This is a genomic window from Hymenobacter montanus, assembly GCF_014699115.1.
Classification (GTDB): Bacteria; Bacteroidota; Bacteroidia; order Cytophagales; family Hymenobacteraceae; genus Hymenobacter; species Hymenobacter montanus.
In genome coordinates this window covers 230,686-288,305 of the sequence record NZ_JACXAD010000004.1, presented here as the reverse complement: position 1 = coordinate 288,305, position 57,620 = coordinate 230,686, and the positions used below count along the sequence as shown (strand labels likewise).

Here is a 57,620-nt window from a genome sequence, read left to right as displayed (position 1 = left end):
AACGGCCACCAGCTTCTTGGGAATGGTGCATTTCGTCTCAGCCCTGTTATGGCTTCGTTAATTGTCCGTACAACCTAGCAACTTTACCAATGACCACGAATATATGATTGACTACGCCCAATCCGGCTTACGACCAAATGAGCTGTACCGCTTGTACTACGTGCTGTACAACAATGGCATGCTGCTGCACAAAGGGCATGGCGACGTGCGATACAGCAACTAACTTTTTGCAATACACTTACCGCGATCCCACAAAAAGCCCTGCTTGAGTACTCAAGCAGGGCTTTTTGTAAGCTTAACAAAACCAGTGTTTGCCTACAGGTCAAACTTAATTCCCTGCGCCAGCGGCAGCTCCGTAGAATAGTTGATGGTATTGGTCTGCCGGCGCATGTAGATTTTCCAGGCGTCGGAGCCGGATTCGCGGCCCCCGCCGGTTTCTTTCTCCCCGCCAAATGCGCCGCCAATCTCGGCGCCGCTCGTGCCAATGTTTACGTTGGCAATGCCGCAGTCGGAGCCATTGGCGGCCAGGAAGGCTTCGGCTTCACGCATGTTCAGGGTGAAGATGCTGCTGGACAGGCCCTGCCGCACGTCGTTCTGCAACTCAATGGCTTTGCTTACGTCGCCGCTGTACTTGATCAGGTACAGAATGGGCGCGAAGGTTTCTTCCTGCACGGTATGGTAATGGTTTTCGACCTGCACCAGCGCGGGCTGCACGTAGTGGCCGCCGTGCAGCTCGGCGCCGCTCAGCACCTGGCCCCCGGTGAGCAGCTGGCCGCCCTCGGCCTGCACGTTAAGCAGGGCTTGCTGGAACATCTTCACCGCGTCAGCGTCAATCAGCGGGCCCACTAGGGTGCCCTCCTGCAAGGGGTGGCCAATGGGCAGCTTGGGGTAAATAGCCAGCAAGCGGTTTTTTACCTCATCAAAAACACTGTCTTCGATAATGACGCGGCGCGTGCTGGTGCAGCGCTGCCCGGCCGTGCCCACGGCCCCAAACACGATGGCCCGAATGGCAATGTCCAGGTCGGCGTTCTTGGTAACGATGATGGCGTTGTTGCCGCCGAGCTCCAGCAGCGCGCGGCCCAGGCGGGCGCCTACCACCTCCCCTACCTTGCGGCCCATGCGCGTACTGCCCGTAGCCGATACCAGCGGTACGCGCTGGTCGGCCGCCATGGCCGCCCCAATGTCGGCGCCGCCAACGACGAGGCTAAACACCCCCTCCGGAATGTCGTTCTCGACCAGCACGTCGCGGATTATGTGCTGCACGGCTACGGCGGTGAGCGGCGTTTTTTCCGAAGGCTTCCAAATGCTCACGTCGCCGCACACGGCGGCCAGCATCGCGTTCCAGCTCCACACCGCCACCGGGAAATTGAAGGCCGAGATAATGCCCACGATGCCCAGCGGGTGGTACTGCTCGTACATGCGGTGCGCCGGACGCTCCGAGTGCATGGTGAGGCCGTGCAGCTGACGCGAAAGCCCCACGGCGAAGTCGCAGATGTCAATCATCTCCTGCACTTCGCCCAAGCCTTCCTGCAGGATTTTGCCCATTTCGGCACTCACCAGCTTGCCAAGCGGCTCCTTGTATTCGCGCAGCTTGTTGCCGATCTGCCGGATGATTTCGCCGCGCTTGGGAGCCGGCACCAGGCGCCAGGTCCGGAAAGCTTCCTGGGCGGTTTTCACCACCGCATCGTAGTCCGCCGGGGTGGCAAAGGCCACGCTGGCAATGCGGCGCCCATCGGCGGGCGCGTTGATAACGCGGCGGTCAGGGTTCTGGCTGCCGCCCCAGGTGCGGCCAGTGCTATAGGCCGCATTGTCGGGCTCAATGCCAAGCTGGCGCAGTACGTCCTGAATGCCGTGGGGGTCGGCGTGGGGCTGCTCCACGGTTACGTCGGCAGCCGAGGTGGCTTCTTCGAGGGCTAGCTTCATGAAAATATACGGGATAGAGTTGCGGTGGAGATTACGTTACGCGGGCAAAGCTACGGCAAGCGGCGGCCACTGGCCGGCCGGGCACGGTCCGCCCCTGGCCGGGCGCCTGCTTACGCCGGGCGGTCATAAGTTATCCCCCACAACACAGACTATTAACGATACTTATCAGCCAGCTTAACCGGACGTATCCCGGCCCGCTCCTGTTGTTCACAAAGCCAGGTAACCGCTTCCGCCTCGTCGTCATAAAACAAGGGGTACGAATCGAGGCTGGCGGCGTGGCGAAGGTGCAGCTCCATTTCGGCGCTTTCGGCGGCCATACGCTGGTGCGGGCCCGCCAGGTAGGCGGTGAACAGGGGCCCGTCGAGAGCGGCGGCTACCTGGGGCGAAAATTGGTCACGAAACCACTCATTTAAGTCGGGCCCCGCCAATGGGCGGCGGCGCAGGTCCAGCAACCAGAACCGGCAGTTATCGTGGGCTCGGGCCGCGGTCAGCATGGCTTGGTAAGTGCCCTGCAGCTCGGGCGGGGGCACGGCCTGCAACCACCGACCTATTAGAATTCCTAAGTCAGGACGGTATTCAAGGGAAAAAGCCTCGGTTGGGAATCTCGGCACAAGTACGGCAATTAAGCTAAACCGCCTTTTATACGGCAGCCGCAAAAACGAGGTTGGCCCCAGGCTTTGAGGCTCTTCGGGCGTGGGCTCTTGTCCCTCGGATGCCCAGGACTGCTAGTTAAGAAGCTGCGCCCGAAGGCCTGGTACGGTTGAAACTATAGCCGTTCTCGCATAGAAGAAAAGAATTAAAAATTAAAAATGAAGAGTTAAAAATCGGCTGGTCAATTTTTAATTCTTCATTTTTAATTTTTAATTCCTAACCAGCACAACGCTTCGGGTCTGGCTGCTGCCCAAGGAGAATAAAAAAGTCCCCGTCGAATTGACGGGGACTTTTTCATCAGGAAATCAACCGGTTTATTCCTGCCCAATGGGATAGTACGCCTTGCGGCCGTCGGGGTACACCCCTTCCACCAAGGCGCCCGATCTCTCGCGGGCTTGGTCGAGGTAGATCTTTACGTCGGCCGGCTTGGTTACCTGGTTTTTATCGATGCGGGTGATGATAAAGCCATCCGCCATGCCGGTCTCGCGGAAATTGCTGCCCTTGATGCCGCTGATCTTGGCGCCGCCCTCCAAACCGAGGCGGGCTTGCTCACGAGCCGGCACCGGGCTCAACGTCGCTCCCTCGTACTTGATGGAAGCCAGCGCGGGGGCTTCGCGCACCACGGAGGTTGTGCCCGTGGCGTTGCGCAAAATGGCCGTTACCTCTCCCGACGAGCTGCCCCGGGTGTAGTCCACCTTGATCTTGTCGCCGGGCCGGAAGCGCGCTACCTGCTCTTGCAGCTGCGAGGAGGTGTTGACACTTATGCCATTGATTTTAGTGATAATGTCGCCCGTTTTCAGGCCCGCCTGGGCCGCCGCGCTGCCTTCGGTCAGGCCCTGAATGTACACGCCATTCAGGGTATTCAGCTTCTTCTCCGAAGCCAGCTTGGCATCGACCTCCTGAATCTGTACGCCGAGCAGAGCCCGCTGTACCACTTTGTACTTCAGCAGGTCATCGACTACCTTGCTGGCCAGCGAGCTGGGAATAGCGAAAGCGTAGCCTTCAAACGAGCCAGTGTGCGAGGCAATGGCCGAGTTGATGCCAATCAGGTCACCGTTGAGGTTCACGAGGGCCCCACCCGAGTTGCCGGGGTTCACCACAGCGTCGGTCTGAATGAACGACTCGATGCCCATGTTGTCCTTGCGGCGGAGAATGTCAATGTTGCGGCCTTTGGCCGAGATAATGCCCGCCGTCACGGTCGAGTTCAGGTTGAAGGGGTTGCCCACGGCGAGCACCCACTGCCCTACTTTTACGTCGTCGGAGTTGCCGTACTTCACAAAGGGCAGATTCTCGGCCTTTACCTTCAGCACAGCCAGGTCGGTGCTGGGGTCGGCGCCCACCAGCTCAGCGTCGAACTTGCGCTTATCGTCGAGCACTACCTCGATTTTGGAAGCTTTCTCGATAACGTGGTTGTTGGTCACGATGTAGCCATTGGCGGCGATAATTACGCCCGAGCCCGAACCCTGGCCACCGCCCTGGGGCTGCTGACCATGAAACTGCTCCAACTGGTCGCCAAAGAACTGACGCAGGAAGGGGTCCATCTGCATTTGGCGCTGGTCTACTGCCGGGGCCGCGTACTCAGTCATCACGTGCACTACGGCCGGGGTTACGGCAGCGGCGGCGGCCACGAAGTTCAAGCCTTCGGGCACGGCGTAGGGGCTGCTGCGCATCTCGGAAGTGTACCGCACCTGGGGGTCGGCGGCTACAGCCTGGGGCGCCACGGGGGCGGGCTCCAACAGCTTGTACCCCCCCACGGCCACGCCTCCACCGAGGATGGCAGAACCGAGCAGGCCGAGCATCATTTGTTTTGCTTGCATGGGTAAGGGAAAATGAAAAAGGGTGAAAGGGGTAAATGAAGCGCCTAACTTACTTAGCCGTAAATGAAGACTAGGTGAGTCAGATCAGGATTAATTCGGGCAACGCCAAAAAGATTCGGTTTTGTATCTGAAGGTTGCTTTTAGCAGAAAACAGGCCAAACGAAAGTCTCGGAATGGATAACAGTAAAACCGACAAAAAGGCCCCGCGGCGGGGCCTTTTTGTCGGTTTTACTGTTAATTAGCGAATTTCGATGTGTTGCTTGGTCACTTTTTCCGTGTCGAAGGGCAGCAGCACGCGCAGGATGCCGTCGGTCAGCTCAGCGCTAATGGCTTTCACATTCACCGTTTCGGGCAGGCGGAAGCTGCGAGTAAACGTGCCGTAGTTGGTTTCGACGCGCCGGAACTTCGGGGCGGCAGGGGCGTCGGCAGGTACGACTGCGGGCTTCGACTCGTCGGTGGAGTGGGCTTCGGTGGCAGTGGCGGCCGCTTCTTTGGCCGCCGCGGCTGGGTTGGGGCGCTCACCAGAGATTACCAACTGGCCGTCGAGGAACTCTATGTTTATTGCTTCTTTCTTCACGCCGGGCAGGGCCAGGTTCAGCTCAAAGCCTTCGGCCGTTTCCAGAATGTCGGCAGCGGGGGTAAAGGCGGGGGTGGGTTGCGCAACGGGTACCTGCGGGTCGCGCAGCATGTCAGCGAGCATAGCGCTCAAGGCGCGGCTCGGACGCAAAGAGGGATGCGAATTATACAGCAAGGTTGCCATGGTGTTGATGGTAGTTTAAGGTTAATGGAATGGGAAGTACCGCGCGGCGGCACACCATCCCTTCCTTAAATTTTATACCAAACGCTTAGCCGCAACAGAATGAGACAAATTGTCATTTATTCAATCATAGGCGTTAGGATAAGCGGACACCCAATCGGATATAAAGCTGTTTACAGCTTCTGAGAGCGGTATATCTGACAAACCACAGCCAGCCATTATGTCGTAATTTTGCGCTAAAACAACTTAGTGCTGCGTTGGCAACTGCTGGCGAGCGGCAGCATCGGAGCCTTGCAGCCAGGTGAAGCGCACCTCAAGCCCTAGCACCGGCGCTACCGAGTTGACGCGCCCGGCTGGGATAATCACGTTGCCACTGGCATCGGTTTGAGCCAGGCCGAAGCTATAATTGGTTTGGTAGGCAACCCACGGGGTGCAATCAAACCACTCCCTCACCCGGACGCCTAGCTCGCCCCGCAGGCTGGTAAACTGGATGGTGCGCTCGTCGGGGTCGGTATCGGACCTGAGCAGACGCACGTGGGTGACGGCTTCGTAGCTCAGGCGCGGGCGCAGGGCAAGCTGACCAAGAGCCAGTATTTTTTCCAGGTCGACGCGCAGGCGGGCGTTGGTTTGGTTAATGGCCCCGCTCTGGCTCGAAAAGGTGCGCTCCAGGCTGAGGCGTTGGCCCAGCGTGAGCGGCCCCACGGGGCTGCGGTGGCGCAGCAGAACCTCAGGCACCAGTACGTAATGCTCATCCAACGAAATGTAGCCAAGGGTGCCGCCCACACTCCAGCGCTCGTTCCAGAAGTGCTCGTAACCCACGGTAACCCGGCGCTCGTCGAAGCCCAGCACGCGGCTGCGGTCGCCGAAGCCATTGTTATCGGTCTCGTTCTGACCGCGCACCGTCAGCAGGAGGTAATCGCTGCCGGGCAGGGCCAGTTCGGCCTGCACCTCTGGCCATAGCTGCCAGCCATACACCGTGCGCTTGGTTTGGGCGCGGGCCGCCGGTATCACGTAAATAGTCAGCAGCAGGACGCCGAGCAGTAGTCGTTTCATGCGGCAAATTTGCAACATGCAGCGCAGAGCCGTTGCTCCGGGCTGTCAGGCATAAGGCTGATTAGAATGAGCGGTGCCAAAAGTCCAAGCACAGGCCCTGTACTATTAGGCGCCGGCCAACTCCTTTACGGCCAGCCAAGCCATGAGGCCGGGCCCGGTAGCCAGCGCTTTTTCGTCGATGTCGAAGGTGGGCGTGTGCACGGAAGCGGCGAAGCGGCCATCCTCGTGCCGGGTGCCGAGACGGTAGAAGCAGGCGGGCGCCGCCTGGGAGAAATAGGCAAAATCTTCGGCCGCCATCCACTGGTCGAGCTCCACCACGTTTTCGGGGCCGAGGTATTCCTGGGCCGCCGCCTTCACGCGGGCCGTGAGATGAGGCTCATTTTCGAGGTAAGGATAGCCGCGGCGGATTTCCAGCTCGCACACGGCGCCCATGCTATCGGCCAAACCCTCGCAAAGGCGGCGCAGGTGCTGATGTGCTTCGTCGCGCCATTCTTCGTTCAGGGTGCGGAAGGTGCCTTCTAGGTATACCTCATTAGGAATGACGTTGGTAGCCCCGTTGGCGATGACCTTGCCGAAGCTCAGCACCGACGGGATTTTGGGGTTGGCGCGGCGGCTCACGAGTTGCTGCGCGGCCACGATAAGATGCGCCGCCACCAACACCGGGTCGAGGTTCATTTCGGGCATGGCGCCGTGGCCCCCCTTACCACGAACGGTCAGGTACAGCTCATCGGTGCTGGCCATGTAGCGGCCCGCCCGCAAGCCTATCTTGCCGGCCGGCAGGTGCGGAAAAACGTGCTGCCCGAGCACGCTCGTGGGCTTGGGGTTTTCGAGAACGCCTTCCTTAATCATCAGCGAGGCTCCGCCCGGGAGGCGCTCTTCGCCCGGCTGAAACATGAGCTTGACGCAGCCCTTAAACTCTCCTTTTAACTCGTTAAGAATGCGGGCTGCGCCCAGCAGGGAGGCCGTATGCACGTCGTGGCCGCAGGCGTGCATCACGCCGGGAGTGGTCGATTTGTACGGAACGTCGTTGGCCTCCTGAATGGGCAGGGCGTCCAGGTCGGCGCGCAGGGCAATGGTAGGGCCGCCGGGCTGGCCTTCGATCAGGGCAACCACGCCGGTGTTGGCAATGGGCTGGGGGTGCAGGCCCAACCGAAGCAGCTCCCGGGTGACCAAGGCGGCGGTATTGGTTTCTTCGAACGAGAGCTCAGGGTGAGCGTGCAGGTGGCGGCGCAGAGCCACGGTGTCGGCGGCGTACTGGGCGGCAAGGCGCTGAATTTCGGAGAGAATCTCGGGCATGGGATTAGATAAAACTCCCCACCTCAAGGGCAGGGCGTTCAGCCGCCAGGCTGAACCAGCGTAATTGAAATCGTAAAGCAAGGCCTGCACAAGTCGCCCGTGTTCTTTTCGGGCAGGGGTCGGCAGCTTTACAGGCAGAATTGTCGGGGTATCATTTCACGAACTTAACTCCACCGCTGGTGTTTCGGCCTCGCGCCAGGTTTCTTCTTCGGCAGAGAAGCGCGGCTTAGAGCCATTTCGGCGTCCATGTCCGTTGTCGTTCTCGCGTTCGCCTCACATGCCCCCTGCGGGGTCGTACCCGGTAGGGCGGGCCCTCCCGGGTACGACCCCGGTTCGCTGGAGGCGCGAAGCCGCAGGAGAGGGGAGCCAAACGTTAGGTACACGGACCCCGAAACCGCTCTAACTGGTTCGTCTATGGTTTTTTGTTCAGCACCACCTGCGTGCTTTCCAGCTCCAGCTTGGGCGCCAGGCCGCGCAGCTTGGCTAAGCCCCGGGCTGCTTCCAGCTTGGTGACGTAGTCGCCGATGTAGAGCCGGTAAACCGGGGACTTAAAGGTGATGTAGTCGGTTTCGTCGGGGTAGCGGCCGATGATGGCACGGCGGATGGCCATTACCTGGTCGCGCTCGATGCCCAGGTACGCCAGAATGCGGTAACCTTGGGTGTACTTCACGTTCTGGTTGGCCAGGGCTTGGTCGCGTAGGCGCTGCTCTACCTGGGCATTGACGTGGTTGGTGGGCGGCACCACGGTCTTCACGAAAGTCGCCGGGGCGCCCGATGAAGTCTTGGGCGAGGCAAAAACGGGGCGGTACTTCGTTACGTCCTCGGCCGGCATGGTAGCGGAGGCATCCGCACTGGCCGCCGGTTTTTTAAGCGTGGTGTCGGCGGGCACGCTGGCGCGCGGAGCCTGGGTGGCGGTGCTGGCGCAAGCAGCCAGCAGCAGCGTGGGGACTAAAAGCATCTTAAGCAGCAGTCGATTCATCGTTTTCAGCAATCAGGGCCAGACTATTGGACGAGCCGATGCGGTCGGCCCCGGCCGCCACCAGGGCCAGGGCGGCTTCCCGGGTGCGAATCCCGCCGGCCGCCTTGATACGGACCGATTCCGGCAGGGTGCGGCGCAGCAGCTCCACATCGGCCACTGAGGCGCCTCGACTGGCAAAACCGGTGGACGTCTTCACAAAATCCGCCTCCCCGGCTACGCACAGCTGGCAGGCCAGCTCCACCTCGGCTTCCGTGAGCAAGGCAGTTTCGATGATGACCTTCAGCAGGGCCTGGTGTACGTGGCAGAGGTCGGCCAAATCCAGGATTTCGGCCCGAATGGCATCCGTCTTGCCCGACTTCAGGGCCGACAGGTTGATGACCATGTCCAGCTCCGTGGCCCCATCGTACAGCGCCACTTCGGCTTCTTTAAACTTGACATTGCTGGCCGCGTAGCCCAGCGGAAACCCAATCACGGTACACACTCCCACGCCGGTGCCGGCCAGCTTTTCGGTGGCGAAGGCCACGTGGCACGGCGGCACGCACACGCTGGCAAAGCCGTGGGCATCAGCCTCCTGGCACAACTGCGCAATCTGGACTTCGGTGCAGTCGGGTCGCAGCAGGGTGTGGTCGATTCGGGCGGCGAGGGTCATGGAGCAAAGGTAGCGGGGAATACGACCCTCCGGCTCCACATACGAAGTGAGAGTTCGGAAAGCGTTTGGGAAACGGCGGAAGCCCTCCGCAAGTTTTGCCCGTACTTTTGAGGTAAGCCCGTTGACTATGGAAAATGCCATCAAATTTCTGCGCATCCAAAATTTCAAGTCCATCAAGGATGTGACGCTCCACCCCCGGCGGGTAAACCTGATTATCGGCGAGCCGAACGTGGGCAAGTCGAATCTGCTGGAGGCCATGAGCCTGCTGGGTGGTATCACCTACGAGCAGACCGAGAAGTTCATGGGCAGCTTCATTCGGTATGAAGAGCCGCGGCAGCTGTTTTATGATAATTTGGTGGCGAATACTATTAAGGTAGAAACGGATAAGGATGTAGCGATTTTGGTATTCGAAAAGGAGGAAAAACTATTTCAATACCTTTTCTGCAACATTGAATTTTATGAAGAGGTAGCAGGGTCAGTAGTAAATAAGCCGAAGAATAGCGCTGTTGGCAAGGGAGAGCACTACATGATGCGCAATACGTTGGGTGGCAAATTCAACAAGCGCACTTTTGATGGTGTAATACCTGAATATTTTATCAATACTCAATTCGGTGACAATGCAAATTTCAGTATAAACGGAGAACGACTTTTATTGCTTGCCGACTACGTATTAAAAGAGCCACCATTAGCATTTTCTTTCCAAAAGAACAAAGTCGATGAAGACCACGGAAGCAGTTCATTAACTCCTCCTAGCGGTTCTAATCTGATTGAAATTATTCAGACGCATTCGAAGCTGCGCAAAGAAATTACTGCCTTGTTTGCCCGATATAACCAAAAGCTCCAGCTTCGGATGGATGAGCGCCGCATTGAAATCATCAAGGACCAGGACGGCATTACCTACTCCTACCCCTATTCTAGCGTAGCCGATACCCTACAACGCATTATTTTCTACCTAGCCGCAATTGAGAGCAACGACGACGCCGTGCTCCTGTTCGAAGAGCCCGAGGCACATTCTTTTCCGGTGTACGTTTCGAAGTTGGGCCGGCGCATCGTGGAGAGCCGGAACAACCAGTTTTTCATTGATACGCACAGTCCCTACCTTATCACGGAGATACTAGAGACTATGCTCACTGACGATGAGCAGGTGGGTGAGTTAGCCATATTCGCGGCGTACTACGAAGACCACCAAACCAAAGTCCACCAGCTCAGCGACGAGGAAATCCGCAGCATCCGCAACGACAGCATCGATGTGTTCTACAACATGAAGCGGTTCACAACCGGCACGGCCGATGCCTGAAAACGTCATGTTCGTGCCCGAGTGCCACGTAGACACGGCCCTCACCCGTACCTTGCTTGCCCACCGTCTCAGCTTTATCAATCATCAGCACGGCATCTCGAAAGTAGCCAACATCTTGCGCCACCAAGCCGAATCAGGCAATGTCCGCTTTGTGGTAGGTATGGTGGACAAGGACAAGAAGTTCGAAGCCATTACCTACCTGCGGCTTTTCGCCCGTTCTGCCCCGATTGCTGCCCGCACCGGCCCCGATTGCCGCTACTGCATCTACCAAGACCCGCAGCACCCCTCCCACTACCTCATAGTGCTGGAACCCGCCTGCGACACCTGGATTTTCGAAGCCGCTCACGCCGCCGGGCTCGACCTAGCCCATTTTGGCTTACCTACTGCCCTGGCTACCTTCATCGATGTAATGAAAGACGAAAGTGCCGAGGACAACCCAAAACTGATTCGCTTGCTGCGCGCCATCAAGCAGGCCCAACCCGCTGCCTACCGCGACTTGGCCCAGTTTGTGGCCGAGATTATGGACACCAACAGTCGGCTTTGGAGACAGCAATAATGACACAAAAAAGGCTGCCTTCCCTTGGGAAAGCAGCCTTTTTTTAATCTATGCTTCCAGGCTAGTCTACCAGCACGCAGCGGTGTTCCAGCACGTCCTGCTCCACGGTTTTGTATTTCACGTCGCGCACCACTCGGCCGTCCATGTACTGCACGCTTACTTTCTCGTTGCGGTTGGCTACTTTCTGGCTGCGTACGGGCATTTGCTTCACGGCGGGGACGTCAGCGGGGCCCTGGTCTTCGGGGCCGGCGCCGAGCGAGTTGAGCATGGACTCGTGCTCCACGGTGAGGCGCGGCTGGGGCTCTTCGTCTGCGAGGTAGTACTCGGGCTCGTCGTTGGTACCCACGGCGCCTTGCTGTACCGGCACGTCGGCGTGGAAGAGGAAGGTAGTCGTTTCCTGGTTCACTTTGCCAATCATGCGCTTGAATAGCTCGAACGACTCGAACTTGTACACCAGCAGCGGGTCCTTCTGCTCGTACACCGCGTTTTGCACCACCTGCTTGAGGTCGTCCATTTGGCGCAGGTGCTGAGTCCAGGCCGTGTCGATTACCGACAGCACCACTACTTTCTCCATCTGGCGGAGGATGTCGTGGCCGCCGGTGGCCTGGGCCTTACGCAGGTTGGCGATGGCCTGCACCTGCTTCTTGCCGTCGGTAAAGGGCACGGCGATGTTCTCGTAGGGGGCGCCGTTGTTCAGCAGGTCGTTCACCAGCGGCAGGGTGTTGCTGGCGATGTGCTCGTTCTTGCTCTGAAAGTAGCCGAGCGCTTCTTCGTACAGCTTCTGGGTGAGCTGGGGCAATTGCAGGCCGCTGAGGTCCTGCGCCGTGAGGTAGGTATCGTAGCCAAACACCTTGATGACGGCCAGCTTGAAGTCCTCGAAGTCGCCCGTGATTTTATGGCCCGCCGCGATGTCCTCACTCACGTCGTAGATCATGTTGAGAATATCGACCTCCATGCGGTCGCCGTGCAGGGCGTTGCGGCGGCGCTTATACACCACTTCGCGCTGGGCGTTCATCACGTCGTCGTACTCCAGCAGGCGCTTGCGGGTGCCGAAGTTATTTTCCTCCACCTTCTTCTGGGCGCGCTCAATGGAATTGGTAATCATCGAGTGCTGGATGACTTCACCCTCTTCCATGCCCATGCGATCCATGAGCTTGGCAATGCGCTCCGAGCCGAACAAGCGCATCAGGTTGTCTTCCAGGCTCACGAAGAACTGCGAGGTGCCGGGGTCGCCCTGGCGGCCGGCGCGGCCCCGCAGCTGGCGGTCGACCCGGCGGCTTTCATGGCGCTCGGTACCGATGATGGCCAGCCCTCCCGCCTCACGGGAGGTCTCGCGCAGCTTGATGTCGGTACCGCGGCCGGCCATGTTGGTGGCGATGGTCACGGTGCCGGGGAAACCAGCGGCGGCCACGATTTCGGCTTCCCGCTGGTTCTGCTTGGCGTTCAACACCTGGTGCTTGATGCCGCGCAGTTTCAGCATGCGGCTCACCAGTTCGGAGATTTCTACCGAGGTGGTGCCGACCAGCACGGGGCGGCCGGCCTCCACCAGCCGCTGGATTTCCAGGGCCACGGCGTTGTACTTCTCCCGCACCGTTTTGTACACCTGGTCGTCGCTGTCCAAGCGCGAAATCGGGCGGTTGGTGGGAATCACCACCACGTCGAGCTTGTATATTTCCCAGAACTCGCCCGCCTCGGTTTCGGCCGTCCCGGTCATGCCGGCCAGCTTGTGGTACATGCGGAAGTAGTTCTGCAAGGTTACCGTGGCGTAGGTCTGGGTGGCGTCTTCCACGCGCACGTTCTCCTTGGCCTCAATGGCCTGGTGCAGGCCGTCGGAGTAGCGGCGGCCTTCCATCACGCGGCCGGTTTGCTCGTCCACGATCTTCACCTTGCCGTCTTCGGTCAGAATGTACTGGTCGTCCCTTTCAAACAGGGTGTAAGCTTTCAGGAGCTGGTTTACGGTGTGCACCCGCTCGCTTTTCTCATTGTAGTCGCTCATCAGCTTTTCCTTCTGATGCAGCTTCTCTTCGGCCGAAAGCGTGGCGTTTTTCTCGATGTCGGCAATTTCGGCTCCGATGTCGGGCATGATGAACAGCCGCGGGTCTTCGCCCTGGGCCGTAATCAGGTCGATGCCCTTTTCGGTCAGCTCGATCTGGTTGTTCTTCTCGTCGATGGTGAAGAACAGCGGCTCGTCGGCCTTGGGCATCTGCCGGGAGTTGTCCTGCAGGTAGTGGTTCTCGGTGGCTTGCAGCACGGCACGCACGCCGGGTTCCGACAGGAACTTAATGAGCGGCTTGCTCTTGGGTAAACCACGGTAAGCGCGGAACAGCATCAGGCCGCCAACCCCGTTCTTATCACCTTCCTCGGGGCCGGTTTTGCCTTCGGCAATGAGCTTGCGGGCTTGCACGAGGTAGTTCTGCACTAGCTTCTTCTGCTCATCAACCAAGCGCTGAATACGCGGCTTGAGCTGGTAGAACTCGTGCACGTCGCCGCGGGGCACCGGGCCCGAAATGATGAGGGGGGTCCGCGCGTCGTCAATCAATACGGAGTCGACTTCGTCGACCATGGCGTAATGGTGCTTGCGCTGCACCAGCTCCTCGGGGTCGCGCGCCATGTTGTCGCGCAGGTAGTCGAAGCCGAACTCGTTGTTGGTGCCGTAGGTGATGTCGGCCTGGTAGGCCCGGCGGCGCTCCGGCGTGTTGGGCTGGTGCTTGTCGATGCAGTCTACCGTGATGCCGTGGAACTCAAACAGCGGCGCGTTCCATTCGGAGTCGCGCTTGGCCAGATAGTCGTTCACCGTCACCAGGTGCACGCCGCGCTTCGAGAGCGCGTTGAGGAAAGCGGGCAGGGTCGAAACGAGGGTTTTGCCCTCGCCGGTAGCCATTTCGGCAATTTTGCCCTGGTGCAGCACCACGCCGCCAATCAGCTGCACGTCGTAGTGCACCATGTCCCAGGTAATTTCGGCGCCGCCGGCCAGCCACTTGTTGGCCCAGATGGCCTGGTCACCTTCGATGGTCACGTTGCCGTGGGTGGCGGCATACTCGCGGTCGTGGTCGTTGGCCGTAACCACCAGCTGGCCGTTCTCTTTGTAGCGCCGGGCCGTTTCCTTCACGATGGCGAAGGCTTGCGGCAAGGCTTCGAGCAACGCGGCCTCGAGGTCTTTGTTGCGCTGCTTTTCGAGCGCATCGACCTGCTCAAACAGCTGCTCTTTCACGGCTACGTCGAGCTGGGGCTGGCTGTCGACTTGCTGGTGCAGGGCCGCGATCTGGTCATCGATGCCGGCGAGGCGCTCGTCGATGCGGGCGCGGACGAGCGCAGTCTGCTCGCGGAGCTGGTCGTCGGTCAGGCCGGCCAGTTTGGCATATTCGGCGTTAATCAGCGCCACGTAGGGCACGATTTCCTTTAAATCGCGCTCCGACTTGGAGCCAAATATCTTGGCGACGGTCTTGCCTAGGAATTCAAACATCAGGTAGTATTTTAGCGAATAGCGCCAGAGCGCACCCCAAATTTACGGAGCCTTCCGCTAAAACCATCCCAAAACAAAAACCCCGACACCCTGACAGGGCCGAGAACGGGTTCCAGTACTCATTGCGTACTGTTTAGGCGCGGCTTGGTCCAACGCTAAGAAGCGGGCGTCAAACCAAAAATCAATCTCGCAAAACCGGGTGTCGTTCCATCTCGGCCAAGCACCGGCCCAGGGCGTGCTCCAGGGGGGGCAGCACGATCCCCCGCTCACTAACCAGCACGCTCTGGGGCGGACGCGCCGCCGCCAGGCCGAAGTCGGCCATGGGGCGCGGCACCACCAAGTCGGCCGAGAAGCCGGCGCGCTCCACGCTGGCACGGGCCAGCTCGGCCCAGGTGCAGGCGCCCTGGTTGGCCACGTGCCAGATGCCAGCCGCCTCGTCCAGCAACAAGTCCAGCGACGTGTTGACCAGGTCGGGCACGTACGTGGGCGAGATGCGCACGTCCGACGCCGCCTCGAAGCGCTGCCCGCCCCGGGCCGCCTGCAAGGCAAAATACACGAAGTTGAACTCGTCCCAGCCGCTGAAAAAGGCGCTGGTGCGCACCACCAGCGCCCCCGGGTGCGCCGCCAGCACCTGCTGCTCACCGGCCAGCTTGCTGCGCCCGTACACATTCAGCGGCCGCGGTGCCGACGACTCGCCGTAGGGCTCCGCCTGCTGGCCGTCGAAGACCAGGTCCGAGGAGAAGGTCAGCAATGGCAGGGCGCGGGCGGCGCAGGCGGCGGCCAGCACGGCCGGGCCAGTGGCATTCTCCCGAAAGCAGCGCGCCTCGTCGGCTTCGGCCTCGTCTACCCGCACGTACCCGGCCGCGTTCACCACGGCCCAGGGGCGGTGCGCGGCTAGGGCATGTTCCACCGAGGCCGGGATGCTGATATCGAGCTGGTTCCGCCCCAGGGCCACCGTGACCAGACCCCGGGTGTGGCACACCCGGCCCAACGCCCGGCCTAGCGTACCATACGCCCCTGCGATGAGCAGGGGCCGAATGGCCCGCTCCGGAATGTGTTCGAGCACAAAATCAGGCCGCATATTCGAGGTTTTCTTCGTCGTGATGAGTTGCGTAGCGGGCTTTTACCCGGGGCGTAATGGCTTTGAGCAGCTGCGGCCGAGCGGGCGCGACACTGGGCTGAAACTGAATCCGCTCCGGGCGCTGCCACCAGCCCCGGCTTTGCAGCACCGGGTGCTCGAACGGCTGGCCCTGGGCCAGCGAACGCACCAGCCGGGCCAGAAGCGTAGGCCGCAGCTGGCCGCTGCGCACGTCAAAAACCCCGGTCTCGTAGCTGTTGGCGGCCCGGGTGAGCAGGCTGTCCCAGTCGTAGGCGCCAAACAGCGACCACGCGGTAACGGCGCACACGTCGGCCCCCTGCCGGCGGGCTGCGTGGGCTGCTTCCCACACGTAGTTCAGCCAGCGCACCTGCTCCTCGCGGGTGCAGTTGAGGTGGGCCTCGGTGATGGCCAGCGGCAGGTGGTAGCGCTGCCAGGCTTGCAGCAAGAGGCTCGTGACGCCCGCCAGCTGCACGCCACCACCAACCCGCACGGCTTCTACGTCGGCGTAGCGCTGGCGGTGGTTGCTGGCGGCGTGGCAGGGCCAGTAGCTGCCCAGGTCTTCGTCCAGAAACCGTTCGCTGGTGAGGTAGTGGTTGAGGCCCATTACCTGGGGCGGGCAGGGATCGTCGAGCCAGGTTTGCAGCTCGGCCTCGGTGGCCCCGTGCTGGCACAGATAATTCCAAAACGGATGTGCGGGCGTAACCTTGCCGCAGAGAATATCGAAGCTGAGCCAGCGACGATGGTTTTCGAAGTCGGCTTGGTAGCGCAGGGCCGGGGTGCTGTGCACCTGAGCTAAGTCCTCGGTTTGCACCAGCTGGGCGTGGGGAATGATTTCCCGGATAGCCTTCATCGACAGCCGGGTGGCTTCGAGCTGGTTGAGCAAGGCCCGCACGAAGTTGTGGTCGTCAGCGGTGTGCGGGTACCAATGGCCGTAGAGGGCGCTAAAGCGGGCGGTAGTCAGGGGCTCATTTACCGGGGTAAAGTGAGTGAGCCAGGGGTAACGACGAGCCACGTTGGCCGCGTGCCGGGCCAGGCCGGTAGCAAAGTTGTCTTGGTTCAGGGCAGTGTAACGGGGGCCGCTGCCGTGGTGCACCAAACCAATTATCGGGTTGATGCCGAGCTCGCGCAGGCGGGGCAGGCGCTCATCGGGCCAGGTCCAGGCGCAGGTTTCCGGACTATCGGGGGCGGTGTGCTCCCAGAGTAAGGGATAACGCAAGGTTTTCAGGCCGAGGTCGGCCAGTGCATCAAGGTCATCGACGCGGTGCCAGTGGCCGTTGCGGGTGAGCTGATCGGAGTACGTATCACCCACGCGGCAGTGGCTGCATTCGATGCCGCCCCAGATATCTAGTTGGTTCATAGTAAAGCTGGTCAGTGGAACGATGGCCCAGGTTAGCGTTTAGCTTAGGCCCGAGCTTTAAAGTAAACTGCCCTTTCAATACGAGCGCAACGGAACTCATGGCTGAGAAATGGTCCGAACAGTCGCAAGTAAGAGCAGGTGAGAAAAATCAGGCAGGTAGGCTAAGAGGGTCGCTTTGGCATAGCCGACCGAATAAATGACCACGGCAGCATCCGGCTTGATTTGGGCTTGAAATCAAACTGCCACCCCGATGCAAATGCACGAGGTGGCAGTTGAATGCGGTGGGAGGAGCCAGCGGGCATCCTCGGTGCGCTTTGAGTGGGATGTGCCGCGGCGGACACTCCCTGAAGCAACGGTAAGTCAAAGGCCGCGTACGCGCCGGGGCACCGTGCTATTCCTGCTTGGGTGAGCGGCTCACCAGTTTTTCAACCAAAGAGGTGCTACCTGAGATAACCGGACGCACGGGCTTCGCAGCGTTTTCCTTGTCGGTGAGCTTGCGGTAGAGCGTGAGCGCCTGGGCCACTACCTGGTCCATGTTGTAGTACTTGTAGGTGGCGAGGCGGCCCACGAAGTGCACGTTGGGCGTTTCATCGGCCAGCTTCTTGTACTGGTTGTACAGCTCCGCGTTTTCGGCCATGGGAATCGGATAGTACGGGTCGCCCTCAGCTTGCGGGTACTCGTACACGATGGCCGTTTTGGGATGGTCCTGGCCGGTAAGGGCCTTAAACTCGGTGATGCGGGTATAAGGATGTTCGTTGGGATAGTTCACCACGGGCGCAGCGAGGTGCTTTTCCTTGTTCAGCGTTTCGTGCTTGAACTCCAGCGAGCGGTAGGGCAGCTTGCCAAACTTATAGTCGAAATACTCATCCACCGGGCCGGTGAAAATCATTTCTTTGAACGGAATGAAGTCCACCACCTCGTGGTAGTCGGTGTTGAGCATCACCTTGATGTTGGGGTGGTCGAGCATCTTCTCGAACATCCGGGTGTAGCCGTGCAGGGGCATGGCCTGGTAGGTATCAGTGAAGTAGCGGTCGTCGCGGTTGGTCCGGGTTGGCACGCGGCTGGTCACCGACTTATCGAGTTGCGAGGGGTCGAGGCCCCACTGCTTATTGGTGTAGTTCTTGAAGAATTTATTGTACAGTTCCCGGCCCACTTTACTAACGACCACATCTTCCGAGGTTCGCACAACGGGTACATCTTCGGCGACGGAGGCGAAGAACTGGTCGAGCTCGAAGCTGGTCAGGTTCAGGCCGTAGAGCTTATTGATGGTATCGAGGTTGATAGGCATCGGCACGTGCTGGCCATCGACAGAGGCTAGTACGCGGTGTTCGTAAGGGCGCCACTCGGTGAAGTGGCCGAGGTAATCGAATACTTCCTTCGAGTTGGTATGAAAGATGTGCGGGCCGTATTTGTGCACCAGGATGCCCTCTTCGTTATAATGGTCGTAAGCGTTCCCCCCAATGTGGTTGCGCTTATCAATGATGAGGACTTTTTTATTGCTGCGGGTGGCGAGCCGCTCAGCTAGCACGCTGCCGGCAAAACCGGCCCCAACGATGAGGTAGTCGAACATGATGCGTAAGGATGGAAGGGTGGAAAAGATGAACTAGCGAATTAGTATGAAAAATGAAGTAGGCAGGATTACAACCGGTCCAGGGGCAGCGCAACTTCCGACACTTTGTCGCCCAGCGGTTGGCCAGCCAGCGTGGTGGTCGCGGCGTCGGGCGTTTTCGTGGCCAGGCGCTGCTGCATGAGGTCCACCATGGCCTGCCAGGTTTGATCCCAGGAGATGGTAGCTAGGTAATCGTCGGTGCGCTGCCGCCAGTCGGCGTCATCGCGCTGGTTGAGGGCCCGGGCAATGGCGGCGCCGAAATCAGTGGCGTTGTCGGCAATCTGGACGAGGTTAAGCTCGCCGTAGGGCCGCACCACGTCGCGAATCGGGGTGCTCACTACGGGGTTGCCCGCCGCCAGGTATTCCGGCGTTTTGGTGGGCGAAATAAACTTAGTGCTTTCGTTATCAGCGAAGAGCAGCGTGGCGACCTCCCAACCCTTCAAATAGGCAGGCAGGTCCTTGTAGTCTTTCCCCCCCAGGTAATGAACGTTGGGGGTCCGGGGTAAAATGGCCGGGTCAATCTTCACCACCGGCCCGATAATGACGAACTGCCACTCGGGATGATTCTGGGAAAGCTCCCGCAGCAGCTCGATATCCAGCCGCTCGTCGACCACCCCGAAGAATCCTACCCGCGGGTGCGGAATAGCAGCCTGGTCGGCGGGCTCGGCCAGCGGGCCGCGGGCCTGGCCGAAGTGGTCCTTGTCGATGCTGCTGGGGAAAGGGTGGGCGTCGGGGTGCTGCTCGCGCTTGGCCTCGTACAGGGTGTGGCCCCCGGTGAACACGAGGTCGGCTTTTCGGAAGAGCTCCTGCTCGCGGCTTTTCAGCTCAGGGTGGGCAAACTTGAAGTTGGCCAGCTCATCCATGCAGTCGTACACGGTGAGCACGGGCTGGAACTGGCGCGACTTCGCCAGGGCCATGGGCGTATAGTACCAGAAAACGTACTGAGTGATGCTTTGCTGATGGAAAAACTGGCTCAGCAACTCAAATTGGACTTGGTCACTGGCATTTTCGTCGTGGCGCAGGCGCTGGGGCAAGTGCGCCACCACCACCTTCACTCCATTTTGGCGTTCTTTTGTTTCAATATGCGGCTCAATCAGGTCGTCATCGTGATAAAAGGCCTCCTCCACGTAAAATACCCGGCCCTGCTGGGCAAACCGCGACAGCAAGTGTTGGGGGCGCTGCCAGACAAAGTCCCAATGCAAGTGCGCAAAGCAAACCAGGTCGGGCAAGGTGTAAGGAGCAGGAGTTGCGGCAGCTGATGCGCTGGGCCGGACAGCGGTGGTGGAGGCACGCAGGGGCGCTTCCACCGTCGATGAGGGTGGCATAGGAAATGGCAAGAAGATAATGGTTTCGCGCCGCGCCGGAATAACAATAGGATAGAAAACCGGGGCGCTTATGTCCCTATACGAGCCCAGCTCCCAGAAGGATATGGTTTCGTTTATTTTGCTACCTATTCCGGGTCTGGTCCATTAAAACCTTAGCACATATACATAAACCCGTTTTTATCCCGCCCCAATGCCTACAGCAGGCACTGCCACTCCACGGCATTGTCCCAACCGCTGGCCGTGCGCAGCCAGGCGTGGCGGGTACCCACCCGCCGGAACCCGGCGGCCCGGAACAGGCTCAGACTGCGCCGGTTATTTGCCCCTACGGTGGCATACAGCTGGTGCAAGCGCAGCACCTCGCGGGCATGCTGCTTGATCAATTCCAGAGCTTGCCGGGCATAGCCGTGCCGCCGCTGGCTCGCCAGCACCGTGATGCCAACCCCCGCTCGTTGGTGCAGCGGATCATAATCAAATAAGTCCACTACCCCAACCGGCAGGTCACTAATTTCAGTAGTAATCACCAGCCTTAACTGGCGAACTACGTAGAAATCCGTAGCGGCGTGCGATAGATACTCACGTAGGGCGTGGCGCGACACCGGCGCGAGCGTATCCGACACGCCCCAGATACTGGGGTCGTTCTCCAGGGCAAAGAGAAATTCCAGGTCGTCGGGTTCGAGCGCGCGCAGGTAAACGCCTGGTTGGTGAGGGGCAGCGCGACGGGGTAACTTGGTCATACTCTTGCTCTGCTTAACAGGCTTATTCGCCAGGCCACCAACTCAGTAGCTCACTACGCCGCTGAAAACCTGCTTGGTTGGGCCGCTCAACCACACGTTTTCGAATCCGCCATCGCCCCGCTGTTGAAACGACACCTCGAGCAGGCCACCCGGCGTGCTCAGCCGGACCGGTGAGGTAGCCCCGCGCTCGCTGGCGGCCAGGGCGACGGCGGTCACACCCGTGCCGCAGCTTAGGGTTTCGTCCTCGACCCCGCGCTCGTAGGTGCGCACGGCCCAGGGCTCGGCCGGGTTGGCGGGCACCTGGACGAAGTTGATGTTGGCGCCGGCGACGCCGTAAAGCGGACCGGAACGCAGGGTGCGCCCTTCGGCAAATACGTTTAGCTCGGCCAGGCCGGCAGGCAGGAAGCGCACGTGGTGGGGCGAACCGGTGTCGAGGAAGGTATCGTGCTTACCAACCGGTTTGGGCCGGGCTACGTCCTGCATGCGCAGATGTACCGTCCCGTCTGCTTCGACGCGGGCTTCGTGAGGACCATCTACGGCTAAGAAGCACGTGCGCTTGCTGATCAAACCCAAGAAGCTAGCAAAGGCCACCGTGCACCGCCCGCCATTGCCGCACATGGAGCTGGGCCGGCCATCCGCGTTGAAGTACACCATCTCGAAATCATAATCGGGCCGGTTGCGGAGCAGAATGAGGCCATCGGCCCCGATGCCGAACCGACGCTGGCATAGGTGGGCAATCCGGTCTTGGTCGGCCTCGGCGAAGGCGTGGCTGCGGTCGTCAATCATGACGAAGTCGTTGCCGGTGCCGTGGTACTTATGAAAATGCAGCTTCATGCTCAGCAGATAAATGCCTGGTTCAGGCCGCAGCCAGTCGGCTGCTTTCGGTGGTTTATAGCGGTTTTCGCATCGGAGAAAGGAATTAAAAATTAAAAATCAGTTGGTCAAATTTTTAATTCTTCATTTTTAATTTTTAATTCCTAAAAAACGGTACACTGACCTGAAATCCGCTCTAGGTAGCGCCCAGGGCCTTGCGCAGCATTATAATCTGCCCGGCGTGGTAGAGATAATGTTGCGCGACACCGTGCAAGGTTGCGTAGACGGTAAAGCCCTGGACCTGGTCAAAAGTACTGCCGATGCGGTGGTCGAGGCTACGCTCGGGAATGGTCGCCGCCGTAGCCAGGAGCTGTTCGTGGGCCGTGCGTAAAGCGCTCAGCACGCCCCGCCACCCGGCCTCGGTGGGCAACGCGGGCGGCGCCGGCCAATCTTCGGCGGCGCGGAGTTGCACCAGTTCATTTTCGCTTAGGCGCTGCCGTACCACGCGGGTCCAGACAGTGAGGTGCTGCGTGATTTCCCAAATACTGTGCGCCCCCGCAATGGGCCGCTGGACCGTAGCCCCGGCGGGCAGCCCCGCCAGGGTGGTGAGCAGCGCCGGCCCCGACCACGGCTCTCCATCGAAGGCCTGACGAAGTTGGTCGAGTAAGCGCGGGAGTTCGGACATGGCAACCGACGGGAAAGGTGATGTAATCCAGAAACTACTGAGGCCTGAGCCTCCGATGCTCTAAGTCTGCCGCCACGGCCAAATTACACCCATTTCCCCAACCAGGCACGTCTGGCTCCCCTCCCCTGGGGAGCCGTCGGGTGTTTATACGATAGCCGTTTACCCATTAATACACCTGGCTCCCCCTCTCCTGCGGCTTCGCGGCGGTGAGCGAACGGGGGTCGGGGGGTGGTGAGGTTAGCTCTAACGCTTCCCTACCTTTGCGCCCTGCTTATGTACGATTTCCTCACCACCTCGCCCTGGCCCGATTACGAGCTCATCGACTGCGGCAATTTCCAGAAGCTGGAGCGTTTCGGCCAGTACGTGCTGGCCCGGCCCGAGCCGCAGGCCATCTGGGACCCGCACCTGCCGCTCAAAGAATGGGAACAGGCGGATGCGGCCTTCGCCCGCGCCCCTGGCTCCACCGAGAAAGGCCAGTGGCGCCTCAAGCCGGCCATGCCCGAGCAGTGGCTTATTGCCTACGAGCGGCCGGGCGGCTTGCGCCTCAAGTTTCGGCTGGGCTTGTCGTCGTTCAAGCACGTGGGGCTTTTTCCGGAGCAGGACCCCAACTGGCAGTTCATTTACACCCAGACCCGCCGGCGCCGCGCCCCGCAGCCGCGGGTGCTGAACCTGTTTGCCTACACCGGCGCCGCGACCCTGGCTGCCCGCGCGGCCGGCGCCGACGTTACCCACCTCGACTCGGTGAAACAAGTCAACTTCTGGGCCCGCGACAACATGGAGGCCAGCCAGCTCGACGGCGTGCGCTGGCTGGTGGAAGACGCCATGAAGTACGTACGCCGCGAAGTGAAGCGCGGCAGCAAATACCAAGGGCTCATCCTCGACCCGCCCGCCTATGGCCGGGGCCCCAACGGCGAGAAGTGGCAGTTGGAAGATGAGCTCAACGAGTTGCTCAAGCTCAGCCAGCAGCTGCTCGACCCCGCCGACCATTTCTTCGTCGTGAACCTGTACTCGCTGGGCTTCTCGGCTTTGATTCTGGATAACCTGACAATGGCTATTTTTCCGGGGCCGAAGGCGGTACGCGAGCTGGGCGAGATTTATTTACACGACGCGGGGCAGCGCCGGCTGCCGCTGGGTACGTTCTGCCGGTTTGCCACCTAAGCTCTCTCGCGGCAAGCAGCCGAAGCCTTGCCCCGAAAACTATCGTTCCGGCCCCCGATATCATGCCTGACCATGCTTGTTACCACCCGTACCGCTACGCTAAGCGACGTCCCGGCGCTGAATCAGCTCATCGAACAGGCCGTTCGCCAGTTGAGCACAGGCTACTACAGCTCCCGGCAAATTGAGAGTTCGCTGAAATACGTATTTGGCATCGACACGCAGCTAATCGAAGACGGCACTTACTACGTCGCCGAAGCCGACGGCCAGCTGGCAGGTTGCGGGGGGTGGAGCCAGCGGAATACCCTGTACGGAGGCGACCAAAGCAAATCAGTGGCAGACCCGCGGCTCGATCCTCGGCACGAACCCGGCCGCATTCGCGCCTTTTTTGTTCATCCCCAGTGGACCCGGCGGGGCATCGGGCGCGCCATCCTGGAGGTCTGCGAAGCAGCGGCGCACCGGGCCGGATTTCGGCGGCTGGAATTGGCGGCTACCTTGCCCGGCGAGCCATTATACCGCGCCCTGGGATACGAAGCCAGCACGCATTTTACCCATACCTTTCCCGACGGCGAACAATTACCCCTGATTCGAATGCATAAGGCGCTTGATACCACCCCGAACTACTTACCTTCATGACTCAACTCTACCGCCGCCGAATTGCGCTCATCGACCTGGGCACCAATACGTTTCACCTGCTCATCGTAGAACTGCCGACCATGGCCGGGGCTAAGCCCACGGTACTGCTGCGCACCAAAGTCGGTGTCCGGCTCGGCGAGGGCGGCATCAGCCAAGGCATTATTGCGCCCGACGCATATACCCGCGCCCTGCACACCCTGACCGGCTTCAAGGAGGAGACGGAGCTGCACCAAGTAACGGAAATTCGGGCCACGGCCACCAGCGCCATCCGCGTAACCCGCAACGGCCCCGAGCTGGTACGCGACATCTTCGAGCAAACGGGCATTCGCGTCGAGGTGATTCCCGGCGAGCGCGAGGCAGAGCTGATTTGCATCGGCGTGCGCCAGGCCGTAGCCCTGGGCACCGAGCCCCACCTGATCATGGACATCGGCGGCGGTTCGGTGGAATTTATCATCGCCGACCAAGCCACCATCTTCTGGAAGCAAAGCTTCGAAATCGGGGCCCAACGCCTGCTCGACCAGTTTTTTCCGGACCCGTCGGGCATCTTTCCCGCCGCGGCCGTAGCGGCCGAGCAGGAGTACCTGGCCCGGGTACTGGGGCCGCTCATGGCGGCCACGGAGTACTACAAACCCGTGGGCCTGGTGGGAGCCTCGGGCAGCTTCGACAGCCTGGCGGACATGCAGCTGGGCCGGCTGCGCCCCGAAGCGGAGCTCCCGCCTTACACCGAGCTGGCCTTGTCCAGCTTCCAGGCCAGCTACCGGCACCTGCTGAGCAGCAACCACGAGCAGCGCGTGGCCCTGCCGGGCATCTTGCCCATGCGCGCCGATATGCTGGTGGTGGCCGCCGTACTGATTGATTTTGTACTGGGAGTAACCAACATTACCCGGATTCAAACCTCGGCTTACGCCCTGAAAGAAGGTCTGCTGGCCGAAGCACTACGTTTGTAGTGCCAATTTTTATGGCGACAGAAATTATGACATCCTAATGATTAAAAGAGCTTACATACACGAATACGGCAACAACAAACTGGAACCGGAACATAAAGAGGTGATTGAAGTCTTGAAGGCAAGAGGAATTCAATATGAATTATTTACAAATAAAAAGCTTTCAAGAAATCAACTAATAATTGACAACGAAACTTTCGTTGTCGGAGACAATCCTACTATTGCAACGGTTTTAAAAAGAATCGGGTTTCATTTTATTAATGACTCATATCCCAAAAGTTTAGAAAAATATTTAGGGCGACAAATTTGGGAAACAACAATTCGAAAACTACTTTCTCAAACCAGCTTTAAAGAAGTTCCTAGCTTATTTGTAAAACCAAAATCCAAGGCAAAAATATTTACCGGGTTTATTATTAATTCAGATTATGATTTATTTCAATTGGAAAGCTTTTCAAAGGAGACAGATTTATACTGTTCTACAGTAGTCAATTGGCTTTCAGAGTACAGAGTATTTGTAAATAATTCCGAGATTGTCGGAGTAAAACTATACGCAGGAGATGAGACCTTAAAATTAGATCTGACTATCGTACAGAAAGCTATTAATGATTTTGAAAACTCTCCAGGAAAGACAGCCGCCTATGGAATGGACTTTGGAGTTCTCGATAGTGGGCAAACAACTCTTATTGAATGGAACGATGGATTTTCACTTGGCTCTTATGGACTCGATAAGGAAATTTATACAGACTTGTTAATTGCAAGATGGGAGGAGATACTGAAAATAACTTCTACCAACAAGTGTATCAGTAAAAACGAGCAGAATAAAGATTAATGATTTGATATTCAATACTATATCCCCGCTGGCTTTAAAGGCATTCTGCTCAACGTTCAGTTGTTGACTTGCACTTTTAATTATTTATTCGGCATTAGTTCCGGGCAGGACAAGCAACAAATCCCCAGCCTTCGCCACTACCTGATTGTTGAAGCACTGGTCCCACTCAAACAGTCATGCTGAGCTTGCCAAAGCATTTTGCTTACCTCGTTGAACAATTGAGTTACTCTTTACGCAAGCTGCTTGGCTCCGCCGACCTTCGGTTCGGTGCGCGCTGTATGACGGCCTTTGCCAGCCGGTTACTTTTGCAGGACTACTTAGAACATCGTCCGCGCCGCCACAATAACAGTTAGCAGCCCGGCCTTTCCATTTACCGACGCGCCAGCCCCAGACTGGTGCCATCCGCCACGGAGCCTCGTTTATGACCTTCTCCTACACCCAGCTTTTTACCTTCACCGAAGCGGTTTTTCGCAGCATTGGCTGCCCCGAAGCCGACGCTACCCTGGCCACTGAAACCCTGCTTTCGGCCGATTTGCGGGGCGTTGATTCGCACGGCGTGGCCCGCCTCGTGGGCTACGTGCGCCTTTGGGAGGCGGGCCGCATCAACGCCACGCCCCGCGTGGGGGTAACCTATGAAACGCCCAGCACGGCGGTGGTCGACGGCGACGGCGGCCTCGGCCTCGTGGTTGGCCCCAAGGCCATGCGCGTGGCCATCGAAAAAGCCCAACAGGTGGGCACCGGCTGGGTTTCGGTAAAGAACTCCAACCACTTCGGCATCGCCGGCTACCACGCCATGCTGGCGCTGGCCCACGACATGATAGGCGTAGCCATGACCAACGCTTCGCCCCTGGTTGCCCCCACCCATTCGCTGGACCGCCTGCTGGGCACCAACCCCATTGCCGTGGCCGTGCCCGCCGGCGAGCAGCCCGACTTCGTGGCTGACATGGCCACTACCACCGCCGCCAACGGCAAGCTGGAAATCGCCCAACGCAAAAACCTGCCCCTGCCCGAAGGCTGGGCCCAAACTGCCGACGGCCAGCCCAGTACTGACGCCAGCGCCGTGAAAAACGGCGGGGCCTTACTGCCGTTGGGCGGGGCGACCGGCTCGCACAAGGGCTACGCGCTGGGCAGCATAGTCGACATTTTTTCGGCCGTGCTTTCGGGCGCCAACTACGGGCCGTGGGTGCCGCCGTTCGTGGCCTTTTTGCAGCCCTCGGCTAACCCGGTGGGCCAGGGGCTAGGCCACTTTTTTGGGGCCATGCGCGTCGATGCGTTCCGACCCGCCGACGAGTTCAAGGCCCATATGGACAACTGGATTACCACCTTCCGCGGGGCGCGGGCGGTGGCAGATGAAAAAGTACTCATTCCCGGCGACCCCGAGCGGGAAATGGCGGCGCATCGGCTGCTGGCGGGCATTCCGCTACTAGAAGCCGTCGTCCAGGACCTGGAAGGTGTGGGGGCGAAGTTTGGAGTGAAGCTGTAGCGCCGCCAAAGGGTAGGCATAGCTCGTATTTTACCGTAACAGCAGCACTTTTTGCCGGGCCACGCCGCTGGCGGTTTCCAGTACCACCACGTAGAGCCCGGCGGGCCAAGTGGCGGCGCGCAGGGCCACCTCGTGGCGGCCGGCCGCCCACACGCCCGAAGTCAGAACGGCTATCTCCCGGCCGGCCAAGTCGACTACACGCATAGTAGCCGGGCCGGCCGCGGGCAGGGTGAAGGCCAAACGGGTTTCCGTGGCGAAGGGGTTGGGCGCGGCGGGCTCGAAGAGGGCCGGCATACCGACTCCCGCGGTGGCCCCCAGCAGCAAGACCACGTTGGCGGGGGGGCTTTCGTTGTGCAGCCGGTCGAGGGCCGTCACGGCGTAAACGTAAGGGGCAGAATCGGGCGGGCCGACAATGCGGTAGGTGGTGGTATCGGTAATCCCCAGCAGATTGGCCGGGTTGGCTAGGTCAGCGGGGCCGACGGGCACGGTACGGCCCGGAAAACGATACACGGCGTACCAGCGCGCCGACTCGCCATCAGCCGCGGGCAGCGGGGCCAGCCAGCTCAGGCGGCTTTCGGAGAGGCCGGCATCGTTGGTTTGGCTAACCTGGCGCGGGGCCAGCGGCGGCACGGCGTCTTTCCAGGGCATGGTGGGCACCAGGGCCGGGTAGCGGTAAAAGTCGCTGCGCAGCGAGTCCACAAAACCCAGCGGGTTGGCCAGCAAAGGCGTGGTGTTGTAGAAGATGCTACCCACCACGTTGGGCTGCTGGCGGAGCAGACGAATCTGACTCGGCAGTTGGGTGGGCAGGCGGAACCTGGGCTCGGTGGCCGTGGTGCTGACTCGGTACACCCCCTGCCCCACGTACACGTGGCGCACGGTGTCGGGGTTCACCTGCTGGCTCCACCAGGGCACGATGAGGGAGTAGTTGGCGGCCGTCTGGCCGATGGCAAAATACACCTGCGGGGCGAGGTAGTCGACCCAGCCGCGGCGCAGCCACTTCCGCGAATCGGCAAAAATGTCGGTGTACGAGGCAAAGGCCGTGGTGGCGGTGCCGCCCACGCTGGTGCCATTGCGCCACACCCCGGGTGGCGAAATGCCAAACTTTACCCAGGGCTTGGCGGCCCGGATACTGTCGGACACCAGCTTGACGAACAGGTCCACGTTGTTGCGCCGCCAGTCGGCCAGCACGGTGAAGCCACGTGGGTCGGCGGCAAAGGAGGCAGCGTCGTTGAAGGTGAGGCCGGTTTGCGGGGCCGGATAAAAGTAGTCGTCGAAATGGATAGCGTCCACGTCGTAGCGTCGCACCACGTCCATCACCACGCGCACCAGGTACTGGCGCACGGCGGGCAGGCCGGGGTCGAGCACGCGCAGGTTGCCGTAGGGCACCACCCAGTTAGGGTGCTGCACTGTAACGTGGCTGGGGGCGACGCTGGCCGTGGCGCTGCTGAGGGCGCGGTAGGGGTTCAGCCAGGCGTGAAACTCCATTTCGCGGCGATGGGTCTCGCGCACCATGAAAGCCAGCGGGTCGTAGGGCGGGTTGGGGGCCAGGCCCTGGGTGCCGGTCAGCCACTCGCTCCAGGGCTCCAGGGTGCTGGGGTAGAGGGCGTCGGCGGACGCCCGAATCTGGACGACCACGGCATTGATGCCGTTTTGGCGGTGCCGGTCGAGTAGGCTAATGAATTCCTGGCGCTGCTGAGCCGGCGTGCGGCTGCGGCTGCTGGGCCAGTCCAGGTTGAAGATGTGCGCTATCCAAGCCGCGCGCAGCTCGCGTTTGGGCGGTACCGACCGGGTTTGGCCAGGGGCTGAAAAAGCCAGCGACACCAGCGCCAGCGCCACGCTAAACCACCGAACGATGCACTGTGTAGAAAGAACCATAGATGTCTGGGGCAAGGTAGGGAAAGGAGTTATCCGTTCGGAAAGGTATTAAATTCTGGGGTCAAGGAGCGCCTTTGTGCTCGCGCCTGCGCCTGGCCCCAAAGGTCGTAAAAAGCTCGCGGCGCCTCCCAGGGATTACCCTGTTGAAGCGCCGCGCAACGGACACAATATCTTGCTTTGCTTACGAGGACTGCTTAGTCGCGGCCGGGGCCAAGGCCGCAATGGCCACGTCCTGGTTCAGGAACCTCGACGAATAATCCGTACCGGACTTGTTTATGAACAGGCAGGTGCCGCCATTTACCGTGCCGATGATTTGATCCTTAAGGTCCATGGGCAGCGCCGGACAGCCCAGGCTGCGGCCCAGGCGGCCGTTTTGCTTGATGAACTCTTCGCTGACGTACTCGGCGCCGTGCATTACTACGGAGCGGGCAGCGGCGTTAGTGTTGAAGCCCTCATCCAGGCCCTCGAGGCGCAGGGAATGGCCGTGCTTGCCCTGGTACTCGCTGCCGGTGGCGTAGAAGCCCAGGCTGCTCATGTTGCTCTCGTTGGCGTTGGAGAAGTTGGTGGCCGCGTTTTCGCCGGAGTTGTGGCCGTGGGCGACCAGGGTATGAAACAGGATTTCGTTCTTAGCCAGGTCGAGCACCCACAAGCGCTTCTCAGTTGAAGGCAGGTCGAAGTCAATCACGGTCAGCACCTGCTTGTCCTCCGCCAGCTTGCCCGCCTGGCGCAGGTTGAGGTAGCCCGTCATGGCCTTGGCAAACGTTTCGAAGCGCAAGCCTTCCTGCTCGGCACCGAGGGCACTGTAGGTAGTCCGCAGCTTTTGGTCGAACAAGAGTTTAGGTGTAGCGCTGGTATTGGGCAGGCCCAGCTCACTAGTCGAACCACCAGCCACGGATTTGGTAACGGGGCCCGCTATGGGCGTGGCCAAAAATAAAGATGCCAGGAAGGGCAGCACCCGGCGCGCTATCCGCTGGCGCCGCTGCGACTTTCGTTTCCGCTGAACTACGCTGATATGGTGCATGATTTCTTCGGTTTTGCTGGTGGCCAAGGAACGCTAGGCTTCGGGTAACAAGTGGTTCCGAGCCTTAAGTTACGAAGATTTCGCCTCAGTGGGTGAGCAAGGCGAATTATAAACGGCGGCAGCCTCTGAATAATTCCGATAACTCCGGCCGTCCGGCCCCCTCCTACTGCCATCCGCGTGCCAGAAACCGCCGGCCCGCCGCCCGCCCGTCGAGCCAGCGCGAGGCCAGCCCCGGGCCGCTCAGCAACAGCAGGCTCCCCGCCCGCAGGCTGCCGATGATGCCCTTAAACTGCTCGGGTGGCAGCGCCGGGCAGCCCCGGCTATAGCCCAGGTGGCCGTACTTTTGGATGTAGCCGGGGCTGGCGTAATCGGCGGCGTGCAGCACTATGTAACGGTCGAAGGCATTAGCGTTCTGGCCTTTGTCGAGCCCTTCGATACGGCGCGAATAGCCGTGAATGCCATCGTACGTGCCCGCCGTGCGATAGAAGCCGAGCGAGGTGCAGGCCGATTTTTCCTGGTTGGAGAAGTGCCGGGCGCGCAGGTGGCCCGAGCCGCGGCCGTGGGCGACCAGGCTGCGGTGTAGCACGCGGCCCTTCTTCAGGTCCAGCACCCAGAGGCGCTCGGTGGTGTTGGGCAGATCCATGTCGGCCACGGCCAGCAGGCCACCGCGCTCGATACGGCCGGTGGGGTGCAGGGTGAGGTAGCCTACGCAGGCTTGTTCCAGCACTTCGGGGCGCAAATCGGCCGCAGCAGCGCCAAGGGCGGCGTGCAACTGCCGAATGGCCAGGCGTAGCGTATCCGGCACGTTGGGAACTACGGGCACGGGGGTCAGCGCGAGCGAATCGGGCAGGGCCGCGGGGAACGAGGCAGGGGTGGCAGATTGATGGGCGGCCCAGACCACCGGAGCAGCTCCCCGGCTGGCGGCGGGTTGCCGGGTATCGGCGTCGCCCGACCGGTACTGGCAACCGGTGCCCAGCCCCAGCAGGGTAATTAAAACCAGGAGATACCGGCCTAAAACCCATCGATAAACTGCCCCTTGCGATGCAGCGCCTGTTTCTTTTACCCCCATTCTTCCTTATGCATTTGCTGAAATTAGTGCCACATCCCCCGGTAATGCAAGTAAGCCCACCTGTTTTTTCAAGCTAGCCCCTTGCGGCCAACCTCTCCTTCGACGAGGCTCCATGGCCCGCAAGAAACGACATAAGCGGCGCTGGTTAGCGGCTTAGCTGCGTGACAACGGTACCCAGCGGCCAACAGAGGTCAGGGGTTGAAATAAAAATCACAGCAAAGTGAAAATCATAAAAACTGGAACAAGATAAAATATTGCGGCATATCCGTTTTTACAATTCGATTAATTACTAAATTACAGCGCGATACAATCTCATTTTAGATAACTTACCATTCTGCCTGATCTATTTATTCCACTCTTCTTTCATTCCAAAACCTAATCCCCACTTATGCAGTGTTCTACCATCCTTAATTTTCTCCGCTCCGGCTCCCGCTTCCTGCTGCTGGCCCTACTGCTGGCGTTGAGAACCCAAACCGCCCAGGCTCAGAAAGTCGTGCTCCAAGGCTTTTTCTGGGATTACTGGAACAACAACTACCCCAACGGCTGGGCTAACTACCTCGCCGACCTGGCTCCTCGGCTCAAAAGCATGGGCGTGGATGCGGTTTGGATTCCGCCAACCATCAAGAATGGCAATCAAGGCAATGGCTACTCGCCGTTCGATAACTACGACCTGGGCGACAAGTGGCAAAAAGGCTTCCTGGCCACCCGCATGGGCACCAAGGACGAGCTGCTACGCGCCGTGGCCGTACTGCACGCCAACGGCATTGAGGTGATTCAGGACCTGGTGCTGAACCACAACGACGGGGCCGGCTCGGCTAACGGCCAGGGTGGGCAGGACCCGGCCGCTTACGACGACGGCACAACCAGCCGGTACAAGAACTTCCGCTACGTGAGCTACGCCAGCCCAGCAACCGATGAAAGCGCCACCAACTACCTCGCCCGCAGTGGCCGCTTCGCCAAAAACTGGGAGAACTTCAACCCCAACGTGGGCAACAACTCCACCTCGGGCGACTGGAACGCCCCGCTCTTCGGCCCCGACATCAGCTACTATTCCGGCTCGTACGGGCAAAGCTCGAATGCCACTTACAACCCCGCCCAGGGCACCGACTACATGCGCACCAACCAGCGCAACTGGCTGGTGTGGTATAAAAAGCAAGTCGGCTTTGATGGCGTGCGCCTCGACGCCGTCAAGCATTTCCCCGACTTCGCCGCCGAGGACTTCCTCTACAACCTGCAAAGCAACGCCGGCTGGGCCTCGGGCGGCGCCACCATGTACGCCGTGGGAGAGTGGGTGGGCTCGGCGAGCCAGTTGGACGCCTGGGTCACTAACGTGAACAGCCGCTCGGGCACGTTCGACTTTTCGCTGCGTAACGGCCTCTACCAGGTGGTGAGCCAGGGCGGCAGCTTCGACATCGGCTCGCTGCCCAGCTACCAGCAGGGCCTGCGGGTGGTCAACATCAACGGCACTTACGTGCACCGCACGGCCCCCTTCGTGAACAACCACGACACCATGCGCCCCACCACCGATGCCAGCGGCAACTACAATGGGTGGAATAGCGGCTCGGAGCTGGCCCCGCACATCGACCCGTTCGACCCGCGCCTGTCGGCCGTGTACGCCGCCGCCCTGGCTATGGATGGCTCGCCGATGCTCTACTTTGAGGACGTATTTGACGTGGGCGGTACCGGCAAGCGCTTCAGCCACAGCCCCAAAAGCACCACCGACCTCCCCACCCGCGACGACCTCGTAAACCTGGTGTGGTGCCACCAGAACCTGCACTTCAAGGACGGGGCCTACAAGGTGCGCTACCAGGCGGCCGACCACCTCGTGATTGAGCGCAGCACCAAGGCCATCATCGGCATCAACGACAGCTACAGCAATTGGCAGAACCACACGGTGAGCTGCGATTTCCCGGCCGGTACCGTGCTCAAGGACTATTCCGGCGCCAACGGCACGGCGACCGTCACGGTAAGCGGCAGCCAGACCGTGAGCATCAACACGCCGCCCTGCAATGGCACGGCTGCCGGGGGCCGCCGGGGCTATTCGGTATGGGCGCCCACCACGGCCCCCACCGGCTATAACCGGCCGGCCCTGGCTACCACCCAGGAATGGGAGCTGGCCAACGACCTTGGCGACTCCGACAGCCGCAGTCTCCGGCAGGGCGGAGCCCTGCCGGCCAGCTCTACGGCTTACCGCACGGCGGGCTGTATCTACGCCGCCGCCAACAAACCGGTGAGCTACGCCCTCTACCCTACCGATGCCACCCGCAGCCTCACCGTGGCCGTGCTAAACAGCGCCGGCACCGTGGTCAGCAGCCAGACCGGCACGGGCCCGCTCACGGGCAGCTACACGCCTACCGCCGAGGGCTGGTACACCCTCAAAGCCAGGAATGCCAGTAGCGCCAATCCGGCCCAGAGCGCCTTCGTGAAAGTGACCTACACCGCCCCCACGGTAGTTACCGGCGCCATGGCCGGCCGCTGCGACGCTGCCCTGCTCGCTATAACCAAGGAAGTACCCACCGCCGAAGTCGCGGCCTACCCCAACCCAACCAGCTCAGACCGCATCGGCCTAGTCGTCCAAACCAACCGGGAGCAGGCGGCCACCCTTCGCCTCCACGACCTCACTGGCCGCCTGGTGCACGAAGAAACCGTGCGCCTCTACCGCGGCTCGAACGAGCTACGCCTGGGAGTGAAGCGCCCGCTGCCGGCCGGCATCTACCAGCTCACGATACCAGAGTTCAAGGTCAGCCAGAAGCTGGCGCTGTATTAATTGCTGCCTCAGATGACTTGTGGTCGGTTCCTGGCTGTTTCGCAGCAGCCAGGAACCGACCACAAGTCATCTGAGGCAGCAGTAATCTCATGGCTACCAGCATTTTGTTTTGATAGAGTTAGTATAAATTGATTCTCGCATTATAATTGACTACATTTTGGGAGTTTGTACCTGGATACGTAATATAAAAAATGAAGCTTGAAACATTTTTGTCAACTCTTGTTGAACTTGATAATAAAGAATTATCCTTCCTAAAAGAAACCATCTCCATCGAAACAGTAAATAAAGGTGACTACTTTATTATGAGTGGTCAGACTTCTACTAAAGTCAGCTTTATTAACGAAGGGCTTTTTAAGATGTCCATGACCGATAGCGACGGAAATGAGAAGATAATAGATTTTCTGGAACCATCCAATTTCGTAACGGACTACATAAGCTTTTTGAAACAGACGCCAACTAATTGCAATATTGTCGCGTTGAGGCCTTCGTTATTGGAGAGTATTCATCTTACTGCCTTACAGAACCTTTATGAATACAGCCCCGGTTTTCAGAAGATCGGAAGATTACTTGCCGAGCAAAACTTTATACGCTTTGCGGAAAGGATAAAGGCCCAAACCATGCCGCCGCAGGAGCGATACCGGTTACTCTGTGAACAATCCGCGGAACTCGTGCAGGCAGTACCACAATATATGATAGCTTCCTATTTGGGAGTAACCGCCGAATGGTTATCTAAGATCCGATCAAAAAGATAAGTTATTGAATTAATTCAATGTCTACCGCTAATAGCCCCGCTAGGTTTGCATTATCAAACCTGATGGCCAGCTAAGTTCACATTTGAAAGGTGATGGAGAAAGTCATAATTATCGGTGGAGGTATTGGAGGGTTGGCCATGGCGAACTGTCTGCAGTTGCAGGGCATAGACTTTGAATTGTATGAACAAGCCCCCCGTCTCACTGAGGTAGGAGCTGGTATCGGCATGTCGAAAAGTGCATTGGATATTCTTGAAAAAATAGGCGTATCCGAGAAAGTACATCGCGCCGGAAGCTTTATCAAATACGCTTGCGTTAAAGACCGCAACCTCTCCCTCATCCGGGAATTACCGGTAGAGCTTGACAGTATCTGTATTCATCGCGCACGCTTAGTAGAAATACTGGGAGAAAATATTCCATCCGCAAAAGTTAAGCTCGGCAAAAGAATAAAATCTATTGATCAGGGCAGCGGCGTGGTAAAGGTTCTTTTTGCGGACGAAACTTCTGCCAGTGCGAATTGCGTAGTCGTTGCTGACGGGATTAACTCAGCTATTCGAAACCAGATCTTTCCTGATATAAAAATCCGTTATGCAGATCAGATTATCTGGCGCGGTTTAACAAAAATAAACTTACCGGCATACTACGATAACCGATTTGTTGAGATCTGGGATAATCGCAAGCGGTTTCTGTTTGTTCCGATGGATAAGGAGCATATATTCTGGCTGGCAGTACAGAAGGGCAAACCCGGCGGCAAAGATGATCTCGCAATCATAAAAAATGATTTATTTCGTGATTTCGCAGATTTCAGCCCACTGGTTAAGGACCTAATCAAAAACTCAGAGAATTTTATTCGGAATGACCTCGCCGATTTAGGAGGTCAGCCCCGTAAATGGTCCTCGGGCAACATTGCCTTTATTGGTGATGCAATCCACGCTACAACCCCAAATCTTGCCCAGGGAGCTTGTCAGGCGATAGAAGATGCGTATGCTTTAGCTGCTTGTCTGAAAAAACACGCTCACGATTTACCGAAAGCCTTTTCCACTTACCAAGCGCTACGCCAGGAAAAGGCAATGCTCGTAGTCAATACCTCCTGGAGACTAGGCCAAATGGCTCATACCGCAAATCCATTTCTGCAGTACCTATTCAAAAAATTCTGGCGGTTTGCTCCTGATAGCCTGTTCAAAAAGCAAGAGAAAGTCATCAATGACCTTTCCTACACAGAGAAAATAAATTAAATAACTCTGCGATGCATTGCTTCTAGGCCTTGTTAGGCGGTGTGGAGAATTGCTAACCCAAGTTGTGGCCTAGCCGCGTGGCGGCGGCAGGTTGATAGTCTATCAACAAGAACGGGGTTGAGAGCCGCATAATGGTGCCAGGCTCGTCTGGACAACACTGTCACCACTACGCGGCTTTATCCGGGCAGGTATTCCGTTTTCTACCACCCTGCCGCCGCCACGCGGCTAAGCCACAACTTGGGTTTGTTAAGCAAACGGTGCTGCTAAGTTGGTCGAAGCCTCTCCCAAGCGATTTCGACTCAATGAAGTAACAGAGATACTTCGACCAACTCAGACGGACCGGCGTTTTACTCTTTACCAACTGGCCACTAGCCCTAGGAGGATTATCCATTACTGCCGAGTCTCACAATGAGCATCAAGACTTTTGGCTTAGCATTCCAATAGGGTTAAACTCCATCTGGTCGGGAGTCGGGAGTGAGCCCACCTCTAGAAAAACACGCTGGCGTTCAGCTTTAGATAAAACGGGGTGCCGGGCGTGAAGTGCAACTCATCCACGCCATCCGCCGGCTCGGTAGGCAGGCGGCTTTGGGTGGCAAACTGGGCCTGGTTCCACTGCACGTTGAAGAGGTTTTCGACGGTGGCGCCCACCTGGAAACGGGGCTGGGTGTAGGCCGCTACGGCATCGACGAGAAAGTAGCCGCGGGCCCGGATGCTGCCATCGTCATTGGCCGGGCGGCTATCGATGTGACGGTAGCGCAGGCTGGCACTCAGGCCATTGGGCTGCTTGTAAGTCAGGCCGCCAATGGTAGTGAATGTGGGGGCAAGCGGGATGTAGTTGGCCGGGGCTGGTGCTTCGGTCTGCCGGCCGTAGTTGTAGTTGAGGTCGGTGTCGAGAAACAAGCGGCGGCTAAGCTGGTAGCGCAGGGCCAGGTCGAGCCCGTAGCGCTGAGTGGGGCCGGTGTTTTCCACGTTGCCGTCGTCGCCCACATACACCAGCTCGTCTTGCAGGTGCAGGGCCCACAAGGCGGCGTTTACCACCAGGCTCGGCACCGGCTTAAAGGTGCTGCCCGCCTCGTAACCCAGGGCCCGGGGCAGCACGTTCTCGTTAGTGCCCCGAATTACGCCCCGCGCATCGTTGGAGTGAAACCCAAAGCCGGAGCGCGCGAACAACTGCACGGCCGGCGAAAGCTGGTAGTACAGATTGAGCTTGGGCGAGGCAAGGGCCCGGGTCAGACGGCCCCGCAACGGCTCTAGGTTCGCGGTGGCTTCGTTGGCCAACACCCCCCGAAAGTCGAAGGTGAAGACGTCCAGACGCACGGCCGCGTTCATGGTGAAGCGGTCGGTCAGGGCCAGGGTTTCATCCAGGTAAGCGTGGAGGTTCTGCTCAAATAAACGGCCGGCCGTGATGGTATCGGTCACCTGGCGGCGCACGGCGTGGCGCAGAGCCAAGCCCGCGTCATCAATGCGGGTGCCCACGCCCAGGGTGCTGTGCAGCAGGTGGGACCCGAGCTGGTCGTCGCGGTCGTAGGTGCCGGTGTAGCCGTAGATGTTGCGGCCGGTTTCGGTCTGGTTGATTCCGTCGCCGCCGTTGGGGCGTTCGAGGAAGAAGGTGAAGTTGGAAAACAGGTCGAAGTGGTAATTCGAATAGTACACCTGCTGGCGCAGCACGGCATCGTGCGGCAGCCCCGTGGTGAGAACAGCCGAGGCGTTGGTGCGGTCGGTGCGCCCTCCCTCGCTGGGGTCGATGCTGCCGTAGCGCGAGATGGCCCCCTCGGCCACGGCGCGCTCGGGTATCTGGCCGCTGGCGTCCCAGTTCGAATTGAAGTGCGAGCCGAGCAGCGTCAGCGAGCTATTATCCGAAAGCTGACCGGTGTACTTGGCCAGGCCATTAAACCGCTTGAAATGCTGCTTGGCATCGAAGTACGAGTTCGTAAACTGGTACTCCGCGGCGACGTAGGCGCTTTCCGATTGCTTGCTGAGCAAGTGGCGGTCGGGGCCCAGCAGGTCCAGCATCACCAATGCCCGGCGGGTATCAAACTGACCCAATTCCAGCTTTACCTGGCTGTTCTCGAGCCGGGTTTTGGTGCGAAACTCCCCCGCCCCGGAGGTAGCGAAATCGCCAAAACGCGCCGAGTACGGGCCTTTGTACACCTTGAGCTGCTCCACCGTTTCGGGAATCACGAAGTGAAAGTCGGCGTAGCCTTGGCCGTGGGCGTGGCTCACCATGTTCACCGGCAGCCCATCAATGCTCACGGCAAAGTCGGTGCCGTGGTCGCAGTCGAAGCCGCGCAGGAAAATCTGTTCGGCCTTGCCGCCGCCCGCGTGCTGCGCGATGAACAGGCCCGGCACCAGTTGCAGCAGGTCCTGAGCCGAGTTGACGGGACGCAGCACGCGGTCGATGTTCGAGATAGCGGCCAGGCTCTGGTTGGGGTCGCGGGGCTGGCTCACCGTCACTTCGGCGAGGTTGAACGTGGTAGCGGTCAGGGTCAGCGCCAGACGGTTAGCGCCCGCGGTCAAGGTTACGGGCACGCTGCTGGTACGGTAGCCCAGCGCACCGATTTGCAGCGTGTGAGCCCCGGCCGCGAGGCCGCTCAGCTTAAAAGTACCCAGCGCATCGGTCACCGTGGCACTGGGCTGGCCCTGTAAGCCCACGCTCACGCCCGCCACTGGTCGGCCCGAGAGCGAATCGGCCACGGTTCCCCGCAGGGTGGCCGGGCTTTGCGCAAAGGAAAGCGGCAACGAAAAAACGAACAGCAGCCCCCCAACGCCTACGTGGCGTAGCACCCGCCAGCGGCAGGCCATCATGCGTAAAAGAGAAGAAATCATAAAGCCGGGAAATACGACGCGGGCCGGGCGTCGAGACACCCAAATCACCGCGTTCAATTAAGAATAAGACGAGTAGACGCCCACTTGCTGGCGGGCGCGCAGAATGGCTGAACGCTGGGCTTGCACCCTGGCGGCAACCGCAATCGGCTTATCCCCGGCGGGGTGGTGGGTAATCAAGGCTCCCGAATCCGGCTTCTACCGCAGCTCCTGATACTCGCGGCTCAGTCGTCAGGGCACGTCGCAACGGCCTTGGTGGCAGCAACAAGCCTGGTTCTGCCGCGCAGTGCGCATCAAGGCCCTTCAATTGGGCCAGAAAATGAAGACCGGCGCCAACGGGTAGTTTGGCCTGGGCCGCTTGCTGATGGCCGTTGCATTGCTCGAAGCAATCGAGCCGCAGGTAGTTCTGCTGTTGGCAGCGGTGGCTGTGGACGTAAGGGTGCGCGGTGGAAAACGATGGAGCGGCGGGTCGCTGTATCGCCAGGCCGGTGCCGACTACCAGCAGGTAGTTGGCTAAAAGCAGCACGGCGAGCAGAGAGCGTAACATGTTGGTTTATAAAATAATGTCGCGTCGGAAAAACCTCACCCCCGGCCCCTCTCCCCAGTAGAGGGGAGCCTGATGGTAGGGGCAGAATGGGAAAACCGCTCTAAGCGGGACGCTGACTCTACTTCTTAATTCCTTTTTTCGATCCGTGTTCCTACCGTCTGGCTCCCCTCTCCTGAGGAGAGGGGCCGGGGGTGAGGTGCCCCTCTCCGCGCCATGTACACGGCGGAGAGCTGCTCTAGGCGAAGAACACGCGCTCTACCGTCCAGTAAGCGGCTACCAGCCCGATTACCACCGAAATGGGAATAACTACCCGCTGCTTGTACCAGCTTTTATGGGCTGCCCAGCGGCCTACCAGCGCCCAAGCGAGTAGAATCACGGTCACCTGGCCCAGCTCCACGCCGGCATTGAAGGACAGGAGCGAGCCGAAGTAATCTTGTGGCGGCAGCCCCAGGCCGGTCAGCGCGCTGGCGAACCCCATGCCGTGCACCAGCCCAAAGCCGAACACGATGGCCACCCGCCACGGATTCAAGCGTTCGGTGATGATGTTCTCAACGGCCATAAAGAGGATGGACAGCGCGATGATGGGCTCAATTACGGACGAGGGGGGCCGGATAAATCCATACATAGCCAGCCCCAGCGTGATGGAGTGCGCGAGGGTGAACGCGGTGGCCTGGAGCAGCACCGGCTTCAAGCGCGGCTCGAGGATGTAGAGGCTGATGATAAACAGCAGGTGGTCGAACCCCAGCGGGACGATGTGCGTGAAACCCAACCGCAGGTAAGTTCCGAAAATCTCCGTCCGCGACAGCTTGGCCAAGTCCGTGTTGAGCACGTGGGCGGCCGTCGGCAAGGCCAGCAGCACCAGCAACACCAGCCCCGCACGGCGGCACAGGTTCATCCCCCTCAACGGTCCAGGTGCTTTCATCTCGAAGGCGTTATCTTAAAAATTAAGTAACTCAAACTACAGAATAGCCGCGGCGCGGCGACAGGTTGGTAGAATAGGCAGCAGGAACGGAGATAAAGCCGCGTCGCGGTGACAGACTCGTTCGGCGGCTCTGCCACCGCGACGCGGCGCTGGGTTGTTCACGGGTTAAACTTCTACCCACCGGTCGCCGCTACGCGACTATTCCACAACCTGGATTACGTAGTTGTATGCAGTCGCTGCCGTGCTACACGAACGTCACGCCACCCGAGCCTACTGGCAAAGCGTCATGCCGAGGCTGTGAACTGAAGGTCGGCGTAGCCAAGCAGCTTGCTCGGGGCCATCTTCACGATTGGTTCACTACTGTGCGAAAGCTGCCTGCCGGCGCTGGATACGAGCCGGTCCTTTGCTGAGGCGATGCCCCACTCCAGTAATCAGCGGGCAGCCAGTAGCTTCTTGCCTTCCGCCCCTATTTCGGGGTTGAGGTAGGGCGCGATCTTTAGCGACTTTTCAATCAGGGCTTGCCCTTCCGTCTTTTTACCCAGCTTGCTTAGAATAAGCCCGGCGCGGCCTAGCAGCACCGGGTTCTGTGAGCCGGTGCGGCGGGCCACCTGCATGTATTTCTGCGCTTCGGCAAATTCGCCGCGCCGGTACAGCACCCAGGCCATGGTTTCGTTCACGTCGATGTTGTCGGGTCGGCGGGCGTACTCGATTTTAGCGTGCTCCAGGGCCTTGTCCAGCTCGTTGGTTTTGAGGTAGGCGTAGGCCAGCTCACGGTCGGCATAGTGGCCGAGCTGCTCGTTACTATCGGCCTCCTTGGCGGCACTGGCGAGCATGGCGATGGACTCCTCCGCCATCTTTTTCGCCTCTTCGGGCTGGCCGTTCAGGCGGTACAAGTCGGTCAGCTCATCAGCAAAGGCATAGTCCTTCACCGTGACGCGTGCCTGCTGGTAAAACCTGATAGCGGTGGCGTAGTCCTGGCGCACGGCGGCCATGCGCCCCAGCCCAGCCAGGGCGTAGGCGTAGCCGGGCCGGGCGGCCACGGCCATGAGGTAGTGGCGACGAGCGCGGGCGGTATCGCCGCTCACTTCGTAGAGGTGGCCCAGGGCCACGCGGGTCCATTCGGTTTGCTCCAGCCCGATGTAGCCGGCTTTGGTGGCCATTTCCATGGCTTTAATGGCGCCGGGCATGTTGCCGTGAATCTCGCGCAGGTAGCTCACCCGGGCGTAGGCCGGCAGGTCGGGGCGCAGGGCATTCATCCGGTCGGCCATTTCAATGGCCTTGTCGTAGTGGCCCATCTCCACGTTGGCATCGGTCAGCAGTCCGTATACGAATCCGCTGTTGGGGTTGAGCTGCCGGGCTTGCTCGGCCAGGCCAAGTCCTTGGGCAAAATGGTGCTGGGTGAGGCACAGCGCAGCCTTGCAGCACAGGGCTTCAAAGTTTTCGGGCTCCGCTTGCAGCACCTCCTCCAACAATTGCATGGCGGCACCGTCGTAATAGGGGTGGTCGCCGGTTACGCGGCCTTCTTGCATGTAGGCCTGCGCCAGCAGCAAGCGGCTTTTCTGGTCATCGGGCTTGCTGCGCAGCGTGGCCAGCAGGCCCTCGATGGCCGCCTTGGTATTCAGCCATTCCCGGCCCGCGGCGAGGTCGCCGTGCCGCTCCTTCAGCGCGGGGGTCGGCGAGGTCGGCCTTTTGAAAATCAGGATGGCCGCGGCCAACAGGCCGAACACCACCAGGAAACCAGGGTACAGATACTTTTTCAAAGCAGCATAAGACAAAGTGGGACGGATAAAGGGCGAGCAGCAACTAAAAAAGAGCCGCCGCTGGTCCCAACCCGGGCCCTACGACGGCTCTTTTCACTCAGTGCTCAGCGCGGCTTATTGGCGTTCGATGCGAACCGATTGTACCACGGTTCCGCCGTTGTACAGGGTGGCAATGTACTGGCCGGGGGCCACATCGGGGCCCGGCTGCCACTGCACTTCGTTGGTGCCCTGGGCAAAAGACTTCTCCTTGGACACGATAGCCACTCTGCGGCCCGTCAGGTCGCTGATGATAACGCTCATCTTGGCCCGGGCGGGCAGCTCAAAGTGCAATGTAGTGCGGTCGTTGAAGGGGTTGGGGTAGGCTTGAGCCACCGTCAGGTTAGGCGACAAGCCGAGGCCACCCGAACGCTGCGACAACGCCGTGCGCTGGGCCGTGGTACCGCTCCAAGGCGTTTGCACGTACGGGAAAGCGGCCCGGAAAGTGGTGTCGTTGGCCGTAATGCCGGCGTTGAAACCCAGTACGCCACCCAGCTGGGCCGTAACCGGGCTGGCCGTCGTCGGGGTAAAATCGTCGTACCACAGGCCAATGGCGGCCAATACCACCCCGCCCACGGCCTGCAGCTCGATGCGCGTTACGTCGTCTTCCAGGCGGCGCCCGTTGGGAAAGCCATCCATGTTAGGAATGAACTGCAGCGCGCTGCTGGCGTTGAAGCGCGGGTCCGTCAGGCCCAGCACAGCGGCGTACAGCAGGCCCTCCGAGCTGAAATCAGCCGAGTTGCGGGTCGTCGGCGGTACGGCCATGTTCAGGCGTAGCATGTCGCCGCCGGGGTTGCCGGGCGAGCCGCCCACCAGCAGGAAGTTGTTGATGAAGGGCTTGCCCGCCGCCAGCGGGTTGCCCGCTTTGCCGGTAGCCAGCTGGTAAGGAATGGCATTGGGTACCCCCGTATGGAAGATGGGCAGAATGTCGACTGAGCGAGGCTTACCCGCCCGCAGCAGGTATTCGCCGTAGCCACCACTGGCAATCGGGGCCAGGGCCGTCCCATTTAGCAGGGCATTACCGGCCAGGCCGCTCACACCGGCCGCGCCGTTACGGAAGTCGAAGCCGGCGAAGGTAGCGCCGCCCAGCAGCGGCTGCCCAGCCAACGACTTGGTCTGGACGCGTAGCGGACCGAGGCCGGGTACGGCTTCGCCAAAGTAAGTCTGGCCCGGGGGCTTGGGGGCAGCCGTGGGGGCCGGGGTGTTGTCGGCCACGTACAGGCCCAGCTCCGGGTTCGACAGGTAGTCATCCGTCGCGGCTGCTTCGGCGTAGGGCGTTACGGCGTTCCAGGCGTCTTTCGCGCCAATGGGGTTAATCACCTCGTTCAGCAGGGGCATGCCCAAACGCGAAACCTGCACGTAGCTGCCCGAGTAGGTCGAGGCCCCACCCGTGGCCGACAGCACCCGGGTCGAAGGCCGGCTGGCCGAGGCCCACACGCCAATCACGTAGTTACCATCGAGGATGTTGGTCGTCGAAGTCAGGGCGGGCGCGCTGGCTTTTTTCAGCACCGACACCGGAATTTGCAGCGCGATGGCATGCGTGTTTTTGCGGGCCACGCCGTCGCGGGCCGCCCCGGGAGCGCGCACGCCGCCCAGGTCAAAAATACCGCCCAGGTCCACGAAGAACGGGTCGTCGGTGGGGCCGCAGAAAATTTTGGTGCCGTCGGGCAGGGTCTGAACGGCCGCGGCCATCAGGGCGTTGTACGTGCTCCCCAGGCCGGCGCCCGGCGTAGTAATCGAGCGCGGCCCCACGTTGGGCGGCGGCACCACGCCATTGGTCACGATGGTGGTGAAAGCTCCCCCACCGACGCTTTTTTCGCAGGTGTAGGTGGTTTTCAGGTTTTGCTTGCCCAGGCGAATGTTAAAAAACGTGGTCGGGTCCTCGTTCGCACGGCTGAACGTGAAGCGGTACGTAATGTCGTCGCCAGCCGTAGCCGCGTTGTTCTTGATGTGAATTTCGTACCGCACGTTCTCACCAAACGTGTTGTAGTTCGGGCCCCCTTGCGGCAGCTCCAGCGGAATGTAGTTGGCGATAATCGTGACACTAGCCGCGGCGTCGTTAGCGGGCGAGTCGGGCGAGCGAAACGCGTAGAGGTCGGTGTTATCGGCTAGCGGGTCGTCGGCGATAAGCGGGGCTTCGCGGTGGCTCGAAGCCTCCAGTGGATTGTGCTGGCCACTCCAGGCAAGCATCCCTCCCACCGACGTTGCGAGTAGAGCAACGTGGAAAAGGGGACGGGTAAGCAGGTTTTTCATGCGGTGTAATGGGTTGAATGAAAGAAAAATATTATTGAAATTCTTCGAACAGTACTAATGCAAATCCCATAAAATGCGTCTGATAGGGCTTGTAACTGTCGATTATCCTATACCTACGGAGAGTTACTCCATTTCGGTTTGATGCTGGACTGTATTTCGCTAAAAATATTTTCGCGTATACCCTCCCATCTGTTCGGAACCCGCCTTGTTTCAAGCTCAGACAGCTTTGGCCGCTACTTTTGCAGGGCGGGGCAGGGCGCTTTTTATATTTTTCTGTGCTGCCGATTGGCGCAGCTCTCACTCATACCTTATGGCCACCGTCGCTATTAATCTCGCCACCGGCACCTTCCAGCAGGAAGAAATCATTGTGGGCATCGACCTGGGCACTACCAACAGCCTGGTAGCTTATGTGCACCCCGACAGCCGGCAGCCCGTGGCCATCAATGACCAGGGCCGGGGCAGCATCGTGCCGTCGGTAGTGCATTTTCCTACCGATGGGGCCGAACCGGTCATCGGCGCCGAAGCCCGCGAGTTCCTCCTCACCGACCCGCAGCGCACCATCTACTCGGTGAAGCGCCTGCTGGGCAAAAGCTACCGCGACCTGGGCACCCACGCCACCCAGCTCGGCTACAAAGTCATCGACGACAACTCGGAAGGGCTGGTCAAAATTCGCGTCGACGACCGGTTCTTCTCGCCCATCGAGCTGTCGGCGACTATTCTGCAAGAGCTCCGGGCCCGGGCCGAGCACGCCCTCAAAACGCCCGTGAACCGCGCCGTCATCACGGTGCCGGCGTACTTCAACGACTCCCAGCGCCAGGCCACCCGCGATGCCGGCCGCCTGGCCGGGCTCGAAGTGCTGCGCATCGTGAACGAGCCCACGGCGGCCGCCCTGGCCTATGGCATCGGCCTCCACCCCAACGAGGAAAAGACCGTGGCCGTGTACGACCTCGGGGGCGGCACCTTCGATATCAGCATCCTCCGCATTCAGCAGGGCATCTTCGAAGTGCTGAGCACCAACGGCGACACCTACCTCGGCGGCGACGACTTCGACCGGGTAGTAACCGAGCACTGGATGGCCGCCTTCAGCCTGCCGGCGGCTTTCCGGGCCAGCCCGCCCCTGCAGCAGCAGCTGCGTCTGGCCGCCGAAATGGCGAAGAAATACCTCAGCCAGCACGACGACTTCACCACGCAGCTAACCGACGAAAGCGGCCAGGTTTTCGCCGTCGACCTCACCCGCACCCAGTTCAACGGCCTTATTCGCCCGCTGGTGGACCGCACCATCGCGGCCTGCCGCCAGGCCGTTCAGGATGCCAAACTGGGGCCCGAACCCGCCGAGCTGGCCACTCAGCTCGATGCCGTGCTGCTCGTGGGCGGCTCCACCCGGGTGCCGTTGGTGTACGAAGCCGTGTCGGAGTTCTTCGGCCAGCCCGCCAACCGTTCCCTTAACCCGGACGAAGTGGTGGCGCTGGGGGCCGCTATTCAGGCCGACATTCTGGCCGGGAACCGGCGCGACGTGCTGCTGCTCGACGTTACCCCGCTCACCCTGGGCATTGAAACGCTCGGGGGCCTGCTGGACCCCATCATTCCGCGCAACTCCAAAATCCCAACTAAGGCCGGCCGCCAGTACACGACCAGCGTCGACGGCCAGGTCAACCTCAAAATTGCCGTTTACCAGGGCGAGCGCGACCTGGTGAGCCAGAACCGCAAGCTCGGCGAATTCACGCTCCAGGGCATTCCCGCCATGCCGGCCGGCCTGCCCAAAGTGGACGTTAACTTCCTGCTGAACGCCGATGGTATTCTTCAGGTGGAAGCCATTGAGCTACGCTCCAACACCCGGCAGCAAGTTGAAATCAAGCCCCAGTACGGCCTGACCGACGAGCAAGTCGAGCAAATGCTGATGGACTCGCTCGTGAATGCTAAGGAAGACGTGGCCACTCGCCTGCTCATCGAGGCCCGCACCGCCGCCGAGCAGTTGCTGTATCAGGTCAGCAACTTCACCCGCAAAAACCGCGAGCACCTCACCGAAACCGAGCTGGCCGCTACGGAGGCGCAAGTCGAGCGGGTACGCGCCGCCCTGGCTGGTACCGAGCGCGACCCCATCCTCAAAGCTATGGACGAGCTCGATGAGCTAACCCGTCCCTACGCCGAGCGGGTGATGAACATCTCCATTCAGCAGGCCATGGCTGGTAAGAAAATCGGATGAGCTTACCCCCGCTGGCATGGCTGGACACAAGTATCATTTTATACCCAACCGAAAGGCCTCAGGAAATAACTCATTGATTATTATCACAATTAATGATTTGATTGGCATAACCTCGCCTCGCAGCAGCTACTCTGGGTGATATCGACTAGTTGCGCTATGGTGCTTTGCCAAGTCATGCTACCGCTATTCGGGGCAAGTGAAGCAGGTTTACGTCAATAGGGGCAGCTTTGAGGCCTTAATGAATGCTGTAGTGCACAAAGGCAAGTAGGCTTTTGCTTATTTTTTTTTGCCAGGGCGTAGGGGTGAATGGGTGGTAATGTATCATACCGATACACACTGCACCATTATTTCAGAATTCATAACATGAAATACTCACCCCTTTCCTCGGCCAAAGTGCTACTACTGGCACTGACGGCCTTCGCTCACTTTTCCTGTGAGAAAGAAAACAATGAGACGCCAGCCCCAAACCCTCAAGCTCGCCTTACCGCTAAAATCGACTCGGTGTGCCGGGCCAGCATGAGCGACAATACGGTGCCTGGCATGAGCGTAGTAGTGGTTAAGCAAGGCCAAGTCCTCTTCAATAAGTCGTATGGCGTGAGCAATCTGCAAACGCAGCAGCCGGTCACCGCCGATACAAGGTTTCACACTGGCTCTACCAATAAGGCAATGACGGCTATTGCCGTTATGCAGCTGGTAGATCGGGGCCTCATACAGATCAATCGGAAGGTTACAGAGTATCTGCCAGATTTCAGGATGGCTGATGCCCGCTATCAAGACATAACGGTGGAACACTTACTGACCAATTCCTCCGGGATAGAATATGGCTTCGAGGAAGGCGGATTCGCCGATGATGCGCTGGAGCAACAGGTAGCGAAGCTGGCTAACCAGCAATTACGCTTTAGCCCTGGGCAGGGCTATGAATACGCCAACGCTGGCTGGAGCGTTCTGGGGCTGATTGTTCAGCGGCTGTCCCGACTTCCTTATGAAAACTATATGCAAGCGAATGTTTTCCAGAGACTGGGCATGAACAACACCACGCTCGCCTACTGGACCCCCAATGCTTTAGGTGGCACCCAGGGTTACGTGCTGTCTAACCAGAACGAAGTGACTCCACTCGCTCCTTTTTTGAACCGGGGATATGGTCCGGCGGGCATGGTCATATCAACTAGTAACGATATAGGAAAGTACTTGCTCATGCTGCTCGCCAGGGGCAGAAACTCCCAAGGGGAGCAGATACTTAGCGAGTCTTCGGTTCAGGCAATCCTTACGCCACACGTAGACGCCGAAAGTGAAATGGGTTATCCCAGCATCCGTTACGGATATGGATGGGAAGTTGTCAACCCCGGCCAGGGCAAAGCCCCGTACTTGGCGCATGGTGGCGCGATAGGCTCAATGGCCGCGGTGTTTATATTAGATCCAAACCAGCAAGTTGGGGTGGGTCTTCTGTTCAATCGGGTCGATTATAATAAGGTCCCTGTTGCAGATGCGATTCGGGAGCTAGCTACGTCGAATTAGTAGCAAACTCCCGTCGCGGGCCAGACGCGGCGCGGTGGCAGATTGGTAGGAAAGATAATCCGTGCCAACCTGGGGCCGCGTAGCGGGGGCAGAGCTGCTGGACGACTCTGTCACCGCGACGCGGCTCTATCCCCGTGCTGGCTGCCTATTCTACCAACCTGGCGCCGCGCCGCGGCTGGTCCGCAACTGGAGCCAGCAGCAATGCTCCAAGCCCTGAATAATCAGGGTGTAACTTTTCGGCCACACGGTTGCTCAGCGTCGGCTGGCAGCATAATAACGGTAGCCCGTTCGATTACCTGGTCGGGTAAGTCGAACGGGCTACCGTTGTTGTCGCGGCCTCGGCTCGCAACCCAGGAAGCTTTACTATGAGGTCATCGTTTTTTAACAGCTGGCTTGGTAGCTCGAACCGGTGATTTCGCCGCATTTGGCTGGATACCAAACCCCAGGACAGCCCGGGATGCCGTATCTCGAAATGTTACCTCCAGCAGCACAGAAGGTGTTTTTAAACTCGAATCGGCGGCGAAGGAGAAGGAATAGAACAACCGGGAAGCGCCACCATCTCCCAGCCGCACTCCCAGCTTATACAATTCTATTTCGTGGCTGCGGCGTTGCCCACGCTTCCATAGTGGCTGAGCTGACGCTTTAAAATGAGCTAGATCAACGGCTCGCCGTACCTCCGGCGCCAAGTGCCCGTAGGCTCGCACATAATCGGCGCGCAGCACGGCGCGCAAAAACTGCCCGGCTACCTGCCCCTGGCTCAGCCTTGGGGCAGGCACTCGAACACCCAACCAATGCCGGCCTGCTCCAAGCAACGGCATCAGTAGCCCAAATATCCAGATCAGCCTTCGAAGCCTCGGCGCTCTACTCCTCGCTCCCTGCTGTACCGCAGAGTGATTCTCCAGTCCTTTCATGGCCAAAAATAACTGGGCAAAGGTTCGTACTGCTAAAAAAATATTTAATCAATCCTATCCAACGCCAATGCTACTGCAAGCTGATGCAACGAGATGATGGTAGAACCTTAGCCTTGGTTAAACGGTTGGTCCAGAAGTCGCATTTGACGATCCGGTTTAGTGAGGGCGTCTCCAAGAGCTGATGTGATGAAGGGTGCATACCGGACCGCATCCTTTCGGTCAGATCTCCTGCCGTTTCACCCGCTTGGCGGCAGGCCCTGGCCGACACTGCCCCCATGAGTTGGCAGCACTTTAACCTGCGGGGGAGTTCGACTTTTCGGACGAAGCGGTACACATTGATTTAGGGCCGCTTCTGACCGTGGAGCGGGAGCCCGCTGAAAGCGAATCGGCTGCAAGCCCAAATGCGACTTCTGGACGAAACGTTAAACCAAGACCAGTAACCGGCGTTGCGCTCGCCAGAAAAAACGCGAAGGGCTCGTCGGCCAAGCTGGCTAGTTCAGGGTTGGGGAGCACGCGGATGAGTAGCGAGCAGCACCAGCGCGAACCGCTCGCGCCATACGGGCCGGGCCGTGGCTCCACTTGGGCAAGCGCTGGCGCATGGGGCCCAAGTAGAGCCACGGGCCGGTGCGGATGCCCGGTACCTATTCGCCCGGGATGTAGCCAACCAGCAGTAGATTAACATATTCATAATGAGCTGCTGAAGAGCTGTTATATTTAAGAACTGTCCTCAAGAGGAGGCCTACTCCTCATATATCCGCTGATCGAAACAGCTCTCCTGCGTCATTTTCCGGGCCCCTGATATACGTGTATGATTCGTCATGGTCCTGCTACCGGGCTGTAGGCTCCACCAACCCCGCCAAGCGGCCCAGGGTAGCTAGGTTGGCTTCTAGCCCGGCCGACCACGGCTGGCCACACGTGAGGCGCAGGCACGAATCATAGCGGGCTTGCGCCGAAAATAGCGGGCCGGGCACAAACCCGATACGGTGCTGCAAGGCCTGCTCGTGCAGGGACACGGCATCTCCGGAAGCGGGCAATTCAATCCATAGCACAAAGCCACCAGCGGGCTGAGTGACGCGGGTGTCGGCTGGAAAATAGCGCTGAATAGCTTGAGTGGTCTGTTGTACCTGTTGCGCAAACGCCTGCCGGAGCTGGCGTAGATGGTGGTCGTAGCGGCCGTGGGCCAGGTACTCGCTCAGGGCCAACTGGGGTAGGGTGGCGGTGGCTAGGTTGTGCATGGCTTTGAGTCGCTCGACCTGGTCCCGAAACCGTCCTGGCGCGGCCCACCCCACCCGGTAGCCGGGGGCCAACTGCTTGGAAAACGAGGCGCACAGCAGCACCCAGCCGTCGCGGTCGTACGCTTTGCAGGCCCGTGGCCGGGCCGGACCAAAGTACAGCTCGCCGTACACGTCGTCTTCGATGAGGGGAATCTGCCAGTGCGTCACCAACTCCACCAGCACCTGTTTATGGGCTTCGGGCATACAACTGCCCAGCGGGTTATTGAAGGTGGGCACGAATAGGCAGGCCGCCACCTGTTGGCGCTCAAAGGCGGCTTCCAATTCGATCAAGTCCACGCCGGTGGCAGGGTCGGTGGCGATTTCCAGCGCGTGCAGGCCCAGGTTTTCCAGGGTTTGCAACAGGCCGTAATAGGTTGGGGTTTCAACGGCCACTGTGTCGCCGGGGCGAGTCACGGCCCGCAGGCACAGGTAGAGGGCTTCGAGGCAGCCGCTGGTGATTACTAGGTCGTCGGCCGTAAGATTGCCCCCCCAGCGAGGGGCCTGCCGGGCGATGTGGCGGCGCAGCCCGACGTTGCCGGCCGCTTGCTCGTAGCCTAGACTGGTGCGGCCAGCCGTGCGCAGCACCCGGCCCGTGGCTTTGTGCAAGGCCGCCACCGGCAGGAGTTCCAGGGCCGGCACGGCCGCCGCGAACGGCCCAAAGGATCCGGCGGCCCCGTCCAGCACCTCGGCCAGCCGCCGGCTGATGCGCACCGGCGTGGCGGTGGTCGCCGAGGGGGCCGCCAACGGCGCGGCCAGCACCGGCCGCGCTGGCCGTACGAAATACCCCGACCGGGGGCGGGCTTCCAACACCCCCGCGTTTTCCAGGGTGCAATAGGTCTGAAACGCCGTGCTTAAGCTTACCCGGTGCTCGCGGCTGAGCTGGCGCAGGGAGGGCATCCGTTCGCCGGGCTGCCACACGCCTTGTTCGATGAACTGCTGAAGGGTACGACTTAGCCGAACGTACAAGGGCTCTTTTTCCGAAGAAGGCATGGGGCGGGCGGCATCTGTTCTGCTTAAAATTACTAAACCTGCATCTGTTTCGGTTGGGTTGGCACGCCGCACCTTTGTGCGGACCTCAGGTAGGCTTTCGTATCAGGGCTGAAGACATTCAGGAATCTGTGGAAAATCTCTGCACATCCTGTTTCATCTGGCCTCCGAGCCGTCAAACCTTCCCGTTCGCTTCGTGGCAACGCTATAGAGGAGCGTTGGCAGGAGAGCAGATTCGACGGCACTGATGCCCGATGAGCTGACCCTGAAAACGAAGTTCTGACCTGCTTCATTTTACCACCACACTTGCAGACTTTAGGATGATGCGAATCGCAGTATTTGGCAACAGACGCGTCGGAGCCTTATTTGGAGGCCGCTTGGCTTGCTGCATGTACCGGCTGTTTTTCTTCGTTCTGTTGTGGCTGTCCACTAGTCAGGCTGGCGCCCAAAAACCCAACCAGGTCCGCGTGCAGTGGCTGGGACACGCCGCGTTTCAGATTACCTCGCCCGGTGGCACGGTGCTGCTGCTCGACCCGTTTCTTTCCCAGAACCCCAACACGCCGGACAGCCTCAACAACCCCGGCCACTACCGCCCCGCCGCCATCCTGGTGACGCATTCACACGCCGACCACCTGGGCGACGCGCTGACAATTGCCAAAAATACCGGCGTCAAAATCATTTCGCCCCGGATGACGGCCGTGTACGGGCGCCAAACCCTGGCCGATTCGCTGCAACTCATCTTCAACGTGGGGGGCACGGTGACGGTGGGCGATGTGCGCATCAGTGCCGTACCGGCCATGCACTCCAGCGACTTTGGCGGCCGGCCCATCGGCTTCGTGCTTGCCTTTACCAACGGCGAAACCATTTACCACACCGGCGACACCTGGATTTTCGGCGACATGGCCCTGATTCAGGAATTTTACCGGCCCACTATCATCCTGCTCAACGTAGGCGGCGGGGCCTTCAGCCAGGATGCGCAAACGGCACGCACGGCCGTCCGGCGCTATTTCCACCCCCGCGTCGTCATTCCCATGCACTTCGGCCCGACACCCTACCACCTAGCCACGGAAGCCGAGGTGCGGGCGGTGTTTGCGGGCGATAAACGGCTGCGCGTGCTCCACCCGGGCGAGTCGGCCTGGTTCGGCCACGAATAAGCCTTCCAACGAGGCGAGTATCGGCGCTGTTGGTGGGGGGTGCTGGCTGTTCGCAAAGTGTAGCGTACCCGCTTTCTTTTCTGTTTATTTCCCATACTCATGCACTCCCTACTTGCCGCTGATTTAGACTCCCTGCCCACCCTGTTGGCCACTGCCCGGGAGTTGAGCCTCGACTATCTTGCTTCGCTTGCCGGCCGGCCGGTGGCCCTGGCGACAACCGAATCGGCACCCCCTGCTTTGCCCGAGGAGGGGGCCGGTGGCGAGGCCGCGCTGCGTCAATTCTGGGCCGAGTACGCGCCGCAGCTGGGGGCCAGCGCCGGGCCGCGCTTCCTGGGTTTCGTGACGGGAGGCAGCACCCCCGCTGCGCTGGCCGCCGACTGGCTGGTGAGCGCTATCGACCAAAACCTAAGCAACGACGGTTACTCCGTCGTGCCGGCCATTGAGCGGGCCGCCCTGCACTTGCTGCGCCAGCTCTTTGGCCTGCCCGCCGCATTTGCGGGCGTGTTTGTCACTGGGGCCACCCAGTCTAACCTGGTGGGGCTGGCCGTGGCCCGTCAGTGGGCCGCCGCGCGGGCCGGGCACGACGTAGCCCAGCGCGGGTTGTACGGCCTGCCGCCGCTACCGCTACTGAGCGGGGCGGCCCATTCGAGCATCTACAAAGCGGCCGCCATCCTGGGGCTGGGCCGCGACCAGGTGCGGGCTGTGGGCCAACTGCCCGGCCGCGAGGCCCTCGACCCAGTGGCGCTGGAGGAAGTGCTGCGGGCGCTAAACGGCCAGCCAGCCGTGGTGGTGGCCAACGCCGGCACCGTCAACAGCACCGACTTCGACGACCTGCGGGCGCTAGCGGCGCTGAAAGAGAAATATCCGTTCTGGCTACACGTCGACGCGGCGTTTGGCGGCTTCGCGGCCGTTGTGCCCGAACTGGCCGTTCGCGTGGCCGGCTGGGAGCACGCCGATTCCATCACCATCGACGCGCACAAGTGGCTGAACGTGCCCTACGACGCCGCCATGCTTTTCACCCGCCACCCGGCCCTGCAAGCGGAGGTGTTCAAAAATTCGGCCGCTTACCTCGGCCCGCTGGGCGAGCGGCCCGATTTCGTGCACCTCACGCCCGAAAATTCGCGGCGTTTCCGGGCCCTACCCGTGTACCTCTCGCTACTGGCCTACGGCCGGGCCGGTATCGCCGATATTGTGGTCCGCAACTGCGCCCAAGCCGCTGCCCTGGGCACGTTACTCGAAGCGTCGCCCGCGTTCCGGCTGCTGGCGCCCGTGCGCCTGAACGTGGTGTGCTTTACCCTGACCGGGCCAAACCCGGCGGGCAGCCACATCAAGCAGGTACTGGAGCGGGTACGAGACTCTGGCGAAGCATTTTTGACCCCAACGGTATACGCCGGTACGCCGGGAATACGGGCGGCCTTCAGTAACTGGCGCACCGAGTTGCCTGACGTGGCGCGGGTAATGACCGCGCTCTACGCGGCAGTGCCGGAAATCCGCCACGCGAGTCGGTAGCTAAGCAAGTCGGCTTTCAGGTAACTAATAGGCCTTGAGTGAAAGGTAGCCCAAAAGGCACGCTTGGCGGGGCGAGCTCTTAGGTGGCGGCCTCTTCTGGAGTTTCCAGACCCGTAAAGTGTAGGAAAGACCTGCTCGCATGCGGCCTGGCGCAGGGCGTCACGCTGGAGGTAGAACAGTTGTTCACCGATGCTGATGTGGGCGTAGCCGAGCTGCACCAAAAGAAGGGTAAACGCTACCGGAAGCGTTAAGCCCTACTCCGTAGTGGCGGGCACCAGCACAAACACGTCCTCGCCCGGCCGTTTCATCAGGTACTTCTCCCGGGCAAACTTCTCCAGCAGGGCGGGTGAGCTCATTAGCTCAGCCCGCTCTTTTTTCACTACCTCAATGTTGTCGAGGTAATACTGCTTCTCGTTGCGTAGCTCCTTCCACTTACGGTAGATGTCGACCTGCTTGCCTAAATCGTTGGCGTCAAACACCAGCATCCACACCAGGAACCCCATGCCGGTGAGGAAGTAGAAGCTGCGGACCACCCGCAGTAGTGGGCTGATAAAGCTTGGTAATTCCATCAGAGTAAAGATAATACCAACGGCCAATTCTGCGCTCGCAAAATTGGCCGTTGGAGTACCTGCTTTATTTCGGGCAGCTACATTTTCTTGCCCGGGAAGTAGGCTACTTCTCCCAGCTCCTCCTCAATGCGGAGCAGCTGGTTGTACTTCGCCATCCGGTCGGAGCGCGAAGCCGAGCCGGTCTTGATCTGGCCCGTATTCAACGCCACCGCCAGGTCGGCAATCGTGCTGTCTTCCGTCTCGCCCGAGCGGTGGCTCATGATGCTCTTGTAGCCGTTCCGGCGGCCCAGGTTCACGGCCGCGATGGTCTCGGTCAGCGTCCCAATCTGGTTCACCTTGATGAGAATAGCGTTGGCGATGTTCTCGTCGATGCCGCGCTGCAAGCGGTCGACGTTGGTCACGAACAGGTCGTCGCCCACCAGCTGAATCTTGTTGCCCAGGCTTTCGGTGTGCAGCTTCCAGCCCGCCCAGTCGTCCTCGTCCATGCCGTCTTCAATGCTGATGATGGGGTACTTGTTCACCCAATCGACCCAGTAGTCGGCCATTTGCGAAGAAGTCAGCTTGTCGCCGGTGCTTTTTTTGAAGTGGTACATGCCATCCGAGTAGAACTCCGACACGGCGGCGTCCATGGCAATCATCACGTCCTCGCCGGGGCGGTAGCCCGCTACCTCAATGGCCTGCAGCACCACCTTAATGGCTTCTTCGTTCGATTTGATGTTCGGAGCAAAGCCACCTTCGTCGCCTACGTTGGTGCTCAGACCCTGCTTCTTGAGTACCCCTTTCAGCGTGTGGAAGATTTCCGACCCCCAGCGCATTGCCTCCGTGAAGGACGAGGCCCCCACGGGCATAATCATGAACTCCTGGAAGTCAATCGAGTTGTCGGCGTGCGAACCCCCATTCAGGATGTTCATCATCGGCACCGGCATGGTCGAGGCCCCTACCCCGCCCACGTAGCGGTACAGGGGCATGTTAGCGTCCAGGGCCGCGGCCCGGGCGGCAGCCAGGCTCACGCCCAGAATGGCATTGGCGCCCAGGCTGGCTTTGTTGGGAGTGCCATCCATCTCCAGCATAATCTTGTCGATCAGCGCCTGCTCGTACACGGAGAAGCCCACCAATTCCTCCGCAATGCGGGAATTGACGTTCTCTACGGCTTTCAGGACGCCCTTGCCCATGTACTGGCCCGGTTCCTCGTCGCGCAGCTCTACTGCCTCGTGTTTGCCCGTGCTCGCGCCGGAAGGCACGGCCGCGCGACCCATCACGCCAGAATCAAGGGTGACGTCAACTTCCACGGTCGGATTACCCCGGGAATCAAAAATCTGGCGGGCGTGAATTTGCGAAATGAAGCTCATAGAAAGGTGTTTTAAAAACAGTTTGGATGCCACAAACCTACGCGAATCAGCCCGGATAAGCATAATTATGCGCTAGTCACCCTCCTACCGGGCCACTGTCACCTCAGACCTGGGCGAAGCAGCTGGCTCGCTTCGTTGCGCCAGAAGCTGATTACTCCCTCACGCGAGATGCCCCACCCCGTGCGATGGTGGCTAAGGCCGCGTCAAACAAAAAAGGACGCACCTCGCAGCGCGTCCTCTTCTAGTCGAAAAGCCAGATTAACTAAGCACCTGCTTCGTCGGCCTTAGCTTCATCGCGGCTCTCGCCGTCCTTTACCGTTTCCGTAGCCGTATCAGCGGGTGCTGAAGTCTCTACCGTGGCAGCGGGCGCAACGGCTTCGTCGGTCACTTCAACGGCTGAAGTAGCGGCCTCCCCCGTGGCGGCCCCCGACGACTTGCGACGGCTGCGCGAGCGACGGGTCGAAGTAGTAGCCTTCTCGGCGGCGGCCGATTTAGCGGCCAGTAGCGTCTCGTTGAAGTCAACCAGCTCGATGATGCACATCTCGGCGTTGTCGCCCAGACGCGTATTGCTCAGCTTCAGAATGCGGGTGTAGCCCCCAGGCCGGCTAGCAATCTTGCTCGAAATATTCCCGAACAGCTCCTTGATGGACTCTTTGTCCTGCAGGGCCGCGAACACCATGCGGCGCGAGTGCGTGGTGTCTTCTTTCGACTTGGTCAGCATCGGCTCCACGTACTTGCGCAGGGCCTTGGCTTTGGCCACCGTCGTGGTGATGCGCTTGTGCAGGATAAGCGACGAAGCCATGTTCGACAGCATCGCGTGGCGGTGGGCGGTAGTCCGGCCCAGTTGGTTTACTTTTCTTCCGTGTCTCATTGGACGTTTGAAAAAATGTGCGCTTGCGGGCGGCGACCACGGCGGGCCAAAGCCTCATTAGAACCGCTGCCCCTCGGGCACACTGTTAAAAAATATGATAAATGAAAAATGTGAAGATGTAAAGATGTGAAGATGTGGAAATTGTGGTTTGAGCACGAAGCTCGCATTTCCACATTATCACATTTCCACATCTTCACATTATCTTATCACATCTCCACATTAAAAAACTAGTCTTCGTCGAGGCGGTATTTGCTCAGGTCCATGCCGAACTCCAGGCCGCGCTCCTCCACGAGGTTTTCCAGCTCGGTGAGGCTCTTCTTGCCGAAGTTGCGGAACTTCATCATGTCGGCGATTTCGAGCTGAACCAGTTCGCCCATCGTCTTGATGTCGGCGGCTTTGAGGCAGTTCTTGGCGCGTACGCTCAGCTCCATGTCCTCCAGCGGAGTCTTGAGCATCTTGCGCATCTGCATGGTTTCTTCGTCAATCGGCTCGTCTTCCGTCACCCGCGGCCCTTCTAGGGTCATCGTGTTATCGGAGAACAGCATAAAGTGCTGGATGAGGATGTTGGCCGCCCCTTTCAGCGCTTCCTCGGGGTGAATCGAACCGTCGGTCTGAATCTCAATGATGAGCTTCTCGTAGTCGGTCTTCTGCTCTACCCGGGTGTTCTCGATGCTATACTTCACGTTTTTAATGGGCGTGTAGATGGCATCAATGGCAATCTGACCGAAAACCTGGTCCGCGGGCTTGTTCTCCTCGGCAGGTACGTAGCCCCGGCCCCGGGCAATGGTCAGCTCAAACTCCAGCTCTTTGCTGGGGTCGATGTGGGCAATCACGTGGTCGGGGTTCAGCACCTCGAAACCGCTGGCGAACTTGGCAATGTCGCTGCCGGAGAAGGTCTCCTGACCTTTCACGCGCACCGTAATTTTATCAGCAATGGCGTCGCTCGTCTTCTTGAAGCGAACCATTTTCAGGTTCAGGATGATTTCGGACATGTCCTCAATCACCCCTTCAATGGTCGAAAACTCGTGCAACACGCTGTTCGTGCGAACCGACGTGATGGCGAAGCCCTCCAGCGACGACAACAGGATGCGACGCAGCGCATTGCCAATGG

44 protein-coding genes (1 of these 44 running past the window's edge) are annotated in these 57,620 nt (G+C 59.7%); 15 read left to right on the top strand and 29 right to left on the bottom strand.

Features of this window, described 5'->3' with window-relative positions:
- Positions 1 to 61 precede the first annotated feature (61 nt).
- A complete protein-coding gene (locus IC235_RS05425; RefSeq protein ID WP_191004142.1) occupies positions 62 to 223 on the top strand; it encodes a hypothetical protein in 162 nt (53 codons plus the stop codon).
- Between the two features lie 92 nt (positions 224 to 315).
- On the opposite strand, the gene amaB is transcribed toward IC235_RS05425, so the two are convergent.
- From amaB to deoC, 8 genes are all read right to left on the bottom strand, one after another.
- The gene (amaB, locus tag IC235_RS05420; RefSeq protein ID WP_191004141.1) at positions 316 to 1,923 is read right to left on the bottom strand and encodes an L-piperidine-6-carboxylate dehydrogenase; all 1,608 of its coding nucleotides are present in this window, start codon (positions 1,921 to 1,923) and stop codon (positions 316 to 318) included.
- A gap of 152 nt (positions 1,924 to 2,075) precedes the next feature.
- Positions 2,076 to 2,534, bottom strand: a complete 459-nt coding sequence (locus IC235_RS05415; protein WP_191004140.1) for a hypothetical protein — start codon at positions 2,532 to 2,534, stop codon at positions 2,076 to 2,078.
- Between the two features lie 354 nt (positions 2,535 to 2,888).
- The gene (locus IC235_RS05410) at positions 2,889 to 4,391 is read right to left on the bottom strand and encodes a S1C family serine protease (protein ID WP_223847090.1); all 1,503 of its coding nucleotides are present in this window, start codon (positions 4,389 to 4,391) and stop codon (positions 2,889 to 2,891) included.
- Between the two features lie 238 nt (positions 4,392 to 4,629).
- Entirely contained in the window at positions 4,630 to 5,151 is a 522-nt protein-coding gene (locus tag IC235_RS05405) for an Hsp20/alpha crystallin family protein (protein WP_191004139.1), read from the bottom strand.
- A 243-nt stretch (positions 5,152 to 5,394) separates the two neighbouring features.
- Complete coding sequence (locus tag IC235_RS05400) at positions 5,395 to 6,201, bottom strand: hypothetical protein (protein WP_191004138.1); 807 nt, start codon at positions 6,199 to 6,201, stop codon at positions 5,395 to 5,397.
- A 105-nt stretch (positions 6,202 to 6,306) separates the two neighbouring features.
- Complete coding sequence (locus tag IC235_RS05395) at positions 6,307 to 7,497, bottom strand: M20 metallopeptidase family protein (RefSeq protein ID WP_191004137.1); 1,191 nt, start codon at positions 7,495 to 7,497, stop codon at positions 6,307 to 6,309.
- A gap of 412 nt (positions 7,498 to 7,909) precedes the next feature.
- A complete protein-coding gene (locus tag IC235_RS05390; protein WP_191004136.1) occupies positions 7,910 to 8,455 on the bottom strand; it encodes a hypothetical protein in 546 nt (181 codons plus the stop codon).
- Position 8,456: 1 nt separating this feature from the next.
- Positions 8,457 to 9,125 (bottom strand): deoxyribose-phosphate aldolase, encoded by a 669-nt coding sequence (deoC, locus tag IC235_RS05385; protein ID WP_191004135.1) that lies wholly within the window; start codon positions 9,123 to 9,125, stop codon positions 8,457 to 8,459.
- Positions 9,126 to 9,252: 127 nt separating this feature from the next.
- On the opposite strand from deoC, the gene IC235_RS05380 reads away from it, so the two are divergent.
- Both IC235_RS05380 and IC235_RS05375 read left to right on the top strand, forming a co-directional pair.
- Positions 9,253 to 10,422, top strand: coding sequence for an AAA family ATPase (locus tag IC235_RS05380; protein WP_191004134.1), 1,170 nt, complete (start codon positions 9,253 to 9,255; stop codon positions 10,420 to 10,422).
- Positions 10,415 to 10,978 carry a hypothetical protein gene (locus IC235_RS05375; protein ID WP_191004133.1) on the top strand — a complete coding sequence of 188 codons (564 nt, stop codon included), beginning with the start codon at positions 10,415 to 10,417 and terminating at the stop codon, positions 10,976 to 10,978. Before IC235_RS05380 ends, IC235_RS05375 begins: the two co-directional genes overlap by 8 nt.
- A gap of 61 nt (positions 10,979 to 11,039) precedes the next feature.
- Here IC235_RS05375 and secA read toward each other — a convergent pair whose 3' ends face one another.
- From secA to IC235_RS05335, 8 genes are all read right to left on the bottom strand, one after another.
- Complete coding sequence (secA, locus tag IC235_RS05370) at positions 11,040 to 14,441, bottom strand: preprotein translocase subunit SecA (RefSeq protein ID WP_191004132.1); 3,402 nt, start codon at positions 14,439 to 14,441, stop codon at positions 11,040 to 11,042.
- A 181-nt stretch (positions 14,442 to 14,622) separates the two neighbouring features.
- Positions 14,623 to 15,522 (bottom strand): SDR family oxidoreductase, encoded by a 900-nt coding sequence (locus IC235_RS05365; RefSeq protein ID WP_191004131.1) that lies wholly within the window; start codon positions 15,520 to 15,522, stop codon positions 14,623 to 14,625.
- Positions 15,512 to 16,897 (bottom strand): family 1 glycosylhydrolase, encoded by a 1,386-nt coding sequence (locus IC235_RS05360; RefSeq protein WP_191004130.1) that lies wholly within the window; start codon positions 16,895 to 16,897, stop codon positions 15,512 to 15,514. Before IC235_RS05360 ends, IC235_RS05365 begins: the two co-directional genes overlap by 11 nt.
- Before the next feature lie 391 nt (positions 16,898 to 17,288).
- Complete coding sequence (glf, locus tag IC235_RS05355) at positions 17,289 to 18,467, bottom strand: UDP-galactopyranose mutase (RefSeq protein ID WP_191004129.1); 1,179 nt, start codon at positions 18,465 to 18,467, stop codon at positions 17,289 to 17,291.
- Between the two features lie 68 nt (positions 18,468 to 18,535).
- Positions 18,536 to 19,831, bottom strand: coding sequence for a glycosyltransferase family 1 protein (locus tag IC235_RS05350; protein WP_191004128.1), 1,296 nt, complete (start codon positions 19,829 to 19,831; stop codon positions 18,536 to 18,538).
- A gap of 194 nt (positions 19,832 to 20,025) precedes the next feature.
- Positions 20,026 to 20,565: a GNAT family N-acetyltransferase gene (locus IC235_RS05345; RefSeq protein WP_191004127.1), complete on the bottom strand. Its 540-nt coding sequence runs from the start codon at positions 20,563 to 20,565 to the stop codon at positions 20,026 to 20,028.
- Positions 20,566 to 20,607: 42 nt separating this feature from the next.
- A complete protein-coding gene (gene dapF, locus IC235_RS05340) occupies positions 20,608 to 21,399 on the bottom strand; it encodes a diaminopimelate epimerase (protein WP_191004126.1) in 792 nt (263 codons plus the stop codon).
- A gap of 175 nt (positions 21,400 to 21,574) precedes the next feature.
- Positions 21,575 to 22,063, bottom strand: a complete 489-nt coding sequence (locus tag IC235_RS05335; RefSeq protein ID WP_191004125.1) for a DinB family protein — start codon at positions 22,061 to 22,063, stop codon at positions 21,575 to 21,577.
- Between the two features lie 273 nt (positions 22,064 to 22,336).
- Here IC235_RS05335 and IC235_RS05330 point away from each other — a divergent pair, with 273 nt between their 5' ends.
- The 5 genes from IC235_RS05330 (at position 22,337) to IC235_RS05310 (ending at position 27,110) form a co-directional block, all read left to right on the top strand.
- A complete protein-coding gene (locus IC235_RS05330; RefSeq protein ID WP_191004124.1) occupies positions 22,337 to 23,221 on the top strand; it encodes a class I SAM-dependent methyltransferase in 885 nt (294 codons plus the stop codon).
- 72 nt (positions 23,222 to 23,293) lie between these two features.
- Positions 23,294 to 23,854, top strand: coding sequence for a GNAT family N-acetyltransferase (locus tag IC235_RS05325; RefSeq protein ID WP_191004123.1), 561 nt, complete (start codon positions 23,294 to 23,296; stop codon positions 23,852 to 23,854).
- Complete coding sequence (locus IC235_RS05320) at positions 23,851 to 24,801, top strand: Ppx/GppA phosphatase family protein (RefSeq protein WP_191004122.1); 951 nt, start codon at positions 23,851 to 23,853, stop codon at positions 24,799 to 24,801. The genes IC235_RS05325 and IC235_RS05320 overlap by 4 nt, the downstream gene beginning before the upstream one ends.
- A 37-nt stretch (positions 24,802 to 24,838) precedes the next feature.
- A complete protein-coding gene (locus IC235_RS05315) occupies positions 24,839 to 25,627 on the top strand; it encodes an ATP-grasp domain-containing protein (protein ID WP_191004121.1) in 789 nt (262 codons plus the stop codon).
- Positions 25,628 to 26,048: 421 nt separating this feature from the next.
- Positions 26,049 to 27,110 (top strand): Ldh family oxidoreductase, encoded by a 1,062-nt coding sequence (locus IC235_RS05310; protein ID WP_191004120.1) that lies wholly within the window; start codon positions 26,049 to 26,051, stop codon positions 27,108 to 27,110.
- A 30-nt stretch (positions 27,111 to 27,140) separates the two neighbouring features.
- Here IC235_RS05310 and IC235_RS05305 read toward each other — a convergent pair whose 3' ends face one another.
- The 3 genes from IC235_RS05305 to IC235_RS05295 all read right to left on the bottom strand — a co-directional run bounded on the left by IC235_RS05305 (position 27,141) and on the right by IC235_RS05295 (position 31,075).
- Complete coding sequence (locus tag IC235_RS05305; protein WP_191004119.1) at positions 27,141 to 28,985, bottom strand: family 10 glycosylhydrolase; 1,845 nt, start codon at positions 28,983 to 28,985, stop codon at positions 27,141 to 27,143.
- A 181-nt stretch (positions 28,986 to 29,166) separates the two neighbouring features.
- A complete protein-coding gene (locus tag IC235_RS05300; protein ID WP_191004150.1) occupies positions 29,167 to 30,006 on the bottom strand; it encodes a murein L,D-transpeptidase catalytic domain family protein in 840 nt (279 codons plus the stop codon).
- 163 nt (positions 30,007 to 30,169) lie between these two features.
- Positions 30,170 to 31,075, bottom strand: coding sequence for a murein L,D-transpeptidase catalytic domain family protein (locus tag IC235_RS05295; protein ID WP_191004118.1), 906 nt, complete (start codon positions 31,073 to 31,075; stop codon positions 30,170 to 30,172).
- Positions 31,076 to 31,463: 388 nt separating this feature from the next.
- Between IC235_RS05295 and IC235_RS05290 the strand changes: the two genes are divergently transcribed.
- From IC235_RS05290 to IC235_RS05280, 3 genes are all read left to right on the top strand, one after another.
- A complete protein-coding gene (locus IC235_RS05290; RefSeq protein WP_191004117.1) occupies positions 31,464 to 33,842 on the top strand; it encodes an alpha-amylase family glycosyl hydrolase in 2,379 nt (792 codons plus the stop codon).
- Between the two features lie 191 nt (positions 33,843 to 34,033).
- Positions 34,034 to 34,594: a Crp/Fnr family transcriptional regulator gene (locus IC235_RS05285; protein WP_191004116.1), complete on the top strand. Its 561-nt coding sequence runs from the start codon at positions 34,034 to 34,036 to the stop codon at positions 34,592 to 34,594.
- A 92-nt stretch (positions 34,595 to 34,686) separates the two neighbouring features.
- Positions 34,687 to 35,826 (top strand): FAD-dependent monooxygenase, encoded by a 1,140-nt coding sequence (locus tag IC235_RS05280; protein ID WP_223847094.1) that lies wholly within the window; start codon positions 34,687 to 34,689, stop codon positions 35,824 to 35,826.
- A gap of 486 nt (positions 35,827 to 36,312) precedes the next feature.
- Here IC235_RS05280 and IC235_RS05275 read toward each other — a convergent pair whose 3' ends face one another.
- From IC235_RS05275 to IC235_RS05255, 5 genes are all read right to left on the bottom strand, one after another.
- Entirely contained in the window at positions 36,313 to 38,652 is a 2,340-nt protein-coding gene (locus IC235_RS05275; RefSeq protein ID WP_191004114.1) for a TonB-dependent receptor, read from the bottom strand.
- Between the two features lie 148 nt (positions 38,653 to 38,800).
- Complete coding sequence (locus IC235_RS05270; RefSeq protein WP_191004113.1) at positions 38,801 to 39,196, bottom strand: hypothetical protein; 396 nt, start codon at positions 39,194 to 39,196, stop codon at positions 38,801 to 38,803.
- 235 nt (positions 39,197 to 39,431) lie between these two features.
- On the bottom strand, positions 39,432 to 40,118 hold the full coding sequence (locus IC235_RS05265; RefSeq protein WP_223847089.1) for a HupE/UreJ family protein: 687 nt from the start codon (positions 40,116 to 40,118) through the stop codon (positions 39,432 to 39,434).
- Between the two features lie 431 nt (positions 40,119 to 40,549).
- Entirely contained in the window at positions 40,550 to 41,878 is a 1,329-nt protein-coding gene (locus IC235_RS05260) for a tetratricopeptide repeat protein (RefSeq protein WP_191004112.1), read from the bottom strand.
- A 114-nt stretch (positions 41,879 to 41,992) separates the two neighbouring features.
- Positions 41,993 to 44,167: a DUF4331 family protein gene (locus tag IC235_RS05255; RefSeq protein WP_191004111.1), complete on the bottom strand. Its 2,175-nt coding sequence runs from the start codon at positions 44,165 to 44,167 to the stop codon at positions 41,993 to 41,995.
- Between the two features lie 310 nt (positions 44,168 to 44,477).
- Here IC235_RS05255 and hscA point away from each other — a divergent pair, with 310 nt between their 5' ends.
- Together hscA and IC235_RS05245 are read left to right on the top strand one after the other, a co-directional pair.
- The gene (hscA, locus tag IC235_RS05250; RefSeq protein WP_191004110.1) at positions 44,478 to 46,370 is read left to right on the top strand and encodes a Fe-S protein assembly chaperone HscA; all 1,893 of its coding nucleotides are present in this window, start codon (positions 44,478 to 44,480) and stop codon (positions 46,368 to 46,370) included.
- A gap of 363 nt (positions 46,371 to 46,733) precedes the next feature.
- Complete coding sequence (locus tag IC235_RS05245) at positions 46,734 to 47,885, top strand: serine hydrolase domain-containing protein (protein ID WP_191004109.1); 1,152 nt, start codon at positions 46,734 to 46,736, stop codon at positions 47,883 to 47,885.
- Positions 47,886 to 49,623: 1,738 nt separating this feature from the next.
- Here the strand turns inward: IC235_RS05245 and IC235_RS05240 are convergent.
- Complete coding sequence (locus IC235_RS05240; RefSeq protein ID WP_191004108.1) at positions 49,624 to 51,060, bottom strand: aminotransferase-like domain-containing protein; 1,437 nt, start codon at positions 51,058 to 51,060, stop codon at positions 49,624 to 49,626.
- A 386-nt stretch (positions 51,061 to 51,446) separates the two neighbouring features.
- Here IC235_RS05240 and IC235_RS05235 point away from each other — a divergent pair, with 386 nt between their 5' ends.
- A complete protein-coding gene (locus tag IC235_RS05235) occupies positions 51,447 to 52,211 on the top strand; it encodes a metal-dependent hydrolase (protein WP_191004107.1) in 765 nt (254 codons plus the stop codon).
- A 99-nt stretch (positions 52,212 to 52,310) separates the two neighbouring features.
- Positions 52,311 to 53,720 carry a pyridoxal phosphate-dependent decarboxylase family protein gene (locus tag IC235_RS05230; RefSeq protein ID WP_191004106.1) on the top strand — a complete coding sequence of 470 codons (1,410 nt, stop codon included), beginning with the start codon at positions 52,311 to 52,313 and terminating at the stop codon, positions 53,718 to 53,720.
- 254 nt (positions 53,721 to 53,974) lie between these two features.
- On the opposite strand, the gene IC235_RS05225 is transcribed toward IC235_RS05230, so the two are convergent.
- From IC235_RS05225 to IC235_RS05210, 4 genes are all read right to left on the bottom strand, one after another.
- On the bottom strand, positions 53,975 to 54,289 hold the full coding sequence (locus IC235_RS05225; protein WP_191004105.1) for an FtsB family cell division protein: 315 nt from the start codon (positions 54,287 to 54,289) through the stop codon (positions 53,975 to 53,977).
- A 77-nt stretch (positions 54,290 to 54,366) separates the two neighbouring features.
- Positions 54,367 to 55,638, bottom strand: a complete 1,272-nt coding sequence (gene eno, locus IC235_RS05220) for a phosphopyruvate hydratase (protein WP_191004104.1) — start codon at positions 55,636 to 55,638, stop codon at positions 54,367 to 54,369.
- A 262-nt stretch (positions 55,639 to 55,900) separates the two neighbouring features.
- On the bottom strand, positions 55,901 to 56,509 hold the full coding sequence (gene rplQ / locus IC235_RS05215; RefSeq protein ID WP_191004103.1) for a 50S ribosomal protein L17: 609 nt from the start codon (positions 56,507 to 56,509) through the stop codon (positions 55,901 to 55,903).
- A 227-nt stretch (positions 56,510 to 56,736) separates the two neighbouring features.
- Positions 56,737 to 57,620 carry the 3' portion of a DNA-directed RNA polymerase subunit alpha gene (locus tag IC235_RS05210; RefSeq protein WP_191004102.1) on the bottom strand. Its footprint extends 106 nt past the window's final position, so the window shows 884 of its 990 coding nt (coding positions 107-990); its start codon lies beyond the right edge, outside the window — the gene reads right to left on this strand; the stop codon is at positions 56,737 to 56,739.

Bases quoted from the DNA above. Each gene is read 5' to 3' on its own strand.
- amaB (WP_191004141.1), bottom strand. From the start codon at position 1,923: ATGAAGCTAGCCCTCGAAGAAGCCACCTCGGCTGCCGACGTAACCGTG.
- IC235_RS05410 (WP_223847090.1), bottom strand. From the start codon at position 4,391: ATGCAAGCAAAACAAATGATGCTCGGCCTGCTCGGTTCTGCCATCCTC.
- IC235_RS05405 (WP_191004139.1), bottom strand. From the start codon at position 5,151: ATGGCAACCTTGCTGTATAATTCGCATCCCTCTTTGCGTCCGAGCCGC.
- IC235_RS05400 (WP_191004138.1), bottom strand. From the start codon at position 6,201: ATGAAACGACTACTGCTCGGCGTCCTGCTGCTGACTATTTACGTGATA.
- IC235_RS05395 (WP_191004137.1), bottom strand. From the start codon at position 7,497: ATGCCCGAGATTCTCTCCGAAATTCAGCGCCTTGCCGCCCAGTACGCC.
- IC235_RS05390 (WP_191004136.1), bottom strand. From the start codon at position 8,455: ATGCTTTTAGTCCCCACGCTGCTGCTGGCTGCTTGCGCCAGCACCGCC.
- deoC (WP_191004135.1), bottom strand. From the start codon at position 9,125: ATGACCCTCGCCGCCCGAATCGACCACACCCTGCTGCGACCCGACTGC.
- IC235_RS05380 (WP_191004134.1), top strand. From the start codon at position 9,253: ATGGAAAATGCCATCAAATTTCTGCGCATCCAAAATTTCAAGTCCATC.
- IC235_RS05375 (WP_191004133.1), top strand. From the start codon at position 10,415: ATGCCTGAAAACGTCATGTTCGTGCCCGAGTGCCACGTAGACACGGCC.
- secA (WP_191004132.1), bottom strand. From the start codon at position 14,441: ATGTTTGAATTCCTAGGCAAGACCGTCGCCAAGATATTTGGCTCCAAG.
- IC235_RS05365 (WP_191004131.1), bottom strand. From the start codon at position 15,522: ATGCGGCCTGATTTTGTGCTCGAACACATTCCGGAGCGGGCCATTCGG.
- IC235_RS05360 (WP_191004130.1), bottom strand. From the start codon at position 16,897: ATGAACCAACTAGATATCTGGGGCGGCATCGAATGCAGCCACTGCCGC.
- glf (WP_191004129.1), bottom strand. From the start codon at position 18,467: ATGTTCGACTACCTCATCGTTGGGGCCGGTTTTGCCGGCAGCGTGCTA.
- IC235_RS05350 (WP_191004128.1), bottom strand. From the start codon at position 19,831: ATGCCACCCTCATCGACGGTGGAAGCGCCCCTGCGTGCCTCCACCACC.
- IC235_RS05345 (WP_191004127.1), bottom strand. From the start codon at position 20,565: ATGACCAAGTTACCCCGTCGCGCTGCCCCTCACCAACCAGGCGTTTAC.
- dapF (WP_191004126.1), bottom strand. From the start codon at position 21,399: ATGAAGCTGCATTTTCATAAGTACCACGGCACCGGCAACGACTTCGTC.
- IC235_RS05335 (WP_191004125.1), bottom strand. From the start codon at position 22,063: ATGTCCGAACTCCCGCGCTTACTCGACCAACTTCGTCAGGCCTTCGAT.
- IC235_RS05330 (WP_191004124.1), top strand. From the start codon at position 22,337: ATGTACGATTTCCTCACCACCTCGCCCTGGCCCGATTACGAGCTCATC.
- IC235_RS05325 (WP_191004123.1), top strand. From the start codon at position 23,294: ATGCTTGTTACCACCCGTACCGCTACGCTAAGCGACGTCCCGGCGCTG.
- IC235_RS05320 (WP_191004122.1), top strand. From the start codon at position 23,851: ATGACTCAACTCTACCGCCGCCGAATTGCGCTCATCGACCTGGGCACC.
- IC235_RS05315 (WP_191004121.1), top strand. From the start codon at position 24,839: ATGATTAAAAGAGCTTACATACACGAATACGGCAACAACAAACTGGAA.
- IC235_RS05310 (WP_191004120.1), top strand. From the start codon at position 26,049: ATGACCTTCTCCTACACCCAGCTTTTTACCTTCACCGAAGCGGTTTTT.
- IC235_RS05305 (WP_191004119.1), bottom strand. From the start codon at position 28,985: ATGGTTCTTTCTACACAGTGCATCGTTCGGTGGTTTAGCGTGGCGCTG.
- IC235_RS05300 (WP_191004150.1), bottom strand. From the start codon at position 30,006: ATGCACCATATCAGCGTAGTTCAGCGGAAACGAAAGTCGCAGCGGCGC.
- IC235_RS05295 (WP_191004118.1), bottom strand. From the start codon at position 31,075: ATGGGGGTAAAAGAAACAGGCGCTGCATCGCAAGGGGCAGTTTATCGA.
- IC235_RS05290 (WP_191004117.1), top strand. From the start codon at position 31,464: ATGCAGTGTTCTACCATCCTTAATTTTCTCCGCTCCGGCTCCCGCTTC.
- IC235_RS05285 (WP_191004116.1), top strand. From the start codon at position 34,034: ATGAAGCTTGAAACATTTTTGTCAACTCTTGTTGAACTTGATAATAAA.
- IC235_RS05280 (WP_223847094.1), top strand. From the start codon at position 34,687: ATGGAGAAAGTCATAATTATCGGTGGAGGTATTGGAGGGTTGGCCATG.
- IC235_RS05275 (WP_191004114.1), bottom strand. From the start codon at position 38,652: ATGATTTCTTCTCTTTTACGCATGATGGCCTGCCGCTGGCGGGTGCTA.
- IC235_RS05270 (WP_191004113.1), bottom strand. From the start codon at position 39,196: ATGTTACGCTCTCTGCTCGCCGTGCTGCTTTTAGCCAACTACCTGCTG.
- IC235_RS05265 (WP_223847089.1), bottom strand. From the start codon at position 40,118: ATGAAAGCACCTGGACCGTTGAGGGGGATGAACCTGTGCCGCCGTGCG.
- IC235_RS05255 (WP_191004111.1), bottom strand. From the start codon at position 44,167: ATGAAAAACCTGCTTACCCGTCCCCTTTTCCACGTTGCTCTACTCGCA.
- hscA (WP_191004110.1), top strand. From the start codon at position 44,478: ATGGCCACCGTCGCTATTAATCTCGCCACCGGCACCTTCCAGCAGGAA.
- IC235_RS05245 (WP_191004109.1), top strand. From the start codon at position 46,734: ATGAAATACTCACCCCTTTCCTCGGCCAAAGTGCTACTACTGGCACTG.
- IC235_RS05240 (WP_191004108.1), bottom strand. From the start codon at position 51,060: ATGCCTTCTTCGGAAAAAGAGCCCTTGTACGTTCGGCTAAGTCGTACC.
- IC235_RS05235 (WP_191004107.1), top strand. From the start codon at position 51,447: ATGTACCGGCTGTTTTTCTTCGTTCTGTTGTGGCTGTCCACTAGTCAG.
- IC235_RS05230 (WP_191004106.1), top strand. From the start codon at position 52,311: ATGCACTCCCTACTTGCCGCTGATTTAGACTCCCTGCCCACCCTGTTG.
- IC235_RS05225 (WP_191004105.1), bottom strand. From the start codon at position 54,289: ATGGAATTACCAAGCTTTATCAGCCCACTACTGCGGGTGGTCCGCAGC.
- eno (WP_191004104.1), bottom strand. From the start codon at position 55,638: ATGAGCTTCATTTCGCAAATTCACGCCCGCCAGATTTTTGATTCCCGG.
- rplQ (WP_191004103.1), bottom strand. From the start codon at position 56,509: ATGAGACACGGAAGAAAAGTAAACCAACTGGGCCGGACTACCGCCCAC.